Genomic DNA, 42628 nt, shown 5'->3' with positions numbered 1-42628 from the left:
TGTAGGGTCTCAGCGCGCGTGACATGTTGATCTTGTGTGACCTGCGGCTTCTTGATTGTCTCACGGCGATGTCATCTGAGGTCGATCTCAGTTCCGTGGCATTTCCTCGGCGGTTCGGTGGACTCTGGCGTGTTTGCGGCGGAGTCACCGTTGCCGACTCGGTCGAGCACAGCCAGGACCGGAGTCGCGTCTTGTGCGAATTTCTCCCCGGCGTGAGTGACCTGACCTGGGCCACGATTCAGGTCCTACAACGGGTTCTCCGCCAGGATCCGGTTCGGCAACCAGGGCATGATCGCCGAGAACGATCCGGCCGAACAGGAAAAGTCGGTCAAATGGAACTCGCTGCTGTGCAACCTGATCGAGACCAGTGCTTGCCTGCAAGGCCTCTCGGTCACCCGCTGATCTGACCGGGTGGCCGGCCGCCGGGTCGTAGCGTTGCCGAGTTCAGTCACCTGCATCGACTGAGACTGTGGCAGGACCTTCGACCACGGCCCAGTTCCACGTTCCCTTGACCTTCCGCAGGACGTCACCAAGGTCTTTGCCGGTCCCAGGGTCGGGGTGAACGATCGTGTCGATGAGTTTGGCCCGGCACGCCTTGTTTTAGTGGTACTAACGTTGTAACTTAGTTCTGTGGCTGCCGTCGAAGACCTCCAGGAGCTCAGGACAGGGCTCAGTGTCGCGCTGGCGCGCGTCGAACGCCTGATTGAGCGCGGATCCGCGCCCCCTGCGGCAGCCGACAACGGTGCCGTCGACGTGATGAACCTTCCCCGCACCAAGGCAATCGAGTGGGTCCTGGTCCATCAAGGTCGGCCGATGCGACCTGTGGAGATCTGGTCGGCACTTCAGGCGGTCGGCCGCAACGACCCCAAGACGGAGATCCAGGTAACGACCTACGACCTATGGCAACGAGGTCGCATCGACAGAATCGGACGGGGTGTCTACCGCACCGCTCCCAGTATCCAGCCCGACGAGCAATCGGCAACTGATGACCAAAACGCAAAGGCGGGTGAAGAGATGGAGAGCAGAACCACCGACCAACTCAGAGTTGAGCTTATGCGTTTTGAAGAAGAGTTGCGGACGGCTGGCCTCAAGGAGAATTCGATACGCACCTACGTGGATCGAACCGCCTACTTCCTACGCTGGCTCGACGGCGACTACGAACCAGGGTCGAGTGCTCACAACCATTAGCAACCGGCCGCCGGGCTCGACTATGACTGACCACCGACCTGAACCCTGAACCGCCGGCGCCTGCGGCAGTCTGGACACCCCGCCGAGTAATGCTCAGGTGGCTTGACCACTGCCCACGCACTGCTCACCGAGCGGTTCGGCTGCTCAGCTCACCAGGATTCCCAAATGATCTTGTAGGACCTCACCGCCGACGGCATGTCGATCTTGCGCGACCTGCGGTTTCTCGGCTTGTCTCACTGCAGTCTCACCAAGATCGGCCTCAGTGTCGTGGCATTTCCTCAGCGGTCCGGCGCGTTGTGGCCCTGTCGCTGTTGCCGCTTCGGTCGAGGATCGTCAGAACTGGCACTGCGTCTTGCGCGAAATTCGCACCGGCGGGTGTCAGTCTGATGCCGCCGGAGTCAGGCGTGGTTTCGAGCAGTGCGGCGCCGATGGCGTGTTCGAGTTGGTCGATTTGGTGCCTGAGAACGGCTTTTCTGGTGCCGAGGTGTCTGGCGGCGTGGTCGAGGTTGGGGTGTCCGGCGGTTGCCAGGAGTCGTCGGACGCGTTGTTCGGCTCCGCGGGTGGCGAAGACGGTCCAGATGGTGACGGAGAACGCGTCCGGCCCGCCGTGCGCGCTGAGGATGTGCTTGTGCGCAGCGACGCCGTGGCGGATCGCGAGTCCGAGTTCGCGGGCGTGCCGAGCCAGATTGGCCGCCGGAATGCCCAGATCGGCGGCGATGTCGGCGAAGGAACGGTGGTTGTCTTCGTATTGCTCGCGCAGCCAGGCTGGGTTGACCGTGCGGAGAACCTCTCGTGGCGTTGGTGGTCCGATTCCGTTGCTGGTGAGGAGTTCGTTGATGCGTTGGTGGTTGTGGCCGGTGAGTTTCGCGATCTGACCTGGACGGAGTCCCTGGCTCACGTAGGCGCGTAGATCGTGCTCGTTGGGCAGGGCTGTGGGCGGGCTGTTCGTGCCTGGTGCGGGTTGGTGTCGTGGGGTCCTGGGTTGTGGGTGCCGGACGGCGGCCAGGTGGATGTGTTCGGGTGTGGTGTGCAGGCGGGCGGCGATCTCGTTGCGGGTCAGTCCTGTCTGGACGAGGTCCCAGAGTTGTTGTGGGAGAACGTCGTCGGGGTGGGGGCCGGGCCAGGAGACGGTGCCGGTGTGGTCGAACGGCGGTTCCCAGGTGACGGGTTCGTCGATGTGCAGGCGCCGCAGCAGGGTCTGGGCTTGCTGGTGCAGATGCGTGGACAGCTGTGCGGGAAGGTGGAAGACGAAGGCGGTGTAGTGCTCGCCGTCGAGTTCCGGGGACAGCGTCAGCGGCTGCGGGTAGTGGTAGGGGTGGCTGCCGGTGAGCAATTCGATCAGGTGTAGTCGCGCGAAGCGTTCCTGGCGCTCGGACGAGCGGTGGCAGATCTGTGCGCAAGTCGCCCGCCAGGCTGTGCTGTCGAGGGTGGCGGCGCAGATGCGGCGCCATCGGCGGCGGCGTCCGTAGTCGATGGGTGCGGGTTGATCGTCGAGTGCGCGGGCGAGTTGTCCGAGCACGGCGAGCACGGGTTCCCAGGCGCCGGCCTCACGGAGTGTCTTGGTGAAGTGGGGGCAGACGGCGTTGCTGGCCGCAGGCAGCTGAAGCAGTGTGCGGGCGGTGGTGTAGTCGACGTCGCCGAGTCCGGCGATCTGCAACAGCATGCTCAGCGCTTGGCGGTAGGGCAGCGGGTCGAACAGGCCCTGGGGGTTGAGGCGCAGCGCCCACCCTCGCCAGAACAAACTCGGGACGCTGGCCGCTCGTGCCGTGCCGTGCCCGGATCGCGGGCGGCGTGGGGTGCTGGTCGCGATGCCGTAGCGGAGCTGGTGCGCGGGGTTGAGACGAGGACCGATGCAGGTGAGCAGTGAGCTTTGGAGTCCGGGGCTGGCGTTGTTCCATTGGTCCAGCAGGCGGGAGAGGTGGGCTTTCGAACCGCCCGTGGGAGTGTGCGCGAGCCAGCCGGTGATCACCGGGTCCGGTGTGGTGGAGCCGGTGGCGAGCATGAGGTCCGCCGCGGTTGCGCCGACCGCGACGTGGGCGGCGTCATCGTCGTGGGCGTTGTCGGAGAAACCGTGGTCGGCGACCAGATCGCGGATGATCGCCGCGATGGATTGCGGTGGTATGGCAGGGGTTCGCAGAGCGGCCAGTGCCGCGCGGGCGGCGGCGTGCAGGTCATCGAGGATCTGCTGCGGTGCAGCCAAGGCGGCCAAGGCGGCCGGGGTGCGCCGGGCGGCCAGCAGCGCGGCGATGGTGGTGTTGACGTGGCGTTGGGCCCGCAGCACAGGGCTGTCGGCGTCGAGTGGGACCGCGTCGGCCTCTGACAACGGGTAGGTGCAGGCGGGTGGCCCGCCGTGCGGCGAGTGCTCGAGGAGAGCGAGCCCCAGATCACCGAGGTAGGGCGAGCCGGCAGGCTGGGCGCGGGTCCGGACGTGGCGACGTCCGCAGGCCGGACAGGCGTCGAGCAGGAGCGTGTGGTGGCGGGTGCAGGCGAAGCTCCAGGCCAGCCGCCAGGACAGCATCCACCGATTTCCGTTGTCGGACAGGCACTTGGGGCAGAACCGTGATCCTCTCAGTCCGCGCCACCAGCGTGGACGGCTGCCTGCTCGCGCGGGCCGGTCGATGATCAGCCCGGTGCCGGAATAGCGGTCCAGGGTCAGGGCGGCCAGGGTGTCGGCCGGGACCCCGGTGGCGATACTCACCGCGGTGAGTTGGTCGGCGTCGAGGTGGCGCACCCAGGGTTTGCGGCTTCTCGCGGTGTTCCACCGCGTGGTCACCCCCGCGAACCGGAAGAGGTCGAAGACGTTGGTGTGCAGGCGTTCGGCCAGTGCTTCCAGCCAGCTGTCCAGTGCTTCGCCGGGCAGCGGTGCCAGCCGGATCGGCAGGGTGCGCGGGCGGTTCATCCGGCGAGGCAGCGGGCCGGGGCGACGCGGGTCGACAGCCGGCGAGCCTGGATCGCGGCGTCCAGTTCGCGGCGAGCCGTTTCCGCGGCGGCATCGTTCTTCACGCCGTCCAGCAGATCTTGGCTCAGGTGCTCGCAGCCGGTGCGGACGGCGCGCTGGCAGCCGCGGTTGATCAGAGTCATCAGCGAGCCGATGTGCCCGGTGCTGCGGGCGAACAGGTAGTCGGACAGCTCATCGGCCAGCATCCCGGGGTGTTTCTCGGACAGCGCCAGGCGTTGTTCGATGGCCAGCAGCATCTGCCGCCACTCCCGCCGCCCTGCGTCGGTGTCGACGGTGAACGGCCGCATGTCCAACGCGGTAGTGCGGCGTCCGGTCTGGGCGAGAACGGCGTTGGTGTAGGAGTCGCCTTCGGAGAACAGGCCGCGTTCGGCCAGACCGACGCCGATGAGCACCAGCGTGACCGGGAACTCGTTGGCGATGTATTTGAACTGGTTGCTCACCTCGATGCCGGATGTCGCCCGCCAGCGCAGGAAGTGCAGATCATCCACGATCAAGACGCGGACCGCGCAAGAAAGCATGCAATCCAGAGCCCGGTGCGCGAACTGTGCGGTCGTGCCCCGCTGATGGCCGGGATGACCGAAGTACTCCAGCATCGCCCGGTTGAAGTCCTTCATGCCGGTGTTGCCGGTCAACCCGACCCGGCAGACCGGCCAGCGTTCGTGTCCGTCCGCGGTGAACGCGCCGTTCTCGGCGATCTCGCGGAGGTGGAACTGTTTGGCGAACGCCAGCACCGAGGTGGTCTTGCCCAGCCCGGGGAACGCGTCGATCGCGATCGCGCCCTTGGCCTTGTCCCCGTCCTGGACGTTGCTGTCCACGATGTCCCACAAGTCCTCGTGCAGCCCGGCCAGCTGCGGGGTCTTGATCGGACCGAGGTTGGCGTGCCAGACCCGCCGCCGCTGGTTGTAGTCAGCGAGCGCGTCGTCCCCGAGGCGCCGCAGGTCCTTTGTGGTCAGTGGTTCGGGCTGGCTGCGTGCGGGGGCGTCGACGAAGCTGCGCCAGCCTTCCTTGCGCGCCAAGGTGAGGTTATCCAGGCCCGCGGGGCGATCCGCTGCTCGTTCTGCGCCTGGTGAAGGTTGCTCGCGACGTGTGTCGGTCACACGTCCTCCAGAGCATCGGCGTAGAAGTCGTCCTCGGCGTCGACGGCCTCCAGGTCGTCGATGTCGTCGTCGCCCATCTCCGCCACCGGCTCGTCGGCCGGGACTTCGCCAGAGGCTGCGGTGGCCGCCAGGACTCGGGCCACTGACGGCAAGACCGACACCGCCTGCTCCCGTGGTTGCTCGGGCAGCCCGATTGCGGCCTGTTCGCGGGACAGCCGCAGCGCCATCCGCCGTTCTGGCAGCGTCTGGCCCAATCCGATGTTCCAGCGCTGGAACAGGTCGGCGACCGCGATCTTGTCGTCGGGGTAGGTGTATTTCGCGGCGGCCAGCTTGCGCGCGAACTGCAAGGCGTCCTCGCTCAGCGGCATCGTCAGCGACGGAGCGTGCTCCCATGCCAGCGTGTGCCATCTGCGGGAGGCCGGGTCACGGAAGTAGACGCGGGTGATGTCGTCGGGATCGACCTGCAACGGCCAGCGGCCGTTGGCCTTCCCGGTGTAGGGGCTGGTCTCGTTCTCCTTGCCCGTGAGGATCGGGCCGTTGTAGCGGCGGCCGTCGATCTCCACCCCGTAGTGCTGAATCGTGCGCCACTCGGTCTTGAGGAACTCATAGCCCAGGTCCGGATCGCGCGGAACCTCGATATAGCCGGCCCGCGCGACACCATGCTCGAACATCATCGCCGGCGACATCCGCAGTTTCGGCAGGTGCGGATCAACCAGGCCGCTGTGTGGCTTGTGGTGGTAGACCGTCGCGACCCATTCGCGGATGATCGCTTCGAGTTCGTCGAGGAAGAAGAACGCGTCCGCCTCGGGATTCAGACCCCGAGAATGGACGTCCGGGCCCTTGTAGCCAGGCAGCGCCTGCAACAGATCTTCCCGCAGGGTACGGAAAAATCGCTCCACCGGCCCCTTGTCCCGGCCCGTCCGCAACCTGGCTGGCTGTATCGAGATCCCCATCCGACGACACACGCTGGTCAGATGCTCCGACACGTAGATCTTGCCGTGATCAACCACGATCGTCTCCGGCACCACCGCCGGCGACGCCGCACCCGGCCGCTCGACCGCATCGGCATCCAGCAGCACCGACCGAGGAATCCCGTGCTCGGGCCAGACCGCATGCGCGGGCCAATCCCGCCCAGCCGGCCGCGGCCGGAACGCCTGGTAGAGAACCGAAGCCGCGTCCACCGACTTCGTCGACACCGGCGTGAGCCGTAATCCGACGACACACCGGTCATACCAATCCATCGCGACCGTGAGCTCGGAGTTGATCCACCGCAACGTGACCGGGTCCAGCGCGAACACGTCCAGCCGGGTGGTGTCCATCAGCACGTACTCGCCCGGCCGCGTCGGCCGCAACTTCCCGTAAACCTCATCCGGCCGGTCGGCGATATCCCGATTCCGCTTGGCGCTCAACCGAAACGTCGGATGCCGTCGCTCCAACTCCTCCAACACCCGAAACGCCGTCGCCCGGCTCGGCACCTTCACCACGCCCGACCCGAACCGCACGGCCACCCGCGCGTCGGTCCGATCGATCACCATCGTCCGCGACGGCTTCGACTCCCCGGTGTGCTCGACCATCACCGCCAACGCCGTCTCCACCCACCGCTCGTCGGTGTGCCCCAGCGGCCCACCCGCTGCGCGGCCCTTCTTCGGAGCCAGTCCCGCTTCACCATGGCGGCGGTAATCAGCGACCCAGCGTTTGACAGTCCGCAACCCAATCCCCAGCTCAGCAGCCTTCGACTCGTATCTGCTCGTCGCCGACAGGCCAGGTGCGTATTCGGGACGGGGCTCACCAGCGGCCGCCAGTTCCGCAGTTCCAGAGCGGTAACCAGTCAAGACCTCACGCACATGAGCGGCCCGTTCCAACACCTGCTGCCGTTCGGAATCGGTCAGCTCGGCCAGCAGCACGCTCGCCAACTCCAGCGGGTCATCAGCGCAGGGACCAGGAGAGGTCGGGATGATCTGGGCCCGCTCCGAAACCAGCAACTCCCGCACCGACACCCGCACGATCCGCTGGTCCGTGGCGTACTTGAGCACGACCTCGTTGCCGGCCATGGTGGCCAGCAACTCCACCACCTCGACAACCTCACCGTCGTAACAGACGCGCGTGCCGACGCCAACACGCACCGCCGCGCTGCTCATGCAGCAACCCTCCTCAGCACATGGGCGCCGCTGAGCGGGCGGGTCAAATCGACCTGGAAGTGCTGTTGCCACAACAGATGCAGGACCGCAGACCTCACCATCGCGGCCGGTTGATCCGGGAAAGACCGGCAGGCCGCCGCCAGTGTGGCACCGTCAAGATCCGCAGAGCGGAGCTCAGCAACAAGCTCATGATCGAACAGCCAGTCCCGGCGGTACCCGGCCAGGAACCGCACGTTCTCCAACTCAGCACGGGGCGGTTCGCTCCACACCTCGTACCGCCAGCCGCGTGACTCCACCACCCGCCGCGTCCAGGCGAAAGTGAACGCATTCTCCGGCTTGACCACCCGATGCCGCGGCTTGACGTCCACCACCAACGGCCCGGCGCTGGTGAACAGCAGATAGTCCGGAATGTGCCGGCGCAACACCCCACCAACCGCAGCGCGCAGCAGGAACGGCTGTGCCACAATATGATCTACGGACCTGTCGAAATCCGCGAACAGTAAACGCGCTAACTCCAGCCGAGATTCGTAGATCACCAGATCCCGCTCGGTGGACGACCAGAAGGCACCCGGGTAATGCTTCTGCCCCTTGTGCCAGCGGAAAGTCCGCCACGGCAGTGCGGAGATCAAAACGCCGACGTCCACCTCCGTCCACGGGCACACGAGCTCCGCCTCCGGCGCGAATCTCCGGACATGGATCGACACCGAGCAAGGCTCGGCTGCAACCATCATGGGCTCGTCCTCCCGCTGCTGGTCGGTGAGCGGCAGAGCGGCCAGGGATACACCACACGCGCCAGCGACGTCGCGAGACAGGGCGGCCAGTCGGCGACACCACCCAGACGGCCCAAAAGATCAAAACAACGATGACGGCCAGCGGCAAGTCTCATACCGATGGCACAAGTGTCATCCAGGTGCCAAGATCATTGAGAATGTGCCATCAGCGGTGAGACCCTACACTTCCATTGGGGGTTCATACGGGGGGTCATGACGGGGTTCATACGGGGGATCAGGTTAGAGGACCACCCTCTACGGCCTGCGGAGATGCTGGTCATCGATGCCGCAGGGGGATCCGCTGGTATCCCAGACTCGCTTGCCCGCAAGCCGGTAGACACATCGGCGCGGGCTGCGTGGTCGCTGCCTCGGTCGCTACTTCGTGATCAGCCCTCTACCTTGTCTCACCTTCACTGCTATCCACCTTCCTTATTCTTCTATTTCATTTATTTCCCCTTGATTTCGCTCCCTGTGTGTCGCCCGACTATTTCCGTCCGCGGCGGCCGGCGCGCGCCCGGCATCGCTGACCTGCGGAAATCGGCGCAAGGCGTTCGGAATTGTGACCGTACGGACGGTTTTCTATTGCGCCACAATGCGGGCGGTAATCATCACCCAAAAGGGTCCCGAAAAGGCGGCTAGCGCTATTGCGCGCGGCGCGTGGCAGAGTAATAATTGAATTACCGCCGGGGGAGCCGGAAACAAAGCCGAATTCCACACCCGGCGCGAGCCATGTCCAATGAACGGGAGCCGATCATGTGCGACACCGACACCGACATCGAAACCGAAATCGACGGCACGGTCACCGCGTTTTGCTACTGCGGGTGGGTCGAATACGGCCACAACACGGAAACCGCCAACGCCGCCGCCTACGCCCACCAGAACGCGCCCGACGTCATCGACGCCGACGCGTTCACCGCCGCCGCCGTCTGACGTTCCCGCCGCCCGCACTAGATCGAAAGGACCCACCCGCGATGACCACGCCAGCCACGCCGACGACCGCCCCGGCGGCATCCGGCACGACGACCACCGCCCCGGCGGGCGGGCGGTTGCCCAACGGCGAACTCCGCCGACAGGTGGCGCAAGTCCTGACCGATCAGGCGGGCACCGAACTGACCCCGCGCAACATCGCCGCCGCACTCGGCGGGAAATCGTCGGGCGCGATCGGCAACGCGTTGGCCGCGCTGACCGCCGGGGGCTACGCCGAACAGACCTCGACCAAACCGGTCCGCTACCGGTCGACACCGACCACCGCCGACGCCGCCGCCGCGCCCGTGGCGATCCCGTCCGGCGCACCCCGCCGCCCCCGACCACCGCGCCCGACGACACCCCCGACCGTCACCCCCGCCGCCCCGTCGGCTCCGGTCACCGGTCCGGTAACGCGCCCGAACGGGCAGCTTTACCACCCGCGCAAGCTGTCCGGGCTACCGGACGTGACCGCGCTACAAAAGTTGCGCGACGCCGGGGTCGCCGCCCTGATGTACGGACCACCCGGAACCGGGAAGACCTCGGTCGTCGAGGCCGCTTTCGGTGACCTGGTCACGGTTCAGGGCGACGGGGACACCACGGTCGCCGACATCGTCGGCGAGTACACCCAAACCCCGGACGGAAAATTCGTGTTCGTGCACGGTCCGCTGGTCCGCGCGATGCGCGAAGGCCGGACCCTGTTCATCGACGACGCCACCCTCATTCCGCCGACCGTGCTCGCCGTGGTCTACCCCGCGATGGACGGCCGCCGCCAGATCATGATCAAAGCCAACGGCGGCGAGGTCATCGACGCCGCCCCCGGCTTCTACGTGGTCGCCGGACACAACCCCGGCGTGCACGGCGCGGTCCTGTCGGACGCGTTGGCGTCACGGTTTTCCGTGCAGATCCAGGTGTCCACCGACTACGACCTCGCCACCCAACTCAAGATCGACACCCGCGCCGTGGCCGTGGCGCGCAACCTGTCCACCCGACAGGCGGGCGGTGAGATCCGGTGGGCACCGCAACTGCGCGAACTGCTGGCATTCCAGAAGATCGCCGATGTGTTGGGCACCGACGCTGCCGCCGGGAACCTGATCGGTACCGCCCCGGAAGAGGACCGCGACATCGTGGCCACCGTTGTCAAGACCGCCTTCGGTAAAACCGTTGCCCCGCTGGCACTCGGTGCCCGTATCTGACCAACCGCCACCCGCGCCCGAACCGTCCGGAAAGGACACACCCGCGATGACCGCGCACATGATCGCCGACCCCGCCGCTACCGGTTCGGCCGTGTTCCCCGCCGCCCCCGGATGGGACGCGCTCTCGGCCGCATTGACCGCCGAAGTCCCCGCGATCGCCGGACGGGATGACCTGCTGGTCACCATCGCGCCCGGTGCCGGACACGGTGCCCCGGCGTGTTTCCTGCCCGCCACCGCCATGATCGAAGTCGACGGTACGCACCTGCACCCGGTCGACCCCGCCACGGCCCGACCGCATCGGATGAGCGACCGGAAACGCTACGCCCCTACCTGGGGTGCGCTGACCCACGAATGCGCGCACAGCAAGCACACCGCATGGCTCGCCGCCGTGCCCGCCGACGCCGACCCCGGCGCGGTCGAGGCCGCCCTGCTGCTGGAAGAGCCCCGGATCGAACGGGCGCAGATCCGCCGCCGCCCCGACGACCGGCACTGGTTGCGCGCGTGCGTGAAGACCATCGTCACGGGCGGCATGAAACTCGACGACCCCGCCTTCGCCCCGAAAATGACCCCGCGCGACGCCGCCCACACCGCCGCCCTGTTCCTGGGACGCACCGACGGCGGCATCCTCACCCGCGCCGAAACCGCCCCCGTCGCGCGCGCCGTGCAAGACGTACTCGGCGCGGAGAAACTCGGGAAGCTGCGGGCGTTGTGGCGCAAGGCTTTCCGCACCGCCGACGACGACACCGCCGCCATGATCGAACTCGGCCGCCAGTGGTGCGAGATCATCGGACCCGACCCCGACACCGCCCCGCCGCACCTCGCCGACCCGTCCGCCACCCCGGACCCGTCCGGCACCCCGTCGCCGTCCCCGCTGGCCGACGCGATCAGCAAGGCACTGGGCAAGGTGACGCGCGCGGTAGCACGGGCGAAGCTGCCCGAGGACCCCGCCGAGATCGCCGCCCGCACCAAGGCCGCCGCCAGCGCCGCCACGAAAAAGGCCGATGACGCCGCCCGCACCGTGTTCACGGTCGGCGGTCCCCGTGACGGGCGCACCGACACGACCGGCACCCGCCCGCCGACCACGGGCGAACGCACCGCCGCGCGGGTACTCGGGCGCGCGCTGACCACCGCCGGGGTCCGTGACCGGGTGGCGACCAAGACGACCTCGCCGATTCCGCCCGGACGCCTGCGGATGCGCGGTGCGCTGGCACGCGAGGCGCAACTCGCCGCCGGGGCGATGCCGACCGCCGAACCGTTCACCCGCACCACCCGCACCACGGTCCCGACCCCGCCGCTACGGCTGGGCATCGCGTGCGACGTGTCCGGGTCCATGGGCAGCTTCGCGAAACCGGTCGCCTCGACCGCGTGGATTCTGGCCAACGCCGCCGCGCAGAGTCCGGTGCCCGCCGACACCGCCACCGTGATCTTCGGCCACCACGTCCGCCCGATCATCCACCCCGGCAAAGCCCCCGCCGCCGTGACCGACTTCGCCACCCGCGACAACTGGGAAGCCGTCGACACCGCGATCGACGCCCTCGACGGCGCGCTCGGGCTGTCCCGCCCCGGTGCCGCGCGGTTGCTGGTCATCGTGTCCGACGGCAAGTTCCGCGACGGACCCCGCCGCAACGGGCAACGACTTCTCGACCGGTTGCGCGCCACCGGATGCGCCGTGTTGTGGATCGCCCCGGACGTCACAGGGCGCACACCGCTGACCGGGACAACCGTGCACGTCATGACCGACCCCACCACCACCGCGCAGGCCATCGGCCGCGCCGCCACGGCCGCCCTGCGCGCCACCCACTGACCGCCAGCCCGGTCCGGGGCGGGCACACCGCCCCGGACCCACCCGGAGGTGTTCACCATGTACGACTGCCCCATCACGACCGTGGGTGAATTGCGCGAGGCGCTCGAACCCTACGACCCAACCGCCCCGCTACAGCTCGCCACACAACCCGGCTACCCGCTCGCACACGCCCTCACCTGCGTCGTGAGCACCCTGCAGGACACCGACGACGACGCCCCGCCCACCCACGCATACGTCGTGTGGCTCGGCGCGGGGGAACAGGTCGGTTACCTCCCGCAGGTCGCGGTCAGCGCGCTGGGGTGGTCGTCATGACCACCACCGCGCCCGCACTGACCGCCGGACTGGCCGAGCGTGCCGTGCACGCCGCGCGCGTCCACTGCGCCGCCGACCCGGACGGATTCCACCACCGCCACGACGACCCCGACCAGTGGAACCGGTGGGCACGCCGCGCCCGTGTCGCCCGCACCATCGCCGCCGCACTGCAGGTCGGTGTGGACGGCGTGCTCGTCGCCGACGACCCGCACCGCACCTACCGCACCCGCACCGGACCGGTTCCCGGTGACCTGATCACCGTCACCGACCCGCCCACCGGGCGGGCGTGGCGGTTCATCCCGGACTTCACCACCCCCGGCGACGGATGGCTGCTCCTCGACCGCTGCCCCGGCTGTGAGAACGAGGTCCCTGTTACCCGTGTCGCCACATTGGGCGACCTCGGCGAGTACCTCGACCCCGACGCAGACAGCCCGATCGCCGACGAGGCCCGCGACGAGGGGCTCCACCAGCCGGGCTGCACGTTCGGCATACCCACCGTGGACAGCTAACCGCCCGTGCAACCCGACCGCACACACCCAGGAGGACTTCGTGATGGCCCGCAACTCCCTCGGCACCGCCACGCCGACCGACTACGCCTTCCCGTCCGAGACGGTGCTGCTCGCCCCTGCACCGCTGTCCGCCGTGCCGTTGCGCCCGCCCGCCGGGGCGTGGGGGCTGGTAGTGGTGGCGGTACGGACCACCGCCGCCGCCACCACAACCCTGGGGCGGCTCACCGGGGACACGCCCGACCCCGCCCGCACCGACACGGCCGACCTGATGGCGGGGGTGTGGCTGCCCACGCGACCACCCGCGCACCTTCACACCGGGGATGTCGTGGTGCGCCTGCAGCCTCCCTGCAGCAGCTCCCCGTACAACCCCGACGACCCGACACGGGCCGACGCCGTGATCCTCGCCGCCGCTGGGGGCGAATGGTGCACGATCGACACCTCGGTGCGGTCAATGGGGGCGCGCTGGCCGCACGAGGCCGCCCCGGCGGTGTTGTGGCAGATGCGCTACCTCGCCGACGCCGCCTACAACGACGCCCAGTGGGCCACGCTGGCCGGGCCGATCGCCGCCGCCTTGCCCCCAGGACTCCTCCCTGCCGCACTCGCCGGCGGCGAGTCCGCGGGCTCTCCGGCACCTCGCGCGCCGGATGCCCTCGCCGAGCTGATCGACGCCGGGCTGGTCGAGGTAGGCGAGCAGCTGGTGTGGAACGGGCACACCGCCACCGTGCAGGAGGGCGGTGTCCTGCACGACGGTGGACCGCACGAGTTCGCCGTCTCCACCGTCACCGCGCTGGCCACCAGCCTCGCAGGCTACACGGTCAACGGCTGGCACCTCTGGCGGCGTGCCCGCGACAACCGCCCGCTGTCAGACCTGCGCACCGCACTCGCCACCCGCTGACAACCTCGGCAACCACTCACACGACGGGAGATCACGATGACCGCAATCACCGAACGCGACCAGGACGCCGGAGCCACCTCGACCCGCTACCACTACACCCGCGTCGTCGAAGTCGCCGGGCGCACCGTCCGCGCCCGCGTCGAGCGCGGCGTCTACCTCAACGACAGCGGTGCCGTCGCCGAGGTGCTGACCGACCAGGCGGAGTGGGGCAGCCTCGCCGCCGACGACCTCAACAACTGGTGGCACGACACCCCACCCCCAAACCCGGACGTTCACGCCGTCGGCGTGCTCGGTCCGCTGGCCGAGCGGCTGCTGCACCGAGCCGCCGAGATCCTCGCCGCACCGCCGCCCACTGTGACCTTGTCACCCCACCTCTACCGCGCGGTGAGCGCGCTGCTGGCCACCAACAGCGGCTACAACGCCGAATGCCGCATCGACCCGAACGACATCACATGGGCGACCAACCACGGCGGAGCGCTGCGCATCTTCGAGCACCCCGACGGCAGCGTCACCTTCACCAAAGCCCACCGCGACGAATGCCCTTTCGTAGCAAGCGAAGGCGGTCAGGGCTGCGACGACGAATGCTACTTCGACCTTCCGCACCGGGCATAGGAACCGCAACGTACAGCCAAAGGAGAGATCACCGATGACACCCTACGAAGTTCCCGAGACCGTGGTCCGTCGCTTCACCGAGAACGGCTGCGAGGTGACCGCGATCGTCGCCGATCCCGCCGACGCGCAGCAAGTCCTCTACGGCACCGTCACTCGCGACGGCGTCCTGATCGGCAGCTACTACTGCACCGACCGAGCACGCCAGTCAGGGTGGCGCGTCGTCACCGCGAACGGCGAGCACGTCGCATCCCACGGGCACACCGCCGAACTCGACCACGCAGGCGACGCCATCCACCTGCTCATCCTCACACCGTCTCCACGGTAGATCCACATAGGACAGAAAGAAGGAAGCGCAATGACTACCTCATTTCCACCGGTAACCGTCGACGAGAACTTCGGCGTGAACACGGGCTCCTCCTACTCCTACACACGGACCGTGCACCTCGGCCCGTACACCGTGCAGGTGCGTGTGCAACGAAGCCTCAGGCCCCATGATTCCTGGGCGGTAGCGGAGATCCTCAGCGCCGACCTGACCTGGACCGCTCTCGCCCATACTCACAGCGACAGCTGGTTCGAGCACACCACAGAGCCCTACGGCGTCAACGCCAAGGACGAGCTGAACGAGATCGCGGACGACCTGATCCGGCGTGTCATCGCGATCATTCCCCGCAGCACCACCGTGCCACAGCCGACCCTCGACGTGATCGGGGCGCTGCTGGCACACACCTATGGCAGCACCGGAGAACGCGTGATCACCGCCGACGACATGCGGTGGGCCAAGGAGCATGGCGGCCCGTTCCGCCTCCTGCAACGGCCAGACGGCAGTGTGCTGCTCACCAAGGCACACCGCTACGACTGCCCGCTGCTGGCGACCGCAGGCGCGCAAGTGTGTGACGGTCTCTGCCAGCCGGTCCAGTCCACCGCCGTCCCTGGGTGCTCCCCGGACGCGGGGAGCACCCGATGACGACACCCGGCATCGTGTTTCCGCAGCAGGACCACTGTCCCGACTGTGCGGTGTCGATCGACGAGGAGCACGTCGACGGATGCGACGTCGCCCGCTGCATCGTCACCGGCCTGCAGCAGCTCAGTTGCCTGCATGATCACGACTGCGGGATCGACGTGTGGACCGGCCGATGGCCCGGCGACGCTGACTGCGAGAGGCTCGGATTGATGATCGGCCCCGGCCTGCCTGACGTGTGCCGGCTCTATCTCGAAGCGACCTGGGATCCCGCCTCCCGTCAGTGGATCGTGCCTACGTAGCCCACTTGCACACCTTCAACCCGACCGACGGCCACGAGTCGCCGGTCGGTCTTCTCCGGCAGTACCGGACTTCACGTGTCCCTCGGCCCCTCGCCATGTCGTCCACGCAAGTCATCAGCTTCGTTGTCGCGCGGCTTCAATTCTCGGGGATTTGATCGCAACGCCGTGAAAGCCGCCCGCTCACGCGTTGTAGACCACGACACCCACTCGACTGAAAGGTTCAGCTCAACCAGCGGAAGTGCACGCTAGCTCCGTCGTGCCTGCACCACGTTGGCACCGCACTGCACGAGAGTGCAGGTGGCCGGCACACAGACCCGCACGGGCGTGTCCTTTGTCAGAGGAGCATCTGAGATGCCTGGACTTGCCGCTGTCCTCGTCGCCGCGGCCTTGGGGATCGCACTCGGCTCCGTGCCCTCGATGGCCGCCGAATCGGCCGTGCCGCTGCGCGAGGCGGTCGCCGCGCTTCCGGTCGCCGACGAGAGCCGTGACGGCTACCAGCGCGACAAGTTCCGACATTGGACGGACGCCGATCGCGATGGATGCAGCACCCGAGCGGAGGTGCTGATCGACGAGGCCGCGGTCGCACCCGAGGTGGGCCCGAAATGCGCCCTCGCCGGCGGACTCTGGTACTCGTCCTACGACGACGAGTACGTCTCCGACGCTCGCGGCGTCGACATCGACCACATGGTGCCGCTGGCCGAGGCATGGGACAGTGGTGCTTCCGCATGGACGGCGAACCGACGCGAGGCCTACGCCAACGACCTCGACTCGCCTCAAACGTTGATCGCGGTAACCGCGCGCTCGAACAGGTCCAAAGCGGACCAGGACCCGAGTACCTGGCTTCCGTCTTACGCCGCAGCACAATGCGGCTACATCACCGACTGGGTGAGCGTGAAGACCCGCTGGGGCTTGACCGTGGACAACAACGAAAAGGCCGTCCTCGTGGAGAAGGCCGCGCGCTGTCCCAACGTCCCGATCGCGGTCGGCATCGCCTGAACCGGGACCACCGAGACGGCGAAGGTGGCACGGCGTGACCAGGTGGCCCGCCGGAGCGACCCACGGTGACCAGGCGTGGCCTTGCCCCCTGTCTGTCCCCCCAACGCGGCGTGTGGGACGTCCAATTTTCACGGGGCCGGCGTTCCCCCTGCACCGCAGCTTCTCGCGGCAGTGAGCCACGACAGGATCTCCTCGACGTGCGCTCGCTCAAGCCCACGCCCTGGATGCGGCTGGACGATCAGGGTCGGGATGTCGTCGTCGCGCCGCTCCTCGGCCCACCCCGGCTCTTTACCGCCCAGCTGATCGTCGATCCAGGCGAGCGGCCGGTCGCCGACCCACCGCTGGATCGGGCCGATCTTGGACGACCAGCCGAAGGCAGGCCCGCGACGGGGGACCTCGATGACCGGGAACTCGGGCAACCCCAGCCGAGGCGCGATCCACGTGACAGCGACCCGCCCCCAACTCGTGCCCCAGACCAACTCGGCACCCCGATCACGCAGCTCCCGCAACCAGGCTCCGTGTTCCGGCTTGAGCCACACCGTGCCGCACGCAGATGAACCATCCGGCCCGAGCCCGTCGAACTCGTGCGCCTGGTAACCCAGCTCCCGCACGGCCGCCTGACCTCCCGGTAGCGCGTCCGGGTCGACAGCAAGCACCCCCTCGACATCGATGACTACAACAGGACAGCTCATACGAGACCGCCTTTCTTCCCTTGTGCTCCACGGCCAGACGCGGATCCGGTGACGCGGGTCGGGCCTGCATCGGCTTCTGTTCCGTTCGTCCAACCACGCCGTTCGCGTGAAAGCGCGGATGTGGCTGTGTCCCGACGGATCCCAAGGGACCATGGTCGGGACACGAGCCGGTCGGGCACGAACACTCGGGCTAGCTCGTTGGCGCGGGGGCAGGCGCCTGTTGCGTCGAGGCGAGGGCGAAACGCCTCGGTTTGTCGTTGGTCTTCATGGCAGTACCGGCGTCGGCCAGCTTGTCCAGCGCGTTGCTCACCGCACCCGACGACTTCCCGCCCAGCGCCTTCGCGATCGCGGTCGGCCCGAACTCCTCGCCAGGATGGTCACCCAGGAAGTCCTCGACCATCCCCCGCAACGCGCCGGACGGCAGCCGTGGCGTCTTCTCGCCCGCCGCGTCCGCACCGCCCCTGGTCGTTGCCTGGTCGTCGTGGGTCGCGGCGCAGCCAGCGGATGCGGGTTCCGTGTCGGCCACGACGGGTCCGGCCTGCACGGCGCCAGTCTCATCGTCGACCGTGTCCGGTGTGCCCTCAACCGGGGCGACCGTCGACTCCGTGTCGACCGGGTCGGTGTCGACAGGCTGCGTGTCGACCGGGTCGGTCGAGTTGTTCTCGGCAGCCGTGGTGTCGTCACCGTCATCGGTGACTGGCACGGCGGGTGCGTCGGGTTCGGTGTCCGCGATGCCCGTCAGGTCCTGGTCGGCCGCCGCAGGGGCCTCGGCCGGAGCGGGGTCGTTCTGGGTGGTGTCGACGTTGGCGATTGCCCACAGGTCGGCGGCGCGCCGACCACCCTGCGCGATCCCGGTGATGCGGGTGACGCTGGCGTCATCGGCCCATTTGGCGAGGATCTTCTGCGCGGTCGATTTCCCGATCTTCGCCGCCACGGCCAAGTCGGCGGCGGTGCTGTTCGGGCTGGTGTGCAACGCTTCCCACAGCTTGTCTTCGGCGTCCGTGCGATCCGTCGCGGCGGTGGCCTGGTCGGGAACCGACCGCAGCGTCCGGGCGGATCCGATTGGCTGGGTGGCAGGGTTGGCTGTGCGGGTGCGGGTCTTGCTGGACATGACAGTCCCTCGATTCGCGTGGCTGATCGGTGGTGGTCATGCCCCGGCCGGAGCGGGTGTGGCCCACGGTGCGCTACCGGTGTGTTCGGGCTACACGAACTATGAACGCTTCCTTCGCCCCATGAAGTCAAGCGGTCCAACAAAACAAGACGACCGTCTCGTGTGGACAGTTACGCGCGACCACCCGACATGCCTGTCACTTGGTGCGACAACTGTCACCGAACGGGTTTGGCTGTCGCTGTTTGTCGATGGCCGCGGCGCTCGTGTCGACGACGTGCGGCCGAGAATGATGCCGCCGGGCTGCACATAAGCGTGCGGGGCCGCCCCTGGGGAGCCGGTTGCAGCTATCAACAGTTGTTGCCACGACGCCAGATGACGTTCTCCCGGCGACGGATAAGCCGGCGACGGACTCGCCCACCGCCCTTGCCGTTGTGGGCGCGGCCGTATCCACGCTTGAACCCGTAAGCCCGGCAGTAGCCATCATCAAAATGATCACCATCCGCCTTGTACACGCCACGGTTACGACGACAGGCGCTCATACCCGGCATTGCACTTCCCCTTCTCCGGCGAGCCACCCGGCCAACAGGCTTCCCAATTTGCGAAAGCATCGACCGGCCGGATCGGGCCAAGGTTCTCCGACTTGAGATCGACCACACCCAGACCAGCTTTCCGTTGCAACGCCTCGCCTGCAGAGGCTCGCGAAGTTCAGGTGGCTGGGCTCGTGCTTGCCGCCATTGATGCTTCCGTCGGCCGGCGACGTCAAGTCAGTCGATCCACGAGGGCGCGGATCAAATGTGGATAGCGCGGTGCCCAGCGCCAAGCAGGACCCGCACGCGGCGTCCGCCACCGCTGGCACCGTCACGCAAGAACTGAACTCACAACAACAGCAACAACTTCGTGGTGACAAGTGTCGCTTGTGGTCACGTTCGCGTTGACGTCCCGGTTGGCGCTGTTGGGTAACCCAATCCGGTCCTTTGCGTCACGCCGCTTGACAGGCACCGATGTATCGAGCGTGGATGGGCATGTACGCGACAGCGCATCGGACCGTGCATTCACCATTCCCTTACAAGGCAAGGGGATTGTGGATGCGCCTGGCATGAAGGAAGCCGCTATGAGCACCGACACCGCTACCACGAACCGTGGACGGCTGACCGGCGACCACCACGCCGACACCGCCGACCTGACCCTCGAGGAAATCGCCGCCCGGCTGACCGAGGATCTGCGCAGCGTGCAGGGCGACGGCATGCTGCCCGCCGAGGCCGCGTTCCGGGTCACCGCCGATGACACCGGGGACGAGCCGGTGCTGCGGGTCACCCTCACCTGCGACACCGACATCAGCGACGCCATCTCGGGAATCGCCGCGCACCTCGTCGCACAGGTGTTCCAGCTCGCAAGCCACTACAACGAGGTCGACCTCGACCAGCCCGGCGATCCCCGGTTCCTGCAGCACATTCACGTGAAGTGCGGGGACAGCGCGGAGGCCACCCTCGTCGGCGCGATGGTGCAGACCGCGTGACGGGTCATTGACCCGGCCCGGTCCGGCCACCGTCGGACCGGGCCGCTTCCCAAGCGGATCGAACCAGCACGGCGATGTACACGACCCTGCCTGCCGACTCATCCGGCGACATCACATCCGGACCACACCAGGAGGCGTGACATGACATCCACCTTCCACAACGAGATCACGCTCGGCGATATCAACTACAGACTCGCCACAACCGTGGACTCCGAAGAGTCTCTGGTGCTCGACCTGCTCGGAACGACAGAGTCAGGCGAGGTCGTGGCCGATGGCCGTCTTCGCCTGCCAGTCGAAGGCGGCGGCACGGTCGGCAAGCTCCTCACCCGCGTCCTCAGCGCGCACGCACGCCTGCGAAGCCGACCGAACCGTCACGCGAACGCCAACCGTCCCTGGACCCAATCCCTCGACGACGAACTGCGGGAGGCCTGGCTGCAGCCGGGCGGCGGAAGCGCGCTGGACCGCATCGACAGTCTCGCCAAGCATATGGAACGGTCCAAGACCGCCATCAGGGCTCGCCTTCCGAGGGTGGGCTGCGACCCGGACGTGGTAGGCCGCGAACTGTCGGATACAGCCGCCGCCGTGCTGGGCGTAGAACCACCGGCCGTGAAGGGAAACACCTGATTCGCCAGCGTTCGCGCCGACTCCAATCACCACCTGTGGACCACGCGCGCTACGCGCCCTGACCGGTCACCGATCGACCCGGCCCCACGTCGGACCGGTTCTATCCCTTGGCGGCAAATGAAACCACTTCACGTCGTCCGGGTGATTCGGGCACCGACACCACCCTCGCGTTGAGAGATCGGCACCACCCGTACGTCCGCAACACAGTCCACAACCGGAACGGAAGCGAAGGGGCACAGTCACAATGTCCACATCTCATGACGCCATCACATCCATCCCGACGCGACAAGATCTGTCCGATGTGGCCGCCTTGCGGAAGCAGGAAGGACTCGGCGAGGACGCGGTGATCCTCATCGCGCCGTTTCACGTCGACCCGCCGATGCGGATGCCCGACGACATGTGCGCGCTGCTCGTCGTCGCGGTCGACGTCACCATCGACGCGGAGCCGCAGTTGTTCGCCGGAGACTGGCTGCCCGAGATGCGTCCCGCCGACAAGGCCGATGGCGACCTCGTCCTCCAGCTCACCCAACACCACCGCGACGAGGCAGCGGTTGACGTCGAGATGCTGCTGGCCTGTCACGGGCGCTGGACACGTGCGGGCATCTGGAACGGCCTGAGTGTCGAGTGGCCCCAGGTGATCGCCTCGACGGTGCACACCGTGATGGGGCTGCACACCGATTCCGTGGAGGCAGCTGTCCCGGGAGACACGGTATGTGCGTAGCGCCCGGCTGGCGAGGCTGGGGCCACCTACCGCGACGACGCGGCGACTTCTCCTTGTGCGCAATGACGAGCACGCATCGGATCTCCTGTTCGCCGACACAGCCACGGTCGCCACCGTGACCACCCGGCCGCGCCGCGCTCACCATGCCGTGACGCGGCCGTTTCTGACATCAACCAACTCCCAGCCACCTGACACGAGGAAGAATTCCGATGACGAACAACCCGACCAGCACGTCAGAGTCGGCTGCACAGCGGTGGCGTCCGCTACTGGCCCATGTCGTGATCGCCGCGATAGTCATGGCCGCCACCATCGTGGCGGTCCGCGAGCTCTTCATACCGCACACCATTACCGAGGCCTCTTCTCCGGAAATAGTGCTCGCCCTGCTGATCGGCTGGCAGTTCGTGTGGTTCACGCTGTTCACTGGCCTGCGGTTGGTCTCTCGGCGTCCGCTTCCGGTCGGCACAGCGATCGCACGGGCTGTACTCACCGTGATAGGCGCGGTCTTTCCTGCAGTAGTGCTGTTTCTCCTGCTCCCCTGGGGGTGGACTGTCGTGGTCGGGACCTTGGTCGTCACGGCCGCCATCGCTGTCCGGCAGATCATCCGCTGGCCCAAGCGCACTCCAGCGGCTGACCCGGACCGTGGCCAGGACGCCGCCGACGTCTCGTAGCCCCAGCCGCCTTCGATCGGACACCCTGCCTGACCAGACGATGTCGCCACGGGCAGCCCAGACAACAGGATCAACATGACCAAGACATGGGTCAGGTTGTGCAGCGCCCGCTCGCCGATTCCCGGCAGGACACCAGGACTTGTCTGGGCGATGTGGCAGCCGGGGTACTCGGCGGCGCCATGGCCGCATGACGAGCTGACACCCGGCTTTGCCTACTACGTCTGCGAAACGCAGCCGAACGGCGAACGCGCCGCAACCTACCGGGCCACGGCAACGCACGTGCTGCCGCCCACGCGGGTGGCGACACCGGAGGGGGCGTACGGCCTCATGGCGGAGCACGTCTTCGACGACAGTCTCCGCATGGGGCCGGACGAGTGGAAGGCCCATCCGTACAACGTGCTCAAGGCGGAGTTCCTGTGGCCGCAGCGGGTCGTGGCGTGGCGGGCCACCCTCGTCGCGGTCGGACCGCATGTACTCGCGGGACTGGGACGCTTCCCGCGCACCGGGTGGTTGACAACGGACACGATCACCTTGTGACACCTCGTCCTCCAGCGGTCGGATCCCTGATTCGCCTGGCAGCGCTGACACATTCCGGTCGACTCATGCCCTAGTCGCTCCAACGGCATTGACACCTCGTGACCTACGAAGCGTCCATACAGGTCGGTCGACCGGAAATCACTGGAAGCAAAGGGGTTGACGTATGCGGAACGGGATCGGCGCCGCACTGGCTACTCAGTGGACGCTGGGGAATCACGGCGGATGCGAACCGGATCGGCAGCTCGGACGCATCGACGACGCCGCACGCCGCGAGGGATCGTCATGATCGAGATATCGGCGAAGGAGGTGCCTGAGATCCGTGCCCGGATGGCCGACTGGGCGCGCGATCCTGGCCTTGATGGCGCGGGCAACTGGTTTCGTTTCTTCCTCGGCCCGCACCCGCCTGGGGCCAGCGATTCGTATGTCTTCGACCGTGTCGATGATGTCGCGGCGACGATCGCGGGCACGCTGGCAGTTCAGCTCCCGGCGTCGGAATTGTTCTACGTCTCCTCCATCATGACCGAACTCGCCCGCCATGCGGCGAGCAGCCTGCCCGACTACCGCCTGCACCCCGAGGATCTGCCTTCGCCGGTCGGGTTCATGGTCTACGCGCAACCGCCGGTGCCGGGCACCGCATCGGGACCCCACGACGACGTGTGCATCGTGTCGTGGGGTCCCGGGCGTGGCGGCGTGTGGGTCCACACGTGGGCGCCCACGTCGATGTCGCCGGCCCAGCGCGGCGTCGTGCAGATCGGCCGCAATCTCGCGAAAGCCGATCACCACGACGCGTTGCAGCGAGCAAGGGCAGCGGCCGCCCGCAACCTGCCACCGCCGTCACCGGACAACAAGCCAGCGACAAGCGAGGAGGCCGCCGATCTGTGGGGGGCGCACCTGCTCACCACGTGGCTGCCGAATCTGGAACGCGCGCCGATCCCGCCCTCGTTCTGCCCGCCGCACGGCTACGAGTGGTGCGCGCTCACCCCGATGGAGTTCACGGAGATGGAAGGCTGGCCGGACGGTGTGTCCGACAGCCAGTCCTCGGTCGCCGCCGAGTCCAAGATCGCCTTGCAGCGCACCATCCTCGCCACCTGGCTGCTGATGGGACAGACCCTGGTCCACTCCGAACGCGTGCACGCCCCGCGCGCCGCCCGGCGCCGGATCGAGACCCTGGACCCGGCGATAGGGACTGCGGTGCGCTACATCGATCTCCGGCGCAGCCGCACCGAATCTTCCGGTCACAGCACGGACGATCGGGAGAAGAGCGGACGGGAGTATCACCACAGCTGGATCGTGCGCGGACACTGGCGTAACCAGTACTACCCCAGCAGAAACGAGAATCGTCCTATCTGGATCGACTGGCATCGGGCCGGGCCGGACGACAAGCCACTCATCGGTGGCGAACGGGTCAACGTCCTGCGCCGCTGAGAAGCCGTTATCGCGGCAGGAACTCCGGCCCCCGCGTGGCGGTGCGACAACGTCCGACGACTTTCTCTCATGGTCGTGTTCGGCGGCGTCCGCTGTCCACGACCTGATCGCGTGCTCTGGCACTCAATGTCGCCCTGCCGGTAAGACGGCGGCGTGGCCCGGTTCAGCCTCGTGATCCGCCGGACGCGGGACGGGTGGCGGCGAGAGGGCGTCCGATCTTGTCGATGCGCACGGTGGTGCCGGGCTCGGGTGCGTTGACCATGTGGGTGGGCGAGATGGCGATGCCCACGTGCGTGATGTTCGCGGTGCTGGTGCCGTAGTACACGAGGTCTCCCGGCTGCAGCGGTGATCCGGCTGGCACGAGTGGGCCCATGTTGTATTGGTCTTGTGCGACTCGCTCGAGCTTGATTCCCGCTGCGGCATAGGCTGCTTTGGTCAGGCCAGAGCAGTCCCAGCCGCCCTCGGCAGGGCCGTCGCCGCCCCACACGTACGGCTCGCCGAGCTCCCCACAAGCGAACCTCACCGCCACGACCGCGGCGGGCGCGACCGCGAGATCACCGGCTGATTGCGAGGCGGCGCACGCGCCGGCCGCGTCGGACGCGGCCTGGGTGTAGAGGGCGGCTTGGTCGAGGACTTTGCGGACGTACCAGTCGGCGCGGTTGTAGGTGAAGATCGCCCGGTAGAGGTCGGTGGCGTCGCGGGCACCGGAGTCGCACAGGTAGTAGGCGGCGGCGTGGATGGCGTCGTGCGGGTCGTAGCGTGACGGCGGGGTCCGGCCACCGGGCGGGATGATGTGCTGGGAGGTCACCGAGGCGAAGGTGGGGGCCAGGAACTGCATCACTCCTGCCGCACCGGCAACGTTCTCACCGGAGTGCACGCCCGGCAGGGTGGAACGGCCGTGATCGGTCTCGACCTTCCCGATAGCGGCAAGGATCGACCAGTCCAGCCCCGGACACACCCCGGCCGCCGCGCGGTACAGCGTGAGATAGTCGGCGGGGATATCGGCCAGCGCGGTCGCGCTGGGCCGGCCACCGCCGCCGAGAAGCGCCGAGATCGCGCCTGACACCCCACCGACGATCAGCATCGAGATCACCAGGATCGCCGCGATCACAGCGGCACCGACCTTCACGATCATGGGGTGTTCACCGCCTTCCGGTACTCGGTCCGCGTGAAATGGGCTTCGGTGGCATCGGCGCGGGCGCGGGAGCCGTCAGCGGCAGCGGCAGGTCCGCCCCCGGCGCCGTATCGCTGCCCTCGCCGGTGCTGGGCGGTGAGACGTGCGGCCAGACGTCGAGTAGCCGGCACAGCTCTCGCCGTGCGCTCGCGCCGCCCCCAGCGGTGTCGAGGGGAAGCCAGACCTCGTCGGCGGGACTCGGGTGTGTGGCCTCGGGGTCGAGCAGTTCGGCCGCGGCGGTGGCGACCGGGACCGAGCGCGGATCGTCGAGTTCGCGCCAGGCCCGTACCAACAGCCGGCGGGCGGTGGCCTCGCGGCGTGAGGTCGGCAGCCAGACCAGCAGCGGGGTGGTGATGCCGGTGGCTGCGGCGAGGGCGGCGTAGCCGGCCAGTTTCCCGGCGAGCTTGGCCAGGACCTCGGTGCCGAAGTCGTACTCGAGGAAGAACTCGATGTCCCTGCCGCCGGAGCTCCAGCGGCCGTAGGCATCGGGTTTGACCAGGTCCCCGAAGTGCCGTGCGCACCGGGCCTCCGACCACCACGCGCCCAGCGCGGTCTGCTCGGCAGGATCGGTGTGGCGGGCGCGGTCGACCAGGGCGGTGAACCACTCGGCGACGCCGACGGTGTGCGCGAGCCGTAGCGAGTGGGCGATACCGAAGGCGCGGTCGTGTCGGTAGCCGAGTTCCTTGACGTCCAGGCCGTCCTCGGCGGCCAGCACCGCGGCCCCGGCGGGCGCGAGGATGTAGTGCATCGGCGCGGTGCCGGAGGTGATGAACGGCTGGAACCGGTCGACCACGCCCCACTGGAACAGCTCCCGCAGCCGCATCCGGCCAGACCGGAAAGACGGGAACGCCAGCGCGGTGATCTGGTGTGCCGTGAGCACGCGGTGTTCGTGCAGCATCCGGATGATCCACCGGTCCCGCGGCGTCAACCGGCCCGCCAGCACCGCCTGGTGATCGGCGTTGTTCGCCGCACGCGGAGTTGGGCGAATTGCCTTGTGACCTCGAAGGGTGCGCTGCTTGGTGGGATTGGTGATCATGTCACAAACCTCCGGGAAGTAAATAGGCGGAATTGCATCTGATGCAACATTGGGCAAATTGCTGAGATCGTCGTCCTTGCTGGTCAGGCAGATGTGCGAGTTGTAGCCGAGATGGGTGAATCCACTGTGGACATGCGGTCTTAGCGCGAGCGCATCAATGTTGTGTTTGATACAACAGGGCGATGGGTTCGGAGGCACCTGGTTCAGCGCGACTTGTGTTGGCAGACAACGTCATCCACCTCGACCCGGCTCCGGCTGTTTTCGAGGCGATGTTGGAGGGCTGGCGGCGGCAGCAGTCGGCGCGTTTCCTGAAGACCTCGCTGACGATCGCGCCGAGGCTCCGGTTGATTCGCCGGCTGTGGGACTTCACCGGCTTGTATCCCTGGCAGTGGACGCCGGCGGATGGTGAGGCGTTCATCGACGACATGCGGGGCGGGGAGTCGCCCATCGTGGCGTCCACCGCGCGGACGTACGAAGTGGCGATCAGCCTGTTCCTCGAGTACTTGCTGGATTCCCGCTACGGCTGGGTGCAGGTGTGCGAGGAGCGGTTCGGTGACACGCCTCAGCAGGTGTTCCATGAGGGCAACTCCGTCCTGCACAAGCTGAACTACGAGGGAGATCCGCGTCGGCGGCCGTTGACCTACGACGAGGTGCAGGCGTTGTTCGACGCCGCGGACGCCCGGCCCGGCACCATCAGCGGCCGGGGCCGCAAGGGCGCGTTGTGCGCGGCGCGAGACGCTGCCGTGCTCAAGACCGTCTACGCGTTCGGTTTGCGCCGCCGGGAAACATCCCGCGTCGACCTGGCCGACTTGCGGCGCAACCGCAAGGCTCCGCAGTTCGGCGACTTCGGCACCGTCATGGTCCGGTACGGCAAGGCACCCAAAGGTTCCCCGCCGAAGCGGCGGACAGTGCTGCTGGTGCCGGAGATGGACTGGGTGGTCGACACGCTGGCCGACTGGGTGAGCCAGATGCGCCCGCGGTTCGCGCCGGGCAGCCATCCGGCGTTGTGGGTGACCGAGCGGGTCGGCCGGCTGTCGCCGCGGTCGATCAACGAGGCGTTCGTCGCGGCTCGCGATGATGCCGGGCTCGATCCGAGTCTGGACTTGCACTGCCTGCGGCATTCCTACATCACGCACCTGACGGAGTTCGGCTATCCGGCTCGGTTCGTGCAGGAGCAAGTCGGCCACGCTTTCGGGTCGACTACGGCGATCTACATGGGTGTGTCCAATGAGTACCGGAACAAGCTGCTGGAGGCGGCGTTGAAGGGCCGGCTCGGCGAGGATTGGGAGTGACGGCGTGATCAAGAAGATGGGATACCAGTGGCGGTTGCGGCACTTGATGGCCGACCGCGACATGTTCCAGACCTCGGATCTGGTGCCGTTGCTTGCCGAGCGGGGTGTTGTGCTGTCTCGCGAGCAGGTGTTTCGGTTGGTGACCCAGCCGCCGCAGCGGTTGAGCATGGACACCCTGGTGGCGTTGTGCGACATCCTGGGCTGCGCACCGAACGACCTGATCAAGCCGGAGGTGGTCAACCAGCAGCTCCGCAAGGCAGCCGACGGTGTTGCTGGATCGACCGCCGATCCGGCGCCGACGCCTCGTCGTTCGATCCTGCGTCGGCCCGACCAGCGTCGCCCTGAAAAGAAGTGACCACTGTGGACACTTCGTCGCCTGCGCCAGCGGTACGGCGTCGTCGGGTGCGTAACCGTGATGGTGACCAGCAGCGGCTGGCTCGAATTGCCGCCCGCGAGGGTGCCCGAGCCCGGCTGCTCGAGTCCGTGCAGGCCATCACCGAGCCTGTCGTGACCGCACAAGCGGCTCAGGCATTTCTGGAACAGGCGCAGGCGTGGACTGCCTGGGGTGCTCTGGCATTGCATCGCTACCTTGATCAGCATCCCGAGGCGCTGCGCGTGCCGCCGCCGGATTGTCCGTTGGTGCTGGCGCGACTCCTGTACCTGCTGGCCGCCGCAGGCCACCCGGTTACCGCACCCGCGTGCTCGATCTGCGGCCGTTCCGATCGCCTGCTGGAGTGCCGCACCCCGGACGGCCGGTGCTGCAACTGGTGCAAGCACAAGACAACAGTGCGGCCCTGCGCTCGGTGCGGGCAGGAAGCGGTCGTCGTCACCCGCCGACCGGAAGGACCGATCTGCCGGCGGTGCTATGCGGCCGACGAGGACCTGTTCGAGGAATGTGTCGAATGCGGGCGTCGTCGCCGGCCGACCAAACGACGAGCCGACGGTGCCGCCTGGTGCGAGTCCTGCGCTCCCAAACCTACTCACCAATGCATTCGGTGCCGTGATCACCGCCCGGCGGCGGCGATCACGGAGGACGGTCCGGTTTGCTACAACTGCTACCAGCGTCCGCCGCGGCGTTGCGGGGTCTGCGGCCACATCCGCCCGATCCGCATCCGCGCGGTCGGCGACCAGCCGGACCGGTGTGCCCAGTGCTACCGGCAGACCGGTCAGTGCGTGGTCTGCGGACGGGTCCGGCCGGGCAGCGGGCTCGGCGGCCGCGGCGGCGCATTTCACTGCTCCGCTTGCCGGCCCCGTCGATCCGGGCACTGTGACGACTGCGGCCAGACCGCCCAGTTGTATGGAGACTGGCCCCGTGGCTCGGTCTGCTTCCGCTGCTACTTCCACCACCTGCGCAACCCAGCCCAGTGCCCGCAATGCGCGATCGTGCGAGTCCTGGTCGGCCGCGCCGAAACCGGCGAGGACATCTGCGGACCGTGCTCGGGATCCACAGTGGACTTCACCTGCCGCACCTGCGGCCGTCCGGGGCGGCTGCACGCCGACGGCTGCTGCGCCCGCTGCGTGGTAACTCACCGCGTGCACGACCTGCTCAGCGACCACTCCAGCGTTGTGGCACACCAACTTCAGCCGCTGGCGCACGCACTGACCGCCGCACCGAACGAATACTCGGTACTGAACTGGCTCTATTACCACCCTGCCACCACGTTGCTGGCCGACCTTGCCGCCCAGCCCGCCCAGATCACCCACGCCCTGCTGGACGGCCTGGCACCCACTCGCAGCACCCGCTACGTCCGCGACGCACTCATCGCCACCGGCGCTCTGCCGCCACGGGCTGAACACCTCAACCGGCTGGAAGCCTGGGCAGACCGCACGATCGACCGCCTGCCCAAACGCCAGCAGCGAATCATCCGCCCATTCGCGGAGTGGCAGGTGATCCGCGATGCCCGCCGGCGCGCCGCCCGCAACCGATACACCGAGGGAGCCGCAGCCACCGACCGCACCGACATCCGCACCGCCATCGGGTTTCTGGACTGGCTCGACGCCAGCGCAACCACCCTCGACGCACTCACCCAAGATCAGCTCGACCACTGGCTGGACACCAACCCGACCCGACGCAGGGGTCTTGCCTCGTTCCTGCGCTGGGCGCGCCAGCGCAGACTCACGACCACGCTGGAGTTCTTGTCTAGCAAGAAGAGCATGCCGGTCCTCTTTCAAACTGAGGACCAGTACCGACGACAGCTGCGCCGCTGCCTCAACGACGGCACCCTCCCGCGCGAGGTGCGGATCATCGGCAGCCTGGTCAGGCTCTTCGGCTTGCCCATCAGCCGCATCGTCGAACTGACCGCCGATCGGTTCCACCGCGCCGACGGCGACGCGTTCCTCACCATCGGCAAACATCCGGTGCTGCTGCCACCCAAACTGGCAGCACTGATCGAGGAACACCTCGCCCACCCGCGCTACCGGTCGATGGTGCGCCCGCCGGCCGGTGACCCACCCCGATACCTGCTGCCCGCGAGTCGGCCAGGCAAGGCGCGAGGCGCCCGAGCAACGCAGAAACTCTTGCGGCAGCATGGATTGCCTACGCTTGCCGCCCGCAACACGGCGATGATTGAGGCTGTCGGCGAGCTGCCGCCGATCGTAATAGCCGACCTGTTCGGCATCCATCCCGGAACGGCACACTCCTGGGCCAAGTTCGCCCAAGCCAGCTGGACCGACTACCTCGCCGCCGACGCGGCTACCGAGCCGAACACCACCAGCAAGAGATGAACACCAGCTCGACGATCTTGGGAGTGCCCGAATAGCGCACACCTTCAATACCTACCTCTCACCAGTTTGTTGCGCGGAAAGGACTTTCGTCCGCTGCGTGGTGTGTGCTGGGTGGGTCAGGGTTGCTGGCGGCGCGGGTCGGAGTTGCGCGCCCGAACGCCGGGCTGGCCTCGGCGATCGCCGTTGGCCGGCCGTGTCTGCTCTGAGGCTGTGGCAGGACGCCGCGGAGAGCGAGTTGGGGCCTGCGGACCAGACACGGGCGTGACGCCACCCGGAGCACAGCTGCGCAAGGCGCGTCGGGCGATGCCGCGGATTTCCCGTGCGCGGCCTGGGATTGCGCGCGGGAGCGGCTGGGTGAGCATGGTGAACGGCTGCGACTCCTCCCCGTTCAGCACAAGGCGGACGGCGGCGTGGTAGACACCGAGGTGGGCCAGGTCGTGATCGGACAGCCGGGGCGCGGTGTGCCGGGACAGCTCGCGGGCGTCCTCCGGGCTCGCGTTGAAGAAGATCTTGCTGCGGGCGTTGGTGGACATGCCTTCCCGCAACTCCCGGGGAAGCTGGCCAAGATGCTGATGCGCCAGGGTCATCGCGACCCGGAAGCCCCGCGCCTCGGCGAGCATGTCCTCGATCGGGTACGGCAAGTTCAGGAAGTTATGACACTCATCGATCACCAGTGACGCGTCCTTGCGCTGGCGTTGCGGAGTGCGGGCGCGGGCGGTGGTGGCCTGCCAGGTGCGCGCGACCACCAGCGACCCGACCAGCCGGGTGGTCTCCTCGCCGAGCGAGCCTTTCGGGATGCGGACCAGGCAGATGCCGCCGTCGAGCACGGCGGTCATGTCCACTGTGGAGTATCCGCCCGCGATGGCGTCGCGGACGAACGGCCGCAGCAGGAACGCGCGCAGCTTGTTCATCAGCGGGCTGATCACCTGGCTGCGGCTGGAGTCGGTGAGTTCCTCGTACCAGGACCAGAACCCGCGCAGCACCGGGTCGGTGACCCCGGCCGTGACCCGTGACCGGAAGGCGGGATCGGCCAGCAGCTTCGGCAGGTCCGCGAGGGTCGCCACACCTTCCTGAGTTCGTAGGGTCAGGCACGCGGCGCGCATCACGTCGTCGGTGCGCGGTCCCCAGAAGGCGGAGTACACCCGGCGGAACACCGAGACGAGGTTGTCGACGGTCAGGTCGGTTTCTCCGCCGTCCAGCGGGTTGAGGCACGGCGGCCGGGACTTCGAGTCGGCGTCGAAGATGACGACGCGTTCGCCGGCCGATTTGGGCAGCCGGGAGAGCACGTCGGTGACGAGGTCGCCCTTGGGATCGATGAGCACGATCCCGCGGCCGGCTTCGGCGTCGGCCAGGATCATGTTGCCCAGCAGGGTGGATTTGCCGGAGCCGGTCGCGCCGATGACGTGCAGGTGGTGCCGTGCGTCCGGGATGCGCAGCGCGACAGCGCGTTCGTGTCCGGTGTCGGTGACCCCGATCCGCTTGGCCCCCGGTCCCGGTGTGGCGATGCCCGGTGGCGGTGCGATGGCGCGGGCTCCGGCGCGCTGGACGCCGGGGATCGCCTCGTCGGTCGGCAGGTGAGCCAGGACGGCCAGCTCTCCCACCGACAGCAGGTCGCCGTTGCCGAGACGCCGCCCGGCCAGTACGACGCCGGGGTGGCGGACGCGGTGGCGGGTGTAGTGGTTGTGCTCGGTGTAGGAAGCGAACGATGCGGCGAGTGCGTGTGCCCGGCCGCGGGCGACGTCCCGCGCCGTGCGGACCTCGGTGTCGGCTGCGTCGGTCGGCAGCAGGGTGGCGACGGCGTAGCGGATGACCGTCTCGTACTGGGAGCCGCGTTGCTTGGCGACGATGGCGCGGTTCTGTGCCGCGTACTCGAGCGAGGTCTGCGGATCTGTATGCAATGCCCCTGCGCGCGTCGAGTTCCGTGCGGACCTGGTTGTCGCGCCGGGAGTGAGCAGGTCGAGCAGGCGGCCGACCACGCGGGTGGAGCCGCCGGTGTGCACCCGGCGCGCGGAGCGGCGTGCTCGGGCGACGCGGCGGCCGGTGACCGGGCGGGCCAGGATCTGTACGCAGGCGTACTCGTCGAGGCCGAGCCCGACCGGGGCGCCGATCAACGCGCGCAGCGGGTCGGCGCCGAAGTCGGTGCGGATCGGCAGCGCCTCGGACCGGGCCAGGCGCAGTTCGCCGCCGACGACCAGCCGCCGCTGCCCGGCTTCCGGTGGTGGCAGGGGCGGCTCGGCGGGGCCGACGCGGGTGTGCGAGCCGGGCCAGGCCGCCTCGACCGCGCGTTCGACCAGGCCCGGCGGGATCGTCCCCGGCACCCATAGCCGGATGGCGACTCCGGCCTCGGAGAACACGTACTCGCATGCCACGTGTGGTTGCCCGGTGAACCAGCGGCGCCAGGCCGGGCGCAGCAGCCCGACGAGGTTGGACCACAAGGCCTCACCGCCCGCGGGATCCACCGTTGGTGGGGCGAGCACGGTGACCTGGCGGGCGTCGGCGACGAGCCTGGCGTGGCAGCGCCGCGCCCACCGGCGCCGGCCGATCACGAATCCCGCGATACCGGCCGCGAGCACCGGGGCGGCGACCGGTCCCCAGGTGAGCGCCCACTCCCGCACGTGACCCAGCAACCTGAGCAGCGCACCGCCGGGGTCGCGCAGGTAGTCCCCGAGCCACCCGTCGGTCAGACCGGTCCGCACGATTCCGTGAGCCACCAGCGGAATAGACAGCTCGGGGTGGTTGAGGGCAGCCGGTATCCAGGCAAGCATCACGGGTCCTCCCAAAGTAGGAAATGCTCGGAGACAGGACGACCAGCGTCAGGCGGCGTCGAGTTCGATGTCGTCCTCGGCACCGGACGGCCCGAACTCGTCGCCGTCGTCGGCCGCATACGCCTGCTGGTCGGCGAAGCCGAGATCGACGAAGGACTGTTCGTCATCGGACTCGCCAGCGGGGTCGGCGTCTGCGGCGTACCCGGCGAGTTCGGCCGGGTTGCTTGTGACGAGGTAGTGCTCGGTCGGCGAGGCAATGCTCTGGAAGGCGACCCGCTGGGTTCCCGCCGACAGCAAGCCCTGGCCGCGGTCCGCCGACAGCAGGAACTGGCGTTCCCCGGCCGACAGGTCGAAGGTCTGGGTGATCTCGTCGATGGCCTGGGACGCTTGCCGGAGCAGGACCTGGGTCGCCGCGTTCGCGACCACGGCTTTGCCGAGATCGTTGCCGAGCACGTCGGCGGTGTCCTGGGTCGCGACGGTCAAGCCTGCCCAGTGCTTGCGGGCGGCTTTGGCCATGCGGAACAAGAAGTCCGCTCCGGCCGGGTCTTTCATCAGCAGCCACGCCTCGTCCACGACCACCAAGCGTGGGCGGCGAATCGCGGGGTTGGACACCCGCCGCCACACCGCGTCCAGGGTGAGCAGAGTGCCGATGGCTTTCAGCTCGTCGGGCAGGTCCCGCAGGCTGAACACCACCAGATGCCCTTCCGGGGTGGTGGAGGTCGGCCCGTCGAACAGCTGCTTGAACGCCCCCTGCACATAGGGATGCAGCCGCGCGGCGAGCTCGGCGGCAGCCCGGTCGCCGGCCTGTCCCGCAGTCGCGAGCTGGTCGCGCAAGGTCCGCAACGTGGGGGAGGGGCGGGTCCAGGTACGGGCGTCAGCGGTGATCCCGGCCGACTGGTAGGTCGCGGCAATGCCCCGGTCCAGCGCGGCCCGCTCGGCGGCCTGCAACTCGCTGCCAACGAGCACGGAGATGACGGTGTGCAGGAACAGCGACCGGCGCACGAGGGCGTCGCGCGGCGCGGTCCGGCGTCCATCCGGGCGGGTGTGGATGGGCAGATCGAACGGGTTGAGCCGGACGCCCGCGGCACCGAGATGGACATACGTGCCGCCGACCGCGTGCGCGAGCCGGGCGTACTCGTCCTCAGGGTCAACGACCGCGACCTCGATACCCCGATACAGCGACCGCAGCAGCTCCAGCTTGACCAGATAGGACTTGCCCGCACCGGAGCGGCCAAGGATGACGGAGTTGTGGTTGTGCAGACCCTCGCCGAAACGGTCCCAGTGCACCAGGCCTTGCGAGCCGACGTTGTAGCCGTAGAGCACGCCGGACGGCGCGGCCACCGACGTCGGGTCGGCCGCGGGCAGGTCGGGCGAGGTGAACGGGAACGCCGCGGAGAGCGCGGAGGTGTCGAAGGTGCGGCGCATCCCGATCAGGTCCAGGCCCATCGGCAGGGTCGACACCCAGCCCTGCAGCGACCGGTAGGTGGTGTGTTTGGCGTCGAGCAGCAGGCTCGCGGATAGGGAGCGCAGCGCGGCCACCTCGTCGGCCAATGCCCGCTCGGACGGGGCATGGATCGTGAGATACAGGCCGACGCGGAACAGCTTGCCTTCACCGCGGGCGACGCGAGAACTGAGGTCGTAGGCGTCCTCGGTGGCGGCTTCGACCTGTGGGTCGTAGAGGCGGCCGTGTTCGGCGGTGTGCCGTCGGCCTGACTCGAGTTTGGCGAGCTGCTTGCGCAGCCGCGCGGAGGCGGTGGCCGGGTCGATCGGCTCGACGTGCAGCGCAACGTCCAACCGGCCGGGATAGGTCAACAGGGGTGCGAGCCAGCCGGGGTGGACCTCACGCGGGAACCCCGTGATGGCGAAGCTGGAGACCCACTCGGTGCCGACCTCCAGGTGCCGAGCGCCGACGGACAGGGCGTCCGGGGTAAACGCGGCGGCCCGGTGACTGGGGCGGCGCTGGTCGCGCCGGGAACGTGTTCGGGTGGTCATCGCACCCGCCCCCTCTCTGGGAAGTCGTCGTCTTCGTCCTCGTAGTCCCAGCCGTCGTCTTCGTCGGCTGGTTCGCGCGCGTGGGTGTCGGCCGCGCCGCGGTCGTGGGCCTGCCAGAACGGGCGGTCGTCGTCGAAGTCGCCGTCGGCCAGGTCGGTGCCGCCGGAGGTGGTGATGACGTCGTCGGCACCGGCCAGGACCGCCGACGGCGGCAACAACGTGTCCGGGTTGCACGCCGAGGCGAGCACGGAGGTGGCCTGCCCGGCATCGAGCGGGGTGACCACGATCCCGGCGGGCGCGAGCAGCTCGATCGCCTCGTTCAGGCGGCGCACCAGCCGGGACTCCGCCGCGCGCCGCGCCGCGGCGCTGGCCTGGGTGGTCTCGTCGTGCGCGCGGCGTCGGCGGGTCAGTGAGGACAGCACCGCGAGTGGGCCGGGGCCGCCGAGGCCGTCGGCCGGCGCGGCGGCGCCCATCGGCTCGCGCAGGATCAGCAGCACCTGACGGCGCAGCAGGTCGGTCTGCTCACCGAGCTGCACCAGGTAGTCGGCGTGCTCGAGCGCGGCGGCCTCCAACGCCGGGTGCGACAGCCCGCCCGCACGTGCCCGCAGCTCAGCGATCTGGCCGGACAGGTCTAGCCGTTCGGTGCGCACCAGCACCTGCACGGGCGCGGTCAGGCTGTGCAGGTAGCGGCCGAAACTGGCCACCAGGGACTCCTGCTCCGACGGTGTCCGCAGCGCGAAGTTCACCGTCGAGGCGACCGCGACGACGGCCAGACCGTCGGTACCCAGGTCCACGACGCCGGTGTCGGTCACCGCCTCGGCGGGCAACCGCAACGCCGACGGCGAGATCTGCTCGGACGCTGGCATCTTGTTCTTGGTCGCCTTGGCCGACCGGCTCTGGCTGGAGCCCGCGGTCCGGCTCTTACCGGTAGCGGCAACCTGGGCGGTCAGCCATGGCGGCGCGGGCCGGACGCCCTCGGGTGCGGCGACGCGATGGCGCGGTCCCATGCGCTGCCGGGTCGCGGCGACCAGCAGCCGGTCCATCGAGATCCCGTCGCGCTGGCCGAGCGCGATGACCGCCGCACCCACTCCGACCGGGATGGCCACCGCGAGGAACACCGGCAGCGGCACGAACGCTCGAGTGGAGGTCCACCCGGCGTAGAGCACCAGGCCGGTCACCGCGAGGATCGCTAGCTGGCGGGCGGTCAACGGGCCGACCACCTTGTCGGCCATATCGACGTCAGCGGGAATGCGCACAGAACTCACGGCGTACCTCCGGGCGTGGGTGGCGGCGGCGAGGAACGCCGCGGTCGTGTCGGAAGGTCCAGCGGGAGTCGCAGCTGTCGGCCTGCGGGTGAGGACTTTCGCGGTGGCGGTGGTGGCGGCGGTGCGGGTGTCGCGGGCGGGACGCGGCGCAAGCCGTCCAGCGGCAGCGGGTACTGCCCGGAGTGAGTCGGCCGGTTGCCCTTGTACGGGTCGAACGGCAACTCCAGCTGCCTGGCGCGCGATCGTGCCGGGGGTGGCGGTGGGGAGGGCGGGCTCGGCGGGCGCGGGACCCGGCGCACACCGTCGAGCGGCAAGCGGTACTGCCCGGAGCGGTCCGGCCGGTTACCCCGGTACGGGTCGAACGGCAGTTCCAGCTGCTTCCCGCCACGACCTCGTGCGGACGGTCCCGGCGGGGTCAGTGGTGGCGGTGTCGGCTTGACCCGCTCGACATCCAGCGGCAAGCGGTACTGGCCGTCTCGTCCGAGGACCGGTTTGTTCTCCGGCCAGCCGTCGTCCAGCGGCAGCGTCAGCTGGCGGCCGTGCCCCGCCGACGGCTTCGGCGCGGGAGCGGGCCTGGGCTTGGCGGCCGGTCGGCTGCGACGCACACCAGCCAGCGGCAGCATGTACTGCCCGTCCGCGGTGGTACGGGCGTGGGCGTAGGGGTCCGCCGAACCGCGCCCGCCACCACTACCTCCGCCGTTGCCGCCGGTCGAGCGCGGCCCGCTGTGACCGCTGCCGCCCCGGCCGCGCAGCAGGCCGAAGGTCTTGTACGCCACGAACGCGCGCACCAGCGAGCCGAGCATCGAGCGCCGGCCGCCGCCGAGCTGAACGTGGGCCATGACCCAGCTGGGAATCTTGACCAGGATCCAGATCAGGCCGCCCGTGGCTATCAGGTTGACCATGCCGTCCGGGGTCGGCCCGAACAGGGTGAAGCCGCCTTCGGCGAAGAACACCCGCAGCGCGGTGATCAACGCGAGTGACTGACCGACCTGGACGGCCAGGACGCCGAAGAAGGCGCGCCACCACCAGCGGGCGATGCCCTCGGTCTGCTCCAGGCCATGACAGACCAGGAACAGTGGCGCTCCCGCGACCAGCACCGCGGTCAGTGCGACGCGCACGACGTAGCTGCCGATCAGGGCGACGAGGAGTACGACCAGGCCGAGCCCGACCAGCACCCCGAAGAACCCGGACGAGGTGATCGAGTTCATCACCGTGTGGGTCAGCAACGCGGACAACGTCTGCGCCGCGCCACTGGGATCGACGCCCCCGCCGACGAGGGCATAGGACAGGGCGTTGGCGAGCTCGATCGCCTTCGCGGCGAGGATCAGGGACAGGTTCGCTGCCAGGAAACCGACCACGATGCGGGGCGCGGTCTGGCGGATCGTGGTGCGAGCCTGCAGCGTCTCGTAGGCCATCAGCACGATCCCGGCCACCATGATCAACAGTGCGTAGCTGGCGACCGCGATCCCACGCGAGGACTCCCACAGCTCACCGATCCGCGGCAGCTGATCCAGCGTCGGCGTGGCCAGCAGCGTCTGAGCCACCAGCCGCAACAGCGAGTTCAACGCGGCGACAACCAGCGCCCAGAAGAAGCTGTTGATGCCATCCGCCATGCACGCGCCGATGTCGGTGATGCCGCACTCCCCGCTGGGCGGACTGAGCGGTGACAGGGGTGCCGGTGGTGTGCTCGGCGCCGTCGTGCTCGGCGTGCTCGGGGCCGGGGCGGGTGAGGTGGTGCTCGCGGGGGCGTGAGGTCGTGTGCTCGGCGACGGGGCGGGCGGGCACGGTGTCGACGACGAGCCGGGCGGCGGGCACGGCGTAGGTGTGACCGGGCTCGGTTGCGCCACCGCCACCGCGGCGGTACCGCCCAGGATCGCCAGCAACACGACCGTGAACAACCACAGAGCGCGCCGCCGCAGAATGCCGCGTCGATCGTCGGGAGGCCCGGCGTGGCCCGCGTGCGTCACACGCGGGCCATGGCCCGCCGGGCGGCGAGCGGCGCGCCGCGTGGAGGTGGTCGCAGACATCGCCTACGCCCCCACAATGCCTTTGAGCACGCTGACAACCAGCGGGGCGAGCGCGGCCAGGCCGTAGCCGATCGCGGCGGCCTTGAAGCAGTCCTTGGCCTTCTCGTGCTCGCCAGGGTCACCGCCGGCCATCACCCGGCGCACGCCGCCGATGGTGAAGATCACCGTCGCGAGCAGGGCGAGGATGCCCATGATCCAGTTGCGGATGTTGGTCAGGACCTGATCCACCGACTGCACCTGAGCCAGCACCGTGACGCTCTCCGCGTGCGCGGCCGAGACAGGCACGCACAGCACCGCAACGGCCACGCCGACCAGCACCACGAACGTGCGCCGCGGGCAGGCCAGGTCGCCCGCCACCCCAGACATCCGAGGTGTAAGTGTCGCGGCGGTGCGCGACCGCGAGGGCTGGGAACGCGGGCGCCGGGCCGGGCGAGCCGCCTGGAGAGGCTGGGTAACGGGTCCGCGGCGAGGGCGGCTGTCGCCACCGCGGTGGCGCGGTGAGCGGCGAATGAGGGAACAGGTCAGGCGCATCGCGGCACTCCCGGGGTCGTGCCCGCAGGCCGCCGGATGGTGTCGGCGGGCCGGGTGGGCGAGGTGGTGTGCGCGGGAGTGGCTGCTTCTTTCCCGCAGCCCTCGACTCCGGATTTCGGGGTCCTTTTTGACACGTCGCCCCGAACTTTCTTCGACGACTTCCCACCTGCTGCGGTCACTGTGTGTGCCTGACCGGATGGAGGTGTCGAGCGGCGCCTCGTCTGGCGGGCGGCGGCGATGACGGTCGCCGCGTGGATCGCCTGGACCTCCACCGCGCCTTCGCCGCGTTCACCGGCGTCGTCGTGCGCGGCCTGCTCGCGCAACCAGGCGACCAGCCGCCGCTCGGCGCGAACGCGGACGTGCGCGAGGGTGTCGTAACTGACGCCCCAGTCCGCGGCGGCCTGGGCGAGGGTGTACTCCGGCTCCAACCGGGTGGCGCCGATCAGCTCGGCCTGCTCGCCGGTGATGACTCCCTCGGCCACCGCGCGGGCGAGCACGAAGTCCTCGTGTCCACACAATGGGCGCGGCTCGCTGGAGCGGAACGCTTCCTCCGACGGCATCGGACGCTCCAGCGCCTCCCGGATGAACAGGTGCCCCGCGCGCAACGCAGCGCAGCGCAGCCGCCACATCACCCACGGCCGGGCAAGGTCGATCGTCGCCAGCTCCGACAGAAACCCGGTCAGCAGCGCGGCGTGGATGTCGTGGTGGTCGTCCACGAAGGACTTGCACAACTCGGCGGCGATGCTGAACAGCGCGGGCAGCGCGACCCCGACGCACGCCACCGTCGCGGCGCCGCCCTTGTCGCGGGAGCGCGTAACCAGGTGTACCCAGACCGGGTCCACGGTCGACATCGGCAGGTCCGCGTCCAGCAGCAGATCCCGCAACTCGTCCAGGGGCAGCCGACGCCGGGGCAGACCCGGGAAACGCCAGCCGTCGACCCCGGCCGGGCGCGGTCCGGTGACCAGCCATTCGAATGCCGTCCGCGCGGCGTCCAAGGGCAGGGAATCACGCCCAAGGGGAACGCAGTTCAATACATGACGCGAGTCCATAACCCGGCTCCTTGTGTGATCGGAGAACAACGACCACACAAGGACGCCAAATCAAGTCCACCAAAACGCCACCAGACCGCCACCAAATGTCCACCAAAACGCCACCGATGATCTTCGGTGATCATCCCGGGCCGCCACCAAGATCATCGGGAGTCCACATGGTAGTCCGCCTCAAGATCAATTCATGATCATCGGTAGTAGCCAGTGAGCTGCCGTGACGATGCCTTGGTGGCGTTGCGGTGGCGATCCGGTGGCGGCCCCGAAGGCTTGGTCGCGCTATCTGACTCGCGCCGCTAGCTGAGTCCAAGAAATCCGCGGAGATTCTCGACAACTTTTCGCGGAGAACTTTCCAGGCTCTCGCCGGCGCGTACATGTGCGTGTGAGCCTTCTGTGTTCCCCAGTCGGGAGCCAGGGAGAAGTTTTTGAAGAAAGTCGGGTGTGGGCTGTCAAAAAACAGCGCGGATTTCGGAGTTGCGAAGTGTACGAGAGAGCGCCGCATGGCGCGCCGCACCTCCGAGGCATTGCGAGGAACTCATGCCCCAGCCCGAGCACAGCGCACGCCGTTCCCGGCCGCAGGGTCCGACGCGACGCGACGACTCCACCCGCCCGGCGACCAGCCGTTCCGGCGCAGGCTCCGGCGCCGAGCGCCGCCCCTATCCGACCGCTCCGTCCACCACCAGGATCAGCCCCGCCACACCCGGCTCGCCCACGGCTCGCGCCCGGTCACGCGGCTCGGCAGCGGCATCGACCCCGGCGACGGTGTGGACGGCCGGCCCGGCGCCGATCGACCTCGACACGGCGTGGCCGGCACCGTTCATCGAGAAGATCGTCGACGCGTTCAGCGAGCCCGGCGGACGGGTCACGCTGCTGTCCTGGCCGACCGCGCAATCGTCCTCTGACGACCGTCCGCGACTGACGCCGGTCTTCTCCGGCGCGGTGCTCGAGCACATCCCCGCAGCCGAGTCAGACGACGCGCTGGCCGACGCGCTCGCCGCCGTCGAGGAGCTCGGCCGGAGCGGTCGCGTGGTGCGTGTCGCGGCGGACCCGACCACTACCGGTCCGGGGGCACGACCGTTCTGGGCCGGTCTTGTCGGCGACGCCGACCCCCAGGTAGCGACCGTCGTCCCGCCCTCACACTCGAGCATCAGCCACGAGTTCCCGGACGGTGTCCAGGACGCTGCGGACACCGACTTGGTCATCACGAGCCTGCGTCTCGAGCACGGCGGCGACCGGTTCAGCGACCTGGTGGCGCTGGTCGCGGCCCGGCTGCTGCGGGTCGGCGGCATCCTCGTCGTGCTCACTCACTGTGACTGGCTGGCGGGTGAGTTGATCGACCCGACTGGAGCGGTCGTGGCCTCGGCGCAGAACGCCGACCTGCTCTACCTGCAGCACATCGTGGCGCTGCACGCCCCGGTGCGCGGCGGCCGGTTCGCCGACGACTCTCTCGCCGATTCCGACGGCCCGGCGGCCGAGAACGGGGCCCGGGCCCGGCATCGTGCGTCCGTGCGCGGGCTGCCCGAACCCCATCGGCGCATCCACTCCGACGTCCTGGTCTTCGCCCAGCCGCACGACCACGAGCCGCCTCTTCTGAGCCCGGCCGATGCGGCACGCGAGAGCGGAGTCATCCGATGACCAGCGCGCAGTTCCCGAACCCCGCCCAGCCCGCACACCGCCGTACGGAAGGCACGCCCGTGGCCGACGACCGCGTCCCGCACGCCCTGCCCGACACCCCTGCCACGCCAGTTCCGCCTCGCGCGGACGACCCTGCCCAGTACGTCCCGCGCGCCGTCCCCGGCGACCCTGGCGGCGCCTTCAGCAGGGCATCCGAGCGGGCCACCGACGGCTCGGTGCAGGAGCCTGCGGTGTCGGTGTGGACGACTGCGCAGACCTCTCCTGCGGCACAGCGCAAGGGCCGCTACGTCGCCGAGTCGACCGCGCACCCGGCCAAGATGCTCCCGGCTGTGGCTGCCCATGCCATCGCCCACTACACCCAGCCGGGCGATCTGGTGCTCGACCCGATGTGCGGGATCGGCACCACCCTGGTCGAAGCTGTGCACGCCGGGCGTCGCGCGGCCGGCATCGAGTACGAACCGCACTGGGTCGACGTCGCCCGCGCCAATCTCGTGCTCGCCCACCACGCCGGTGTGGCGCACGAGGGCCGGGTGTTTCACGGCGACGCCCGCCAGATCGCCTCACTGCTGCCGCCGGAGTACCTCGGTCAGGCCGCGCTCGTGGTCACCTCACCGCCGTACGGTCCGTCCACGCACGGACAGGTCGCGGTCGCACCGGGCAAAGGCATCCAGAAGTACCACCACCTCTACGGCAACACCCTCGACCGCGGCAACCTCGCCAATATCGGCCACCACCGGCTGTTGTCCGGCTTCACCCGCATCCTCGCCGGACTGGTGCCGTTCCTGCGGCCCGGCGGGCACATCGCCATCACCATCCGGCCGTGGCGCGAACACGCCGAGCTGATCGACCTGCCCTCGCAGATCCTCGCCTGCGGTCTGCACGCCGGTCTGATCCCCGTGGAGCGTTGCGTCGCGCTGTTGGCGCGCGCGGCCGAGCACGATCTCGTGCCGAGGGGCTCGTTCTTCCAGCGTGATTTCATCCGCAAGCAGCGCGAAGCCGGACTGCCGTTGCACCTCATCGCCCATGAGGACGTTCTGGTGTTCCGGACACCGTTGAACTCCTTGAGTTCACGAAAACTGAAGCAACTTCAGCGGGAACCCAAGTGGTCATCGGCCTCATTGTCGGGGTTGGACACTGGGGTTCGCAAC

At 68.6% G+C, this 42628-nt stretch carries 39 protein-coding genes; 25 read left to right on the top strand and 14 right to left on the bottom strand.

Annotation, left to right across the window (positions count from 1 at the left end; genetic code table 11):
- The first annotated feature begins 630 nt into the window (after positions 1-630).
- Entirely contained in the window at positions 631-1188 is a 558-nt protein-coding gene (locus BLR21_RS39990) for a hypothetical protein (protein ID WP_090011793.1), read from the top strand.
- 259 nt (positions 1189-1447) lie between these two features.
- Here the strand turns inward: BLR21_RS39990 and BLR21_RS39985 are convergent, their stop codons facing one another.
- The 3 genes from BLR21_RS39985 to BLR21_RS39975 all read right to left on the bottom strand — a co-directional run bounded on the left by BLR21_RS39985 (position 1448) and on the right by BLR21_RS39975 (position 7148).
- Positions 1448-4087, bottom strand: coding sequence for a TniQ family protein (locus BLR21_RS39985; protein WP_090011791.1), 2640 nt, complete (start codon positions 4085-4087; stop codon positions 1448-1450).
- Positions 4084-5163, bottom strand: a complete 1080-nt coding sequence (locus BLR21_RS39980) for an AAA family ATPase (protein WP_218131023.1) — start codon at positions 5161-5163, stop codon at positions 4084-4086. Before BLR21_RS39980 ends, BLR21_RS39985 begins: the two co-directional genes overlap by 4 nt.
- A gap of 77 nt (positions 5164-5240) precedes the next feature.
- Positions 5241-7148, bottom strand: coding sequence for a helix-turn-helix domain-containing protein (locus BLR21_RS39975; RefSeq protein WP_218131022.1), 1908 nt, complete (start codon positions 7146-7148; stop codon positions 5241-5243).
- Between the two features lie 49 nt (positions 7149-7197).
- On the opposite strand from BLR21_RS39975, the gene BLR21_RS43415 reads away from it, so the two are divergent.
- Positions 7198-7338 (top strand): hypothetical protein, encoded by a 141-nt coding sequence (locus tag BLR21_RS43415; RefSeq protein ID WP_218131021.1) that lies wholly within the window; start codon positions 7198-7200, stop codon positions 7336-7338.
- A 40-nt stretch (positions 7339-7378) separates the two neighbouring features.
- On the opposite strand, the gene BLR21_RS39970 is transcribed toward BLR21_RS43415, so the two are convergent.
- Positions 7379-8113: a TnsA-like heteromeric transposase endonuclease subunit gene (locus tag BLR21_RS39970; RefSeq protein ID WP_218131020.1), complete on the bottom strand. Its 735-nt coding sequence runs from the start codon at positions 8111-8113 to the stop codon at positions 7379-7381.
- 792 nt (positions 8114-8905) lie between these two features.
- Between BLR21_RS39970 and BLR21_RS43030 the strand changes: the two genes are divergently transcribed.
- The 11 genes from BLR21_RS43030 to BLR21_RS39920 all read left to right on the top strand — a co-directional run bounded on the left by BLR21_RS43030 (position 8906) and on the right by BLR21_RS39920 (position 16699).
- Positions 8906-9082, top strand: coding sequence for a hypothetical protein (locus BLR21_RS43030; protein WP_176930024.1), 177 nt, complete (start codon positions 8906-8908; stop codon positions 9080-9082).
- Positions 9083-9123: 41 nt separating this feature from the next.
- Positions 9124-10311, top strand: coding sequence for an AAA family ATPase (locus BLR21_RS39965; RefSeq protein ID WP_090015200.1), 1188 nt, complete (start codon positions 9124-9126; stop codon positions 10309-10311).
- 46 nt (positions 10312-10357) lie between these two features.
- A complete protein-coding gene (locus BLR21_RS39960; protein ID WP_090015198.1) occupies positions 10358-12115 on the top strand; it encodes a vWA domain-containing protein in 1758 nt (585 codons plus the stop codon).
- 57 nt (positions 12116-12172) lie between these two features.
- Positions 12173-12427 carry a hypothetical protein gene (locus BLR21_RS39955; protein WP_090015195.1) on the top strand — a complete coding sequence of 85 codons (255 nt, stop codon included), beginning with the start codon at positions 12173-12175 and terminating at the stop codon, positions 12425-12427.
- Positions 12424-12936, top strand: coding sequence for a hypothetical protein (locus BLR21_RS39950; RefSeq protein WP_090015208.1), 513 nt, complete (start codon positions 12424-12426; stop codon positions 12934-12936). Before BLR21_RS39955 ends, BLR21_RS39950 begins: the two co-directional genes overlap by 4 nt.
- Before the next feature lie 43 nt (positions 12937-12979).
- Positions 12980-13831, top strand: a complete 852-nt coding sequence (locus BLR21_RS39945) for a restriction system modified-DNA reader domain-containing protein (RefSeq protein WP_090015193.1) — start codon at positions 12980-12982, stop codon at positions 13829-13831.
- Between the two features lie 36 nt (positions 13832-13867).
- Positions 13868-14443, top strand: a complete 576-nt coding sequence (locus BLR21_RS39940; protein WP_090015191.1) for a hypothetical protein — start codon at positions 13868-13870, stop codon at positions 14441-14443.
- 34 nt (positions 14444-14477) lie between these two features.
- The gene (locus tag BLR21_RS39935; protein ID WP_256335237.1) at positions 14478-14768 is read left to right on the top strand and encodes a hypothetical protein; all 291 of its coding nucleotides are present in this window, start codon (positions 14478-14480) and stop codon (positions 14766-14768) included.
- Positions 14769-14798: 30 nt separating this feature from the next.
- A complete protein-coding gene (locus BLR21_RS39930) occupies positions 14799-15407 on the top strand; it encodes a hypothetical protein (RefSeq protein ID WP_143028117.1) in 609 nt (202 codons plus the stop codon).
- Positions 15404-15703, top strand: coding sequence for a hypothetical protein (locus BLR21_RS39925; RefSeq protein WP_090015187.1), 300 nt, complete (start codon positions 15404-15406; stop codon positions 15701-15703). The genes BLR21_RS39930 and BLR21_RS39925 overlap by 4 nt, the downstream gene beginning before the upstream one ends.
- Positions 15704-16054: 351 nt before the next feature.
- Positions 16055-16699 carry an HNH endonuclease family protein gene (locus BLR21_RS39920; RefSeq protein WP_090015185.1) on the top strand — a complete coding sequence of 215 codons (645 nt, stop codon included), beginning with the start codon at positions 16055-16057 and terminating at the stop codon, positions 16697-16699.
- 128 nt (positions 16700-16827) lie between these two features.
- Here BLR21_RS39920 and BLR21_RS39915 read toward each other — a convergent pair whose 3' ends face one another.
- Complete coding sequence (locus BLR21_RS39915) at positions 16828-17391, bottom strand: HAD domain-containing protein (RefSeq protein ID WP_090015183.1); 564 nt, start codon at positions 17389-17391, stop codon at positions 16828-16830.
- A 190-nt stretch (positions 17392-17581) separates the two neighbouring features.
- The gene (locus BLR21_RS39910; protein ID WP_090015181.1) at positions 17582-18502 is read right to left on the bottom strand and encodes a MarR family transcriptional regulator; all 921 of its coding nucleotides are present in this window, start codon (positions 18500-18502) and stop codon (positions 17582-17584) included.
- Between the two features lie 1111 nt (positions 18503-19613).
- Here BLR21_RS39910 and BLR21_RS39905 point away from each other — a divergent pair.
- From BLR21_RS39905 to BLR21_RS39880, 6 genes are all read left to right on the top strand, one after another.
- On the top strand, positions 19614-20018 hold the full coding sequence (locus BLR21_RS39905) for a hypothetical protein (protein WP_090015179.1): 405 nt from the start codon (positions 19614-19616) through the stop codon (positions 20016-20018).
- 141 nt (positions 20019-20159) lie between these two features.
- Positions 20160-20642: a hypothetical protein gene (locus BLR21_RS39900; protein ID WP_090015177.1), complete on the top strand. Its 483-nt coding sequence runs from the start codon at positions 20160-20162 to the stop codon at positions 20640-20642.
- A 310-nt stretch (positions 20643-20952) separates the two neighbouring features.
- The gene (locus BLR21_RS39895; protein WP_143028116.1) at positions 20953-21363 is read left to right on the top strand and encodes a hypothetical protein; all 411 of its coding nucleotides are present in this window, start codon (positions 20953-20955) and stop codon (positions 21361-21363) included.
- Between the two features lie 209 nt (positions 21364-21572).
- Positions 21573-22031 carry a hypothetical protein gene (locus BLR21_RS39890; RefSeq protein WP_090015173.1) on the top strand — a complete coding sequence of 153 codons (459 nt, stop codon included), beginning with the start codon at positions 21573-21575 and terminating at the stop codon, positions 22029-22031.
- 75 nt (positions 22032-22106) lie between these two features.
- A complete protein-coding gene (locus BLR21_RS39885; protein ID WP_143028115.1) occupies positions 22107-22568 on the top strand; it encodes a hypothetical protein in 462 nt (153 codons plus the stop codon).
- Between the two features lie 282 nt (positions 22569-22850).
- Positions 22851-23993 carry a hypothetical protein gene (locus tag BLR21_RS39880; protein WP_256335236.1) on the top strand — a complete coding sequence of 381 codons (1143 nt, stop codon included), beginning with the start codon at positions 22851-22853 and terminating at the stop codon, positions 23991-23993.
- A gap of 163 nt (positions 23994-24156) precedes the next feature.
- Here BLR21_RS39880 and BLR21_RS39875 read toward each other — a convergent pair whose 3' ends face one another.
- Both BLR21_RS39875 and BLR21_RS39870 read right to left on the bottom strand, forming a co-directional pair.
- Positions 24157-25128 (bottom strand): C40 family peptidase, encoded by a 972-nt coding sequence (locus BLR21_RS39875; protein ID WP_090015168.1) that lies wholly within the window; start codon positions 25126-25128, stop codon positions 24157-24159.
- Positions 25129-25135: 7 nt separating this feature from the next.
- Complete coding sequence (locus tag BLR21_RS39870) at positions 25136-26203, bottom strand: replication-relaxation family protein (protein ID WP_090015166.1); 1068 nt, start codon at positions 26201-26203, stop codon at positions 25136-25138.
- A 218-nt stretch (positions 26204-26421) separates the two neighbouring features.
- On the opposite strand from BLR21_RS39870, the gene BLR21_RS39865 reads away from it, so the two are divergent.
- From BLR21_RS39865 to BLR21_RS39855, 3 genes are read left to right on the top strand one after another with little or no spacing between them, the layout of a single operon-like run.
- Positions 26422-27495 carry a tyrosine-type recombinase/integrase gene (locus tag BLR21_RS39865; protein ID WP_199543071.1) on the top strand — a complete coding sequence of 358 codons (1074 nt, stop codon included), beginning with the start codon at positions 26422-26424 and terminating at the stop codon, positions 27493-27495.
- Between the two features lie 4 nt (positions 27496-27499).
- On the top strand, positions 27500-27850 hold the full coding sequence (locus BLR21_RS39860; protein WP_090015163.1) for a helix-turn-helix domain-containing protein: 351 nt from the start codon (positions 27500-27502) through the stop codon (positions 27848-27850).
- 5 nt (positions 27851-27855) lie between these two features.
- Positions 27856-30219, top strand: coding sequence for a hypothetical protein (locus BLR21_RS39855; protein ID WP_218131114.1), 2364 nt, complete (start codon positions 27856-27858; stop codon positions 30217-30219).
- A 116-nt stretch (positions 30220-30335) separates the two neighbouring features.
- Here BLR21_RS39855 and BLR21_RS39850 read toward each other — a convergent pair whose 3' ends face one another.
- From BLR21_RS39850 to BLR21_RS44300, 4 genes are read right to left on the bottom strand one after another with little or no spacing between them, the layout of a single operon-like run.
- Entirely contained in the window at positions 30336-32984 is a 2649-nt protein-coding gene (locus BLR21_RS39850; RefSeq protein ID WP_090015202.1) for a type IV secretory system conjugative DNA transfer family protein, read from the bottom strand.
- Between the two features lie 48 nt (positions 32985-33032).
- Positions 33033-34976, bottom strand: a complete 1944-nt coding sequence (locus tag BLR21_RS39845; RefSeq protein ID WP_090015161.1) for a VirB4 family type IV secretion system protein — start codon at positions 34974-34976, stop codon at positions 33033-33035.
- The gene (locus BLR21_RS39840; RefSeq protein ID WP_420843938.1) at positions 34973-36208 is read right to left on the bottom strand and encodes a PrgI family protein; all 1236 of its coding nucleotides are present in this window, start codon (positions 36206-36208) and stop codon (positions 34973-34975) included. The genes BLR21_RS39845 and BLR21_RS39840 overlap by 4 nt, the downstream gene beginning before the upstream one ends.
- A 29-nt stretch (positions 36209-36237) precedes the next feature.
- Entirely contained in the window at positions 36238-37854 is a 1617-nt protein-coding gene (locus tag BLR21_RS44300; RefSeq protein WP_090015157.1) for a TrbL/VirB6 family protein, read from the bottom strand.
- Here BLR21_RS44300 and BLR21_RS43025 point away from each other — a divergent pair.
- Positions 37841-37993, top strand: coding sequence for a hypothetical protein (locus BLR21_RS43025; RefSeq protein ID WP_176930022.1), 153 nt, complete (start codon positions 37841-37843; stop codon positions 37991-37993). The genes BLR21_RS44300 and BLR21_RS43025 overlap by 14 nt on opposite strands.
- Before the next feature lie 278 nt (positions 37994-38271).
- On the opposite strand, the gene BLR21_RS39830 is transcribed toward BLR21_RS43025, so the two are convergent.
- A complete protein-coding gene (locus BLR21_RS39830) occupies positions 38272-38625 on the bottom strand; it encodes a pilin (RefSeq protein ID WP_256335235.1) in 354 nt (117 codons plus the stop codon).
- Positions 38626-38789: 164 nt separating this feature from the next.
- Positions 38790-39848 carry a hypothetical protein gene (locus BLR21_RS39825; RefSeq protein WP_090015153.1) on the bottom strand — a complete coding sequence of 353 codons (1059 nt, stop codon included), beginning with the start codon at positions 39846-39848 and terminating at the stop codon, positions 38790-38792.
- 534 nt (positions 39849-40382) lie between these two features.
- On the opposite strand from BLR21_RS39825, the gene BLR21_RS39820 reads away from it, so the two are divergent.
- Positions 40383-41480, top strand: coding sequence for a hypothetical protein (locus BLR21_RS39820; RefSeq protein ID WP_256335234.1), 1098 nt, complete (start codon positions 40383-40385; stop codon positions 41478-41480).
- Positions 41477-42628, top strand: a 1152-nt coding sequence (locus tag BLR21_RS39815) for a TRM11 family SAM-dependent methyltransferase (RefSeq protein ID WP_176930021.1), incomplete at its 3' end; no start/stop codon positions are given. The genes BLR21_RS39820 and BLR21_RS39815, both read left to right, overlap by 4 nt.

It is taken from the genome of Lentzea albidocapillata subsp. violacea, from assembly GCF_900100275.1.
Classification (GTDB): Bacteria; Actinomycetota; Actinomycetes; order Mycobacteriales; family Pseudonocardiaceae; genus Lentzea; species Lentzea violacea.
The sequence above is the reverse complement of the archived record's forward strand: the minus strand, read 5'-3'. Positions and strand labels throughout refer to the sequence as shown.

Coding starts and splice junctions, on each gene's coding strand:
- BLR21_RS39955 (WP_090015195.1), top strand. CDS start 12,173: ATGTACGACTGCCCCATCACGACCGTGGGTGAATTGCGCGAGGCGCTC.
- BLR21_RS39880 (WP_256335236.1), top strand. CDS start 22,851: ATGATCGAGATATCGGCGAAGGAGGTGCCTGAGATCCGTGCCCGGATG.
- BLR21_RS39870 (WP_090015166.1), bottom strand. CDS start 26,203: ATGATCACCAATCCCACCAAGCAGCGCACCCTTCGAGGTCACAAGGCA.
- BLR21_RS39905 (WP_090015179.1), top strand. CDS start 19,614: ATGAGCACCGACACCGCTACCACGAACCGTGGACGGCTGACCGGCGAC.
- BLR21_RS39845 (WP_090015161.1), bottom strand. CDS start 34,976: ATGACCACCCGAACACGTTCCCGGCGCGACCAGCGCCGCCCCAGTCAC.
- BLR21_RS39960 (WP_090015198.1), top strand. CDS start 10,358: ATGACCGCGCACATGATCGCCGACCCCGCCGCTACCGGTTCGGCCGTG.
- BLR21_RS39940 (WP_090015191.1), top strand. CDS start 13,868: ATGACCGCAATCACCGAACGCGACCAGGACGCCGGAGCCACCTCGACC.
- BLR21_RS44300 (WP_090015157.1), bottom strand. CDS start 37,854: ATGGCGGATGGCATCAACAGCTTCTTCTGGGCGCTGGTTGTCGCCGCG.
- BLR21_RS39875 (WP_090015168.1), bottom strand. CDS start 25,128: ATGATCGTGAAGGTCGGTGCCGCTGTGATCGCGGCGATCCTGGTGATC.
- BLR21_RS39885 (WP_143028115.1), top strand. CDS start 22,107: ATGACCAAGACATGGGTCAGGTTGTGCAGCGCCCGCTCGCCGATTCCC.
- BLR21_RS39930 (WP_143028117.1), top strand. CDS start 14,799: ATGACTACCTCATTTCCACCGGTAACCGTCGACGAGAACTTCGGCGTG.
- BLR21_RS39825 (WP_090015153.1), bottom strand. CDS start 39,848: ATGGACTCGCGTCATGTATTGAACTGCGTTCCCCTTGGGCGTGATTCC.
- BLR21_RS43415 (WP_218131021.1), top strand. CDS start 7,198: ATGATCTGGGCCCGCTCCGAAACCAGCAACTCCCGCACCGACACCCGC.
- BLR21_RS39910 (WP_090015181.1), bottom strand. CDS start 18,502: ATGTCCAGCAAGACCCGCACCCGCACAGCCAACCCTGCCACCCAGCCA.
- BLR21_RS39935 (WP_256335237.1), top strand. CDS start 14,478: ATGACACCCTACGAAGTTCCCGAGACCGTGGTCCGTCGCTTCACCGAG.
- BLR21_RS39950 (WP_090015208.1), top strand. CDS start 12,424: ATGACCACCACCGCGCCCGCACTGACCGCCGGACTGGCCGAGCGTGCC.
- BLR21_RS39820 (WP_256335234.1), top strand. CDS start 40,383: ATGCCCCAGCCCGAGCACAGCGCACGCCGTTCCCGGCCGCAGGGTCCG.
- BLR21_RS39965 (WP_090015200.1), top strand. CDS start 9,124: ATGACCACGCCAGCCACGCCGACGACCGCCCCGGCGGCATCCGGCACG.
- BLR21_RS39945 (WP_090015193.1), top strand. CDS start 12,980: ATGGCCCGCAACTCCCTCGGCACCGCCACGCCGACCGACTACGCCTTC.
- BLR21_RS43030 (WP_176930024.1), top strand. CDS start 8,906: ATGTGCGACACCGACACCGACATCGAAACCGAAATCGACGGCACGGTC.
- BLR21_RS39915 (WP_090015183.1), bottom strand. CDS start 17,391: ATGAGCTGTCCTGTTGTAGTCATCGATGTCGAGGGGGTGCTTGCTGTC.
- BLR21_RS39900 (WP_090015177.1), top strand. CDS start 20,160: ATGACATCCACCTTCCACAACGAGATCACGCTCGGCGATATCAACTAC.
- BLR21_RS39890 (WP_090015173.1), top strand. CDS start 21,573: ATGACGAACAACCCGACCAGCACGTCAGAGTCGGCTGCACAGCGGTGG.
- BLR21_RS43025 (WP_176930022.1), top strand. CDS start 37,841: ATGCCATCCGCCATGCACGCGCCGATGTCGGTGATGCCGCACTCCCCG.
- BLR21_RS39970 (WP_218131020.1), bottom strand. CDS start 8,113: ATGATGGTTGCAGCCGAGCCTTGCTCGGTGTCGATCCATGTCCGGAGA.
- BLR21_RS39920 (WP_090015185.1), top strand. CDS start 16,055: ATGCCTGGACTTGCCGCTGTCCTCGTCGCCGCGGCCTTGGGGATCGCA.
- BLR21_RS39925 (WP_090015187.1), top strand. CDS start 15,404: ATGACGACACCCGGCATCGTGTTTCCGCAGCAGGACCACTGTCCCGAC.
- BLR21_RS39840 (WP_420843938.1), bottom strand. CDS start 36,208: ATGGCCGACAAGGTGGTCGGCCCGTTGACCGCCCGCCAGCTAGCGATC.
- BLR21_RS39850 (WP_090015202.1), bottom strand. CDS start 32,984: ATGCTTGCCTGGATACCGGCTGCCCTCAACCACCCCGAGCTGTCTATT.
- BLR21_RS39985 (WP_090011791.1), bottom strand. CDS start 4,087: ATGAACCGCCCGCGCACCCTGCCGATCCGGCTGGCACCGCTGCCCGGC.